This window comes from Streptomyces sp. NPDC002698, from assembly GCF_042888945.1.
Classification (GTDB): domain Bacteria; phylum Actinomycetota; class Actinomycetes; order Streptomycetales; family Streptomycetaceae; genus Streptomyces.
This window is the reverse complement of record NZ_JBIAQM010000009.1, coordinates 172,009-229,679: the sequence shown is the minus strand read 5'-3', so window position 1 is coordinate 229,679 and position 57,671 is coordinate 172,009. Positions and strand designations below refer to the sequence as shown.

Below are 57,671 nucleotides of genomic sequence, written 5' to 3'. Positions count from 1 at the left end.
TCCTTGGCGTCGGCGATGTTGTTCAGCGCCTCCCAGGCCATGCCGCCGGTGAGCGCGCCGTCACCGATGACGGCGACCACGTGGTCGTTCCGGCCGAGGACCTCGTTCGCCTTCGCCAGTCCGTCGGCCCAGCCGAGGACCGTGGAGGCGTGCGAGTTCTCGATGACGTCGTGCTCGGACTCGGCCTGCGCCGGGTAGCCGGACAGACCGCCCTTCATCTTCAGCCGGGAGAAGTCCTGCCGGCCGGTGAGCAGCTTGTGGACGTAGGACTGGTGTCCCGTGTCCCACAGCACTCTGTCCTTCGGTGACTCGAAGACGCGGTGCAGGGCGATGGTCAGCTCCACGACACCGAGGTTGGGGCCGAGGTGGCCGCCGGTCTTGGAGACCGCGTCGACGAGGAAGGTCCGGATCTCCCCGGCCAGCTGGTCGAGCTGCTCCAGGGTCAGCCGGTCCAGATCGCGCGGTCCCGTGATGCGGGTCAGCAGCGCCACCCGTGCCTCCTTGCAGTGATCGAGCTGTTGCCGGGTTCGTCGAGTCTAATGTTCCGCCTTTTCGGGCGCGGGCCGGGTCTGGCGATCCACGCCACACGAACGGCCCAACCGGACGGAATACGCGTTCCCGTCCGGACGTGGCTGCGCCCGGCGCCTCGACGGGCACCGGACGCGACTGTGCCCGGCACCGCCATTGGTGCCGGGCACAGGCCTGGGTGGGTGGAAACCCTACGCGCGACCCGCGGTCTTCTGGGTCTTGCGGGTGACGGCGTCGATGACGACCGTGGCGAGCAGAACGCCACCGGTGATCATGTACTGGACCGGCGAGGCGATGCCCTGCAGGGCCAGACCGTACTGGATCGAGACGATCACCAGAACACCCAGCAGGGCGTTCCAGGTGCGGCCACGGCCGCCGAAGAGGCTGGTGCCACCGATGACGGCCGCCGCGATGGCGTTCATCAGGAGGTCACCGGCGCCCGCGCCCTGGTTGGCGGAGGCGATCTTCGAGGCGATGAACAGACCGCCGACGGCGGCGAAGGTGCCGGAGATCGAGAAGACCGAGATGCGGATCAGCTCGACGTTGATACCGGCACGACGGGAGGCCTCGACGCTGCCACCGAGCGCGAAGATCTTCCGGCCGAACGTGGTGCGGCGCAGAACGAAGTCCGTGACCAGCAGGACCGCGAGGAAGATCACCACGGCGAGCGGCAGACCCTTGTACTGGTTGTACATGATCGCCACGCCGAAGCTGAGGATGCCCAGCAGCACCGTGCGGGCGATGGTCTCGCTCACCGGGCGGGACGGCACACCGGCCGCCTCGCGACGCTTGTTGCCGAGGAACGAGCTCAGGAAGAACCCGGCGGTCACGACCACCGCGAGCGCGTAGGCGGCGGCGACATCGGTGAAGTAGTAGCTGGTCAGCTTGGCGACGACGCCCTCGCTGTCCAGGTTGATGGTGCCGTTGCTGCCGAGGATCTGGAGCATCAAGCCGTTCCAGAACAGCAGACCCGCCAGGGTGACGGCGAAGGCCGGCACCCCGATGCGCGCGAAGACGAAGCCCTGGACCGCGCCGGCGACCGTGCCGGTGAGGATGGCCAGGACGAACGCCAGCCACTCGTTCATGCCGTGCGTGACGCTGAGCACGGCGAACGTGGCGCCGGCCAGACCGGAGAGCGAACCGACCGACAGGTCGATCTCACCGAGCAGCAGCACGAAGACGATGCCGACCGCGATCATGCCCGTGCCGACCATGGCGACGGAGATGTCGGAGAGGTTGCCCGCGGTGAGGAAGTTCTCGTTCAGGCTCGCGAAGATCGCCCAGATGACGATCAGGCCGATGACGACCGGGATGGAACCCAGGTCACCGGACTTCATCTTGCGCTTGAACTCGCCGACGTAACCGGCGAAGCCCTGCTCACGGACGAGCAGGCGCGGGTCGACGGCGGTGACCGCCTTGGCGGCCGCCTCCGGGTTCGCCACCTCGTGGGAACCGGTCTCAGAAGTCTTGTCGATGCTCACTTCTGAGCCTCCCCGCTGCGCGCCGCACGACGGGTCACGGCGTTCTCCGTGGCGCCCGTGATGGCGGAAATGATCTCTTCCTGCGAGGTCGACTTGACCTCGAAGATGCCGTTGTTGCGTCCCAGACGCAGAACGGCGACCTTGTCGGCCACGGCCTTCACGTCAGCCATGTTGTGGCTGATGAGGATCACCGCGTGGCCGCGCTCGCGCAGCCGCTCGACCAGGTCGAGAACCTGGGCGGTCTGCTCGACGCCGAGGGCCGCGGTGGGCTCGTCGAGGATGACGAGCTTGGGCTCACCGAGCATCGAACGGGCGATCGCCACGGTCTGGCGCTGACCGCCGGAGAGCGAGGCGATCGGGATGCGGACGCTCGGGATGCGGATGGACAGCGTGTCCAGCAGCTCGCGGGAGCGGCGCTCCATCTCGACCTCGTCCAGGACACCGCGCTTCTTGAGCTCGCGTCCCAGGTAGAGGTTCCCCACGACGTCGATGTTGTCGCAGAGCGCGAGGTCCTGGTAGACCGTCGCGATGCCCAGGTTCTGGGCGTCGTGCGGGCGGTTGATCTGAACGGCCTTGCCGTCCCATTCGATGGAGCCCTCATCGATGGGGTGCACGCCGGCGATCGTCTTCACCAGCGTGGACTTTCCGGCGCCGTTGTCGCCCACCAGGGCGACCACTTCACCGGCGTGGACCTCAAGCTCTACATCGGTGAGCGCCTGGACGGCACCGAATCGCTTGGAGACCCCGCGCAACGCCAGAACAGGCGTAGCGGACACGTGAACCATCTCCTTCGCCGCCTGACCCGGCGGGAGGTTGTGCAGAAGTATGCGGTGGGGGTTCCGTCCGGTGCCCCGCTTAGCTTGCGGGGCTGTTGGATGCGGGGCACCGGAGGAGCTTTGGATCACACGAGCCACGTACGGGAATTCAGTATCGAATTCCCGTACGCGTTTGGCTACTCGCGGTTGTTTACTGCAGGCCGGCCTTCTTGCAGGCCGCGGCGTACGCCGGGGTGCAGATGTCGCTGACCGTGTACAGACCGTCCTTGACGACGGTGTCCTTGATGTTTTCCTTCGTCAGCGAGGTGACGGGGACCAGCAGGGACGGGATCTGCTTGTCGGTCGGGCTGTCGACCTTGTCCTTGGCGACCGAGTCGAGCGACTTGCCCTGGGCGAGCGCGACGGCCAGCTCGGCGGCCGCGTCGGCCTCCGGGGCGTACGGCTTGTAGACGCTCATGAACTGCTCACCCGCGAGGATGCGCTGCACACCCGCGAGCTCGGCGTCCTGACCCGTGACCGGGACCTTGATGCCGGCGGCCTTCAGCGCGGTGATGATACCGCCGGCCATGCCGTCGTTCGCGGAGTAGACACCGACGATGTTCTTCTTGCCGAGAGCCGAGATCGCCGCCTCCATGTTGGCGTTGGCGTTCTCCGGCTTCCACTCCTTGGTGTCGTACTCCTTGCCGACGTTCACCTTGCCGTCGAGCACCTCGTGGGCGCCGGCCTTGAACTGAGCGGCGTTCGGGTCGGTGACCGAACCGTTCATCATGACGATCTTGCCGGACTTGGCCTTGGAGCCGAGCGCGGAGAGGAGCGCCTCACCCTGCGTCTTGCCGACCGTCTTGTTGTCGAACGAGGTGTAGGCCGAGATGGGGCCCTGCGCGAGGCGGTCGTAGGCCACGACCGGGATGCCGGCGTCCTTGGCCTTCTGGACCGAGCTCTTGATCGCGGCGGCGTCCACAGCGTCAATGATCAGCACGTCCACCTTGTTGGTGATCATCGTGTCGACCTGCTGGTTCTGGGTGCTCGCGTCCTGCTTGGCGTTGGCGTAGACGACCTCGCCCTTGTCGTTCGTGAGCTCCTTGACCTTCGCCTCGATCAGCGGCTTGTCGAACTTCTCGTAGCGGGCCGTCTGGTTCTCCGGAAGGAGCAGACCGACCTTGATCGCGTCGCCCTTCTTCGCCGAGCTGGCGGAGCTGTCGCTGCCCGGGTCCGACTCCTTGGCGCTGCCACAGGCGGCGAGAGAGACAGCCATTGCACCAGCGGCAACGGCAACGGCGGCACGACGCATCTGCGTGTTCATTCTTAAACCTCCCTGACGAGGCCGCGTCGTTGCGGCCGAGGTGGACTGGAGTCAACTCGGCCACACGTGCGACGTCAAGAAGTAAATACTTAACGAGATGGCAACGGTGCCATGCGTTCTCTAAGTGAAGGCAGGAGTACCGGCCGATAGAGAACCGTCCAAAAGGGTCGAATCACCCATCTCGCTGAGTGCGAGAGCGAGCGCCCCGAGCACCTCCGCACGGCCCCCGAGTGCGCCTGGCAACACCGAGAGTTGACGTGCGGCGCTGGGGATCGCGTAGCGGCCGACAGACTCCCTGATGGGCCCGAGGACGAGCTCGCCGGCCTCGGCGAGATCGCCGCCGAGGACCACCCGACTCGGGTTCAGCAAATTGCAGAGATTGGCGACTCCACTGCCGATGTGACGGCCGACGTCGGCGATCACCCGACGACAGCCCGGGTCTCCGTCCCGCGCCAGCCTGACCACGCCCTCCATGGTCAGATCGGTACCATGGCTGGACTGGAGGAGCGGCAGCACATAGCGCGCCGCCGCGAAGGTCTCCAGACAGCCGCGGTTGCCGCAACGGCAGACGGGGCCGGATTCATCAAGTGTAATATGCCCGATTTCTCCCGCTGTGCCACCTGGACCGCGGTAGATCTTGCCCTCTATGACCAGCCCCGCGCCGACGCCGCTGGCGACCTTGATGTACGCGAGATCCCGGACCCCGCGACCGCTGCCCCAGACCATCTCGCCGAGCGCGCCCAGATTGGCGTCGTTGTCCACGTAGACGGGCACGCCGAGCCGCCCCCGCAGCTCCTCGGCGGGCCTCGCGCCGGTCCAGCCGGGCAGGATCGAGGTGGACCCCAGGGTGCCCGATTCCACGTCGATGGGGCCCGGTACGCCGAGGCCCACGCCCGCGATCTTGGAACGGTCGACCCCCGTCGCCGCGATCAGGCGGCTGACCAGTTCCTCGGCCCGGTCGAAGCCCTGCGCGGCGGAGGCGTCCACGTCCAGCGGCTCGGACTCCTCGGCCAGCACCTGATGGGCCAGATTTCCGACAGCGACGCGCAAATGGGTGTGCCCGAAGTCGACACCGATCACGATCCCGGCGTCCCCGCTCAAGGACACGCTGCGCGCTCTGCGGCCGCCCGCCGAAGTGGGTGTGACCTCGACCGTTCCGCCGTCCTTGAGTTCACGGACGATATTGGAAACGGTCGCGGCCGACAGGCCCGTCGCCCTCGCGATCTCCGCCTGCGTGAGCGAGCCGGCCAGGCGCACCGCCCGCACGACGCGCTCCAGATTGGCTCGGTGCAGCGACGACTGCGACCCCGGAGTCTCCATCGACTCATCCACTCCTGCCCTCAGCCGGGCGGCCCCGATGCCGCCCGTGTGATCTGGGTCACGTCAACGGGACCCCGGTCACTTACAAGTTGTGAACTCCAAGCTCCGCTGAACGGGTTACCGCAGTCAAGTCCTTGACGAAAATCAGGGTCGCCCAGTCATGTTCGACTCCTGGCCTCACCCGGACACACATGCGCCACCCCCGGGACGGAGGTGGCGCATGTGACGGACGGGACGATTCGTTACTTGAGAGTCGCCGAAGTGAGACCTGCCTGGACCTGACGCTGGAAGGACAGGTAGACGATCAGCATGGGGACCATGGCGATCGTCACGCCGGCGAACAGCACGGGCAGATCGGTGGCGTACCCCTGCTGCTGCTGGAGCTGGATGAGGCCCTGGGTCAGGACGTAGCGCTCCGGGTCCGAACTGGTCTGCGGCTGCATCAGCACCGAGGGCAGGATGTACTGGTTCCACTGGCCCAGCACGTTGAAGATGCCGACGCTGAGCAGGCCGGGCTTGGCCATGGGCAGCATGACCTGGAAGAACGCCCGGGTGTGCGAGGCCCCGTCGAGCACCGCCGCCTCGAAGACCGCCGTGGGCAGCGTCCTGAAGAAGGCGTGCATGAAGAACACCGTGAACGGCAGCGAGTAGGCCACGTACACCAGGACCAGGCCTTGGTAGCTGTTCAGCATGTCGAGACGCTTGACCATGAAGAACAGCGGCACCAGGGCCAGGAAGACGGGGAACATGGCCCCGCCGACGAAGAAGTAGTACACGAGCCGGTTGCCCGGGAACTCGTAGCGGGCCAGTACGTAGGCCGCCATCGCGCCGAGCAGCATGGTCAGCGGGACCGAGAACACCAGGACGATCAGGGTGTTGGCGAAATAGTCGCCGATGCCCTTGTTCCAGGCCCGGCTGAAGACGTCGAACTGCCAGTTCGAGGGCCAGCCGAGGGCCGAACCGCCGATCTGCGCGTCGGTCTTGAAGGAGCTCAGGACCAGCCAGAGCAGCGGCAGGATGATCAGGATCGCCCACAGGGCCAGGAAGCCGTGCGAGAAGACGTTGAGGGCCATGCCCTCGGTCCGCTTGTCACCCGGCCGTGGCGGGGCCTTCCTGGCGTTTCGTTGCGGGGGTACTCCGGCGCCGTCGACCTTCGCCGGCTCCGTGATGGGTGCGCTCATAGTCGTGTCTCCCGCTCAGAACTCGATGCGCTCGCGGCGGGTGGCGCGCAGCGTGACCACGGACAGGATCAGGGTGAGGAGGAGCATGACGACGCCCATGGCGCAGGCGTAGCCGCTCTTCCCGAAGTAGAGGAAGTTGCGCATCATGACGTTCGCCATGACCTCGCTGTGGTGGTCGGGCCCGCCTCCGTAGCCGGTGCCCTGGGTCATCGTCGAGACGAGGACGAACATGTCCATCGCGATGATGCCCAGATAGACCCAGGCGGTCTGCACCGTGTCCCAGAGCAGGGGCAGGGTGACCCGGAAGAAGGTGTGGGTGCGGCTCGCGCCGTCCAGCAGCGCGGCCTCGTAGATGTCCTTCGGGATGGACTGCATGGCCGCGGAGAACAGCACCAGATAGAAGCCGACGCCGTGCCAGACGACGACCGCCATCAGGCACCAGAGCACCAGGTTGGGCTCGTTCATCCACTCGACGGGGCTGTTCGCGTCGACCAGGCCCAGCTTGATGAGCAGGCCGTTGAGCAGACCGCCGCTGTCACTGCGGTAGAAGGCCCCGAAGAGCACCGCGACGATCGCGAGCGACAGCACCTGCGGGAAGAAGTACACGATCTTGTAGAAGCTCGACCCGGCGACGCCCTGTACGCCACCGGCGCCGCCCCGCCCGCCCGCGTTCACCATGAAGGCGAAGAAGAGGGCGAGCAGGATGGTGATCACCGGGATGAACACCAGGAACAGGATGTTGTGCCAGATCGCCTGGAGGAATACGTCGTCCTGGAACAACGCCTCGTAATTGTCCAGGCCGACGAAACCGAACGTCTGCGACTGACCCTTCCAGTCGGTGAAGGAGTAACCGATGGTCTGTAGGTAAGGCCAGATCACGAAGATCAGATACAGCGCCAAAGGTGCGAGGAGAAACCCCGCGACGAACCGGTACTGCCCTTTTCGCATGGCATCCTGCCCTGGTGTTCCGGATGTGCGCGGCCCGGGTGTTCCGGGCGTGCGTGACCCCGATGTTCCGGGTTTTACGTGATCAGTCGCGGTGGTTCTTCTTGGACTCCGGGTCCTTCGCCGCCTTGTCGACCGCCGCCTGGGCCCGCTTCAGCCATTCCTTCGGCTGGATGCGCTTGGCCATCAGCTCGTTGGACGCGTTCTGGATGGAGACGTCCATCTCGCTGTACCAGTTGGGGTACAGGTAGTTGAAGGAGTTGTCGCCGGCCGCCTTGGAGGCCTCGACCGTGGACTGCGTACCGGGACGCAGCTGCACGCCGTCGGACACACCGTCCTTGAGGATGGTGAGGGAGTTGGCCTTCTGGGCGAAGAGCGTCGACCACTCCTTGGAGAGCATGGAGCGCATGAACTCCTGGGCCTCGGGCAGGTTCGCGGCCTTCGCCGGGATGATGAACGGCTCGCCCGAGCCGGCCCGGATCGCCTCGAACGGCAGCTTGTCGCCCGGCAGGCTGGGCATCGGCATGAACTTCATGTCGAAGTCGGCCGGGGTCTGCTTGAGCTGCTCGTTCTCCAGCCAGGAGCCACAGGTGATGAACGCGGCCTTGTACTGGTTCCACCGCGTCTGCGACTCGGTGTGGGTCAGGCCGTTGGTGCCGGCCAGCAGGTAACCCTTCTCCACGACCTCGTAGATGGCCTCGATGGCCGCCTTCGCGGCGTCGGACCCGACGAACGCCTTGGGGTCGAGGTTGTCGATCGCCTTCATGGCGTCCAGACCGCCCTGCTTGGCGATCAGGTCCATGATGGCGACGTTGATGTAGTACGGGTACTTGCCCTGGTGCGCGAGGCCGCCGATGCCCTGCGACTTGGCGTCCTTGCAGATGGCGAGGAAGTCGTCCCAGGTCTTGGGCACCTCCCAGCCCTTCTCCTTGAAGAGCTTGCCGGAGTACCACAACCCCCACACCGTGTAGATGTAGTTGAGGGCCACGACCTTGCCGCCCTGCAGGCCCGGGTCGAGCGTGCCCGGGATCAGCGTGTCGCGGACCTTCTTGGACGGGTCGTCGATGGACGGGGCGTCGAGGACCGCCGCCAGGTCGAGCAGGTTGCCGTTCTTGTAGAGCACGTCCAGCTTGATCTGCTGGGCGCCCGAGTCGTCGACGATGTCCGGCGGGTTGCCGCCGTTGAAGCGCGGCTGGAGCTTGCCGGTGATCTCCTGGGTGCCGGTGTGGGCGCTGGTGGTGCCCCACTTCTTGTCGAAGGCCGCTTCCCACGACTTGGCGTACTCGTCGCCGTAACCGCCCTTGAAGACGACGACGTCGAGCTTGCCGCCGCCCTTCTTCACGCCGAAGGGGTTGTCCTTGCTGGTCTTGCCGGTGCCCTTGTCGCCCGACTTGCCCTCGTCGCCCCCGCCGCTCGCACAGGCGGACAGGAAGCTCATCGTCGGGACGGTGATCAGACCGAGTGCGGCCGACCTCTTGATGAGGTCACGGCGGCCGACACCCTCGGGGCTGTTGTTCTCGGCGGAAGTGGATCCCATGCTCAAGTCCTCGCCTTCTCCAGGACTCAGGCGGTGAACCGGATCCTCCCCGGCACCGCGGTTAGGTCAAGCTGGGGTCGTGCATGGGGGATTCACCGGGACGAACCGGCATTGCGTGTATGGACCACGCTCTGCCGTCCCGCGAAATTCCCCCCTGGGTCCTGCCTGTCCAGAGCCTGTCGATCGACTGGCCGGACGCGACAGGTATAGTCCACTTCCCGCCAACGGAGCAAGATCGAATGCAGGTTTGGCCGTCGGTCTTTTCCGAGTTGAGACCTCACGGAAATATGGGGCACCCCAGGACCACCCCGGCGAAGATCCACAGGACGCCGGCCCCCGCATTGAACGCAATGCACGGTTCGTCACAACACATTCACCCCGGATGGCGCACCCAACACCCTTGACATCACTGTCAACTTGACGCCCAAATGGTCCTTGCGCATCGAATTTGACAACGTTGTCCAGGTGCAGGGAGGGTGCTCGCGCATGCAGCACAGCGCTCGGTACAGACAGAGTTCCACGCGGCGGACCGGATGGCGTTCCCCGGCGGCGCTGGGGGTGGCGGTCCTCGCCCTGTTAGCGGCCTCCCAGGGCGTCGCGGTCGCCCTGCCCGCCCAAGCGGCCAAGCCCGACAGGGAGTTCGGCTCCTCGTTCGAATCGGGCGATCGGGCCCCGGACTGGCTCAACACGGTGGACACCGCTCCCGACGGGACGAAGCGGTCCTCCGGGGTCGACGGCGGCTACAGCACCGGCATCCCCGGCAATGTGACCGACCATGTCACCGACGTGCGGGCCAGCGGCGAGAACACCGGCGCGGGCGAGGTCAAGGAGAACCTCGCCGACGGTGAGCCGAGCAGCAAGTGGCTGACCTTCGAGCCCACCGGCTGGGCGGAGTTCGACCTGGACGCGCCGGTCAAGACGGTCACGTACGCGCTCACATCCGCAAACGACCACGACGAACGCGACCCGCGGGACTGGACCCTCCAGGGCTCCGCCGACGGCAAGGACTGGAAGACCCTCGACACCCGCTCCGGCGAATCCTTCGGCGAGCGGTTCCAGACGAAGTCGTACGACATCGAGAACCCCGTCGAGTACCAGCACTTCCGGCTCGACGTCACGAAGAACAACGGCGGCGACATCCTCCAGATCGCCGACGTCCAGTTCTCGACGGGCCGGAGCGACGACCCGACGCCCAAGGACATGCTCTCGCTCGTGGACCGGGGGCCGAGCGGCTCGCCGACCGCCAAGGCGGGCGCGGGCTTCACGGGCAAGCGGGCCCTGCGCTACGCCGGCACCCACAAGGGCGACGGCCGGGCGTACTCGTACAACAAGGTGTTCGACGTGAACGTCGCCGTCGGGCGTGACACCGAGCTGTCGTACCGGATCTTCCCCTCGATGGCGGACGGCGACCGGGACTACGACGCCACGAACGCGGCCGTGGACCTGGTCTTCACCGACGGCACCTCGCTGAGCTCTCTCAACGCCGTGGACCAGCACGGATTCACGCTGACTCCGCAGGGCCAGGGCGCCGCCAAGGTGCTCTACGTCAACCAGTGGAACAACGTGACCTCGCGGATCGGTTCCGTCGCGGCCGGGAAGACCGTCGACCGGATCGTCCTCGCGTACGACTCCCCCAAGGGCCCCGCGAAGTTCCGCGGCTGGCTGGACGACGTCGCGCTGAGGACGGCCGCTCCGCGGAAGCCCGCGGCCCATCTGGCCGACTACGCGCTCACGACCCGCGGCACCAACTCCAGCGGCGGATTCTCACGCGGGAACAACTTCCCGGCGACCGCCGTACCGCACGGCTTCAACTTCTGGACGCCGGTGACCAACGCGGGCTCCTTGAGCTGGCTGTACGACTACGCCCGCGACAACAACGCGGACAACCTGCCCACCGTCCAGGCGTTCAGCGCGAGCCACGAGCCGAGCCCCTGGATGGGCGACCGGCAGACCTTCCAGGTGATGCCGTCGGCCGCCTCCGGCGCCCCGGACACCGGCCGCACGGCCCGCGAACTGGCCTTCCGGCACGAGAACGAGACCGCGCGGCCGTACTACTACGGCGTCACGTTCGAGAACGGTCTCAAGGCGGAGCTGGCCCCGACCGATCACGCCGCCGCCCTGCGCTTCACCTATCCGGGCGACGACGCGAGCGTGATCTTCGACAACGTCACCGAGCAGGCGGGCCTGACGCTCGACACCTCGGCGGGCGTCGTCACCGGCTACTCGGACGTGAAGTCCGGCCTGTCGACCGGCGCCACCCGGCTCTTCGTGTACGGGGTCTTCGACGCGCCCGTGACCGAGGGCTCCTCCAGCGGCGTCAAGGGCTATCTGAAGTTCAGGCCCGGCTCCGACCGCACCGTCACCCTGCGCCTGGCCACCTCGCTCATCAGCCTCGACCAGGCCAAGGACAACCTGCGCCAGGAGATCCCGGACGGCACGTCCTTCGACGCGGTCAAGAAGGGCGCTCGCAAGCAGTGGGACAGGATCCTGGGCAAGGTCGAGGTCCAGGGCGCCACGCCGGACCAGCTCACGACGCTGTACTCCAGCATGTACCGGCTCTACCTGTACCCGAACTCCGGCTTCGAGAAGGTGGGTACGAAGTACCAGTACGCCTCGCCGTTCTCCCCCATGCCGGGCCCGGACACCCCGACCCGCACCGGGGCGAAGATCGTCGACGGCAAGGTGTACGTCAACAACGGCTTCTGGGACACCTACCGGACGACCTGGCCCGCCTACTCCTTCCTGACGCCCGGTCAGGCCGGTGAGATGGTCGACGGGTTCGTGCAGCAGTACAAGGACGGCGGCTGGACCTCGCGCTGGTCCTCGCCCGGCTACGCGGACCTGATGACCGGCACCTCGTCCGACGTGGCGTTCGCGGACGCGTACGTCAAGGGCGTCGGCTTCGACGCCAAGTCCGCGTACGAGGCGGCCCTGAAGAACGCGACGGTCGTCCCGCCGACGTCCGGAGTGGGCCGCAAGGGCATGGCCACCTCGCCCTTCCTCGGCTACACGAGCACCTCCACCCACGAGGGGCTGTCGTGGGCCATGGAGGGCTACGTCAACGACTACGGCATCGCTCAGATGGGCAAGGCGCTCTACAAGAAGACCGGCGAGAAGCGCTACAAGGAGGAGTCCGACTACTTCCTCGACCGCTCCCGGGACTACGTGAACCTCTTCGACTCCAAGGCCGGCTTCTTCCAGGGCCGCGACGCCAAGGGCGACTGGCGGGTCGACTCCGCGAAGTACGACCCGCGCGTGTGGGGTTACGACTACACGGAGACCGACGGCTGGGGGTACGCGTTCACCGCGCCGCAGGACTCGCGCGGTCTCGCCAACCTGTACGGCGGCCGCGGCGCGCTCGGGGACAAGCTCGACACGTACTTCTCCACCCCCGAGACGGCCTCTCCGGACATCGTGGGCTCCTACGGCGGTGTCATCCATGAGATGACCGAGGCCCGGGACGTGCGCATGGGCCAGTACGGGCACTCCAACCAGGTGGCCCATCACGTGAACTACATGTACGACGCGGCCGGGCAGCCCTGGAAGGCGCAGAAGAACATCCGCGAGGTCCTCTCGCGTCTCTACACCGGAAGCGAGATCGGACAGGGCTACCACGGCGACGAGGACAACGGCGAGCAGTCGGCCTGGTTCCTCTTCTCCTCGCTCGGCTTCTACCCGCTGGTGATGGGCAGCGGCGAGTACGCCATCGGCTCCCCGCTGTTCACCAAGGTGACGGTCCACCTGGAGAACGGCCACGACCTGGTGATCAAGGCCCCGCGCAACAGCGCGAGGAACGTGTACGTGCAGGGCGTCCGGTTCGACGGCAAGCGGTGGAACTCGACTTCGCTCCCCCACTCGCTGATCAGCCGTGGCGGAGTGCTGGAGTTCGACATGGGCGCCGAACCCTCCTCGTGGGGCACGGGCAAGGACGCGGCACCGGTGTCGGTCACCGAGGACGACAAGGTGCCGTCGCCGCGCGCGGACACGCTCGAGGGGGACGGCGCCCTGTTCGACAACACCTCGGCGACGGACGCCACCGTCACCTCGGTGGACCTGCCGGTCGGCTCCGGCACCGAGGGAGTCCGGTACACGCTGACCTCGGCGGACCGCACGAAGGCGCCGAGCGGGTGGACCCTCCAGGGTTCCTCGGACGGGACCACCTGGACGGACCTCGACAAGCGCTCCGGTGAGTCCTTCCCCTGGGACAGGCAGACCCGGGCGTTCACGGTCGCGACGCCCGGCTCGTACGCCCACTACCGTCTCGTCCTCGACGGCGAGTCGACCCTCGCGGAGGTGGAACTGCTGGCCTGACGCCCGCCGCCGGGGACGCTCAGTCCGACGTCCGTTCCAGCGCCGCCTCGAGCTCCTCCACGCGGCGCGGGGCGTCGAGCGAACGAGCCAGTTCCAGCGCCTCGCCGTACGCCTCACGGGCGGCGGCGGGGCGCCGGGCGTGGAGGTGGATGTCTCCGAGGACGGTGAGCATGGTCGCCAGCCCCGCTCGGTCGCCCCGGTCGCGATGGAACGCGATCGCGGGCGAAAGAACCTCCTCGGCGTCGGCGTACCGGCCCATCTGGTCGTACGCCAGGGCGAGATGCCACTGGCCCCAGACGATCTCGGCGGCGTCCCCGCGGCGTCGGCTCTCCGCCAGAGCCTCCGTCAGCACGCGTGCCGCGTCCTCGGGACGGTCCATCTGCCGGTACGCGTCGCCCATGTGCGCGGCGAGCCAGATCTCGGCGCCCTTGTCCTCGCGTTGCCGGTAGATGGCCCGGGCTTCGGCGTAGCGGCGCAGAGCGTCCTGGGGACGGTCGAGATCGCACTGGAGATCGCCGAAGTGCGTCAGGATCCAGGCCGTCCTGTCCTCGTCGCCCGCGCCGCGCGCGATCTCCAGTGCCCGCTCGTACAGTGCGGTGGTCTCCTGCCGGCGTCCCAGCAGGCGTCGCGCCTCGGCGAGGTGGATGAGCGAGCCCAGCTCGGCGGGTTCGTCGCCCACTCGGCGTGCCGCCTCCACCGCCATGGCCTTGACCGCCTCCATCTCCTCCCAGTGGCTCCGGTGGAAGAGCAGCCCGTAGAGCGAGCCCGCCAGCCTCAGGAGCGGCTCCCACTCCTGGCTCTCGTACGCCTGGCGCACGGCCGCCTGCACGTTGAGGTGTTCCTCGGTGAACCACCCGATCGCCTCCTCGGGCGGCAGCTCGTGGGCTCCTGGCCGGCTCATCCAGCCGTCCATCCGGTCCGCGTACCACCCCAGGGAGCGCCGGACGGCCTCCCTCCGTTCGGCCTCCGATTCCGTGCGCTCGGCGTGCTCCCTCGCGTACAGGCGCAGCAGGTCGTGCAGCCGGTAGCGGCCGCCCGTGACGTCCATGACCTCGACCAGCTGCCGGTCGGCGAGTTCGCCGAGCAGCCGTTCGGACTCCTCGGGTCCGAGGTCCGCGCACCTCGCGGACAGCTCGGGCACGAAGTCGGCTCCGGGGAGCAGGCCGAGGTGCCGGAACAGACGGCGGGTGTCCTCCCGCAGGGCCCGGTAGCTGAGCTCGAACGTGCTTCGTACCCCGATGTCCTCGCCGTCCAGACGACCCTCCAGCTGCGAGATGCGCTGCCGCTCGTCGGCCAGCAGCATGGCGTGGACGCTCAACGGCCTCCTCAGGGCAAGAACATTCCCTCCCGCGATGCGGATGGCAAGGGGCAGGCCCCCCAGAAGGGTGACGATGCCGTTCGCCGCACTCGGCTCACGGGCGATCCGTTCGGCACCGACGATCCGCTCGAAGAGCCGCAGCGCCTCCGCGGTGGGCAGCGGTTCGACGGGCAGCCGCTCCGCTCCGGTGACCGAGGGGAGTTCGGAGCGGCTGGTGAGGAGCGCGGCGCTGCCCGGCGAGACGGGAAGCAGCGGAACGATCCGGGCCACTTCGGCCACGTTGTCCAGCACGAGGAGGCTGGGGCCGCCTTCGAGTCGCCTCTGGAGTTCGGCACGGCGTGCGGGCGCGTCGGGCGGCAGTCTGTCGCCGGTGAGCCCGAACGCCTGCAGAGCCTGGATCATGGCGGCGTCGGTGGACACGTCGAAGTGGCCGCCGCCGAGGTCCACCTGGATGCGCGCGTGCCAGAAGGTGGGTCCCAGATGGTGGGCGATCTGTGTGGCCAGCTGTGTCTTTCCGACACCGGCCATGCCGTGGAGGACCAGCACGGGGGCGCTGTCCGCCAGGCGGTCGGTGAGCAGGACGGCCGCCTTCGCGAGCGTCCTCTCCCGGTCGGTGAAGTCCGCCACCGCGCGGCCCAGACGCGTGTACCGGGCCGCCCGGCGTCCGGTGCCCGTACGGGCGTGCGGCAGGACGGCCCAGTTGCCCAGTCCGAGGTCCCGCCACCACGGCGCGCCCTCTCCCAGCGCCGTCAGCCCCGTCACCGGAGCCACGGTCAGGGTCGACGCCCCCTCGGGCAGATGGTGCTCGGTGATGACTCCGACGGCCAGCGCCCCGAGTTCCGGGTGGTCGCCGAACACCACTGCCCCGGACATGCCGCGCCACTGCGAGGTGTGACCCGCGCGCGGTCCCAGCTGTTCCGGCGTGGAGGTCGTCCGCAGTTCCAGCAGTCCGCGCCGCACGTTGGAACCCGGTGGGATGACCCCCTGGATCTGCACACTGTCGCGCAGGGGGACGCCGGCGCCGTCCGCCGGGTGTTCGTTCCACCCCGGGTAGCCGATCGCCCAGCAGTTCTCGACGAGCCTGGTCTGGCGGCGGTCGACCCGGGCGAAGCGCACGGCCGGCATGTCGCCCAGGGAAGGATCGGCGGACACCCGCAGCAGGGCGATGTCCCCGTCCCTCTCCGCGGCGAGTACGTCCGCCGCCAGCCGGGATCCGTCCCCGCGCCTGACGCTGATCAGGTCGTCGGCACCGCCGTCCGTGAGGACGTTGTGCGCGGCGGTGAGCACCAGCCTGCCGCCCACCAGGTATCCGGAACCCACGCTCCAGACGCCGGAAGCGCGTCTGCGCAGCACCTCCACCGCGCGATCGACCGGGCTGATCACCGATGCCGTCCGGGGCAGCCGGGTCAGGGCCTGGTGAGAGAGTCACGCGTCACCTGGACCGGCCTCCCGGAACGGTCGGCGGGCGCCTCCAGGGTCAGCGTGATCCGCTGGATCTCCTCCTTGCGGTACCCGCCGTCGCCGCCCAGCTCCAGCACCCAGAATCTGGCGCGCCCCGTGCCGCTCGCCTCTCGGGTGATGCCGACACTGATCTCCAGCTGCACCTGTCCGACACCGAAACGGAAGTCCGCGTCCGCGCCGGCGGCGACCGCTTCGGTGAGTTCCTCGCGCAACGCGGCGATGGTTTCGGCCAGTCCAAGATTTCCCACAGCCATTCCCCGATTCCCCCGTGTCCGCCAGAGACCCGCTCCGACGTGCGGGACGATTATTCCCGGCCGCACGGACGGCCACGCGGGAATCGGGGGAACGCCGCGGCGGGCGCACCGCCGTGGCGGTCCGGCCCGTTCCGACGGGCCGGACGCGCTCGACGGTTCAGCCGGTGGCGAGGGTGAAGACGTGCAGGTCCGCGTTGTCCGGGAGTTTGACGCTCTTGATCGTCCTCCCCTCCGGTGCCGTGAACGGCTTGGTGGCGAAGACGTAGGTGGCCACCGGGTCCTTGCCGGCTCCGGCGACGTTGCGGTAGGCGGTCCTCGCGACGGTGACGTTGCCGTACTGGACGGTTCCGCCCCCGCCGCCGACGGTCCAGTCGGTGAAGGACAGGTCGACGGAGTCGGTGCCGCCGTCGGTGTAGGTGACGGTCGCCGTGGTCTTCTGGTTGCCGTTCACGGCGCTGCCGACGAAGGACAACCGGCTCGCGGGGGCGCTCAGTTCGATGGTCTGCGAGGTGGCCGAGGCGTTGTCGGGACGGCCGGACGGGGACTTCGGCCAGGTGAAGGCGAGACCGTCCACCGTGCCCCGGCCGCCCGGGCTCAGTCCCGCGTCGGCCAGGGCCTGCCGGGAGTAGCTCCAGCCGCCGCCGTCGTAGTCGGCCTCGGAGTGATCACCGGTGTCGTCCGAGACACCGGTGTTGTCGTAGGCGGCGAGGAGGGATCCCGGGGCCGCGACGGTGAGCGCCACCGGCTGCGCGTACGACGTGTCGGCGGAGGTCACGGTCACCTTGACGTCGTAGAACCCCTGCTCGGCGTCGTCGTCGGCGGTGAGGACGATCCGCTGGGCACCGTCGCTCACCGTGCCCTCGGCCGGGGCCGCCGTCACTCCCGCGGGCACGTCCACGTGGAAGCGGACCTCGGGCCCGGCGCCGCCGCCGAGGGCCAGGGCGCGGATGTCGAGCGCGGCGCTGCCGCCGGGTGCGAGCGTCGCCGCGGTCGGCCCCACCCCGATCTGGTACGGCTGCTCGCCCGTGCGGAAGGAGGGAGGCGCGGCCGCCTCGGCGCTTCCCCAGCTCTTGTCGGGTGTCGCGGACAGCGTGTAGTCGAGCGTGCCGCCCTCGCGGACGAAGGAGGCCGGGAGCCACGGCCGTTCGCTGGTACGGCCGTCGACGCGCAGCGACCGGACGTACGGGGCGTCCGCGGCCGCGCCCCGGGCCCGGATCTCGATGTCGGCGCCGCCCGGACGCTCGATCTCGATCCTCGGGAACAGCGGTGAGGACAGGGTGAGTTCGGCGCGGGAGGGCACCTGCGGATACATGCCGAGCGCGGAGAAGACGTACCAGGACGACATCTCACCGAGGTCGTCGTTGCCGGGGATGCCGCCCGGCCCGGTCGACCAGAGCCTGTTCATCGCCGCACGGACGGTCTCCTGCGCCTTGTGGGGCGCGCCCGCGTAGTCGTACAGGTAGGGCACGTTGATCGACGGCTCGTTGTCCAGCTCGGACTTGTCGCCGCCGCTGCCGGTGAACGCCCAGCTGCCGTCCGCGTTGTGGAAGAAGGTGTCGAGCCGGTCGAGCGCCTTGGCGCGCCCGCCCATGGCCGCGAAGAGACCCGCCGGGTCGTGCTGGACCATCCAGGTGTACTGGGCGGCGGTCCCCTCCACGAAACCGTTGCCGGTCGCCGGGGTGAAGCCGGTGACCCAGCTCCCGTCGGCCTTGCGGTTGGCGATGTAGCCGCCGCCGGGGTCGGCCGCGATGTTGAAGTTGTTCTGCCACCACTGGGAGCGCTCGGCGAAGTCGGCCGCGGTCTTCTTCTCCCCTGCCGCCCTGGCCAGTTGGGAGATCGCGAAGTCCGCGCCGGACATCTCCAGGGTCTCGGCCGCGCCGCCCCAGGCGTTGGACACGGACGGCATGTAGTGGTGTTCGAGGTACTTGTCGAGCGAGGGGCGCTGGCCCACCGAGAGCACGGGCTTGCCCGCCGGTGAGAGGTCCTGCTCGGTCGGCACGGTCGCCGCCTTCACCAGGGAGGCGAGGGCGCCGCGCAGGTCGAAGTCCGTGCCGCCGAAGGCGCGGATGCCCGCGAGGGCGGGCGCCGACGGGTCGCCGTTCATGACGTGCGTGCCGCTCGCGCCGTGCAGCCAGCGGTCCCAGACTCCCCCGTTCTGCCGGGCGAGTTCGAGCAGTGACTGCGCGATGTCGGAGCCGGTGTCCGGGTCGAGCAGGGTCAGCAGCTGGACCTGGGAGCGGTAGACGTCCCAGCCGGAGAAGGTGCCGTACTGCGCCTCGTGACCCCGGCCGACCTTGTGCACCTTGTCGTCGGGGCCGCGGTATCTGCGGTCGGCGTCACTGATGACGTTCGGGTGCAGGAGGGAGTGGTAGAGCGCGGTGTAGAAGGTGGTGCGGTCGCTGTCGGTGCCGCCGCCGACGCCGATCGCGCCGAGGCGTTCACGCCAGGCACGGTGGGCGGCGCGCTGGACGGAGGCGAAGGAGCGGGACGGCGGGTTCTCTTCGTCCAGGTTGGCGGCGGCGCCCTCCTGACTGACGTAGGAGATGCCGACCTTGACGTTCACCGGGTCGGTGCCGGGCTCGAACTCCACATAGCCGCCCGCGCCCTTGCCCGCGAGCGGCCGGCCGCCCTGTGCGAAGCCTCCGGTGCCGCCGCTCGCCTCGGTGGCCCCCGGGCTCAGCCGGTCGTCCTGCCAGGTGCCGGTGGTCTTGAAGGCGCGGTCGAAGCGGGCGGTGAAGTACAGGGTGTAGTAGGAGCGTTGCCCCTCGGGGTCGAGGTAGCCGCAGAAGTTGCCGGAGGTGACGGAGCCGGAGACGGTCCTGGCCGCCGGGTCGATGCGCACCGTCGAATCCGTCGACCCGACCTCGGAGTTGGCGGTGCGGACCAGCATCGAGGCGGGCTTGTCGGCGGGGAAGGTGAAGCGGCCCGAGCCGGTGCGCGCGGTCGCCGTGAGGTCGGCGGTCACGCCGGAGGCGAGCCCCACCTTGTAGTGGCCCGGCTCGGCCAGTTCGTCGGAGTGCGCGAACCCCGCGGCGTAGACGGCGTCCTTCGTGTCGGTCGCCGGGGACGAGGTGACCTCACCGGCGTACGGGAAGAACGGGATGTCGCCGCTGCCGCCCGCGCATCCCGTTCCGGACATGTGGGTGAGACTGAAGCCCCGGACGCGCGTGGCGTCGTACTGGTAGCCGCCGGGCGCGGCGGTGCGGGTGGCGTCCCCGCGGGTGTTCTCCGGGCTCCAGGAGAGCATGCCGAAGGGCGTGACGGCACCGGGGAAGACATTGCCGCCGTTCTTGGTGCCGATGAGCGGATCGACGTACGCGGTGGGGTCCTGGACGAGTTCCGGCGGCCCCGACGGAGGCGCGGCGAGCGCCGGGGTGGCGCCGGCCACCGTCAGGGCGACGGCCAGCAGTAACGATGACGGACGGAAACGCATGACGCGGCCCCTCCTCCTTCGGACGGGTCGCGCACCACGGGTCGCACAAGCCGCAGGGACAGTAACGTGCGCCACGGGTACCACGGAAGACCGCCTGCATCGTCGGAGACGCGCCCGGCACCTCCTCCGATGGCGTCACGGACGGCGCTCCCGGACGTGTCGCGCCTTCCCGGGCCACCGGTGACCCGCCCGGGCCGCCGAGCGGCGCTGCGCCTGCCACCCGCCTCCCGCCCGCCCCCGGCCGCCGGCGCGTCCGGCACCCGTCTCCGAGGGGCGCGAACGCGCCGAGGTGGGCCGTCAACGTGCTTGACATCGTTGTCCGTTGAGGCGGTAGAGTCGTGAGCAGACCGTTCGACAACGTTGTCGTGCACTCCGGTCGCCACAAGCCGCACCATCCCGGGCAGGGCCTCCCCCGCCGCGTCCGGGCTCGCGGACCGGGTGGGCCCGAACCCACCCGCCCGGTCCGCCCCGAGCCTCGCTCGTTCAGCCGACCCGGCAGGGAAGGGCCGTTGCCGGATCACCGCCCGAGCCCTGGACGACATAGCCGAACGTGGTGCTGCCTCCCGGACCGAGTGAGCCGTTCCAGCCGGCGTTGTGCACCATCACGTCCTGGCCGCTGTAGGTCGCGTTGCCGTTCCACAGACTGGCGACCGACTGCCCGCCCGGCAGCGTCCAGTCGACCATCCAGCCGAGCATCGGGACCGTGCCGGTGTTGGTGACCGTCACCTCGGACTGGTAACCGCCCGGCCAGCTGCCGGTGGTGCGCCGGGTCGCCGAGCAGGTGCCGGGCGGGGGTTCGGTCGGGTTGCCCGGATCGTGGATGCCGGTGACCTCGCCGTTGCCGCCGTCGAAGACGACGTCGGAGCAGGAGTAGAACGTCTCCGCGCTGTCCGAGCGCTGCCAGACCATGTAGACGATGTGGCGGCCGGTCTTGCCCGCCGGCAGCCTGCCGCTCCAGGAGTAGTTGGCCTCGACCGTGCCCGGGGTGCCGTTGAGCGGCGGGTGGTCGACGGTGAGGAACGGCTGGTCCTCCATGGCGTCCCAGGTGAGGGTCCTGGTCGGGTCGAAGCCGTCCTTGGTGATGTAGACGTAGAACCAGCCGGGGTGCGCGGCCCAGGCGTTGTACGCGAAGTCGACGGTCGCGCCCGCGGTCAGGTGGGTCAACGGCCAGTCGGAGCGCGGCAGATCGAAGCCCGAGAAGTTGGGGTTGCCGCCGCTGCACAGCGAGCCGTCGGGGACGAAGCCGCGGGTGCGTCCCGCCCCGTCCGAGCGCAGCACCGAGAACCAGTTGTAGAACGGCGTGGTCCCGCCGACCTGTTGCGCCGCCTTGCAGGCCGGGTTCACCGGCTTGATCTCACCGGTGTCGGTCAGCCCGTCCCGCCAGCACAGGAAGGTTCGGCTGCCGGGCTTCATGGGGGTGCCGTGCGCCTCCGCCCGGCCGCCGGTCATGACGATCAGGGCGAGGGCCGGGAGCACGGCCAGCAGGGCGAGGAGGACCAGGAAGGGGGACGGGCGGCGGCCGGGGAGCAGTGACCGGGAGAGCGGCCGTCGCGTCGCGGCCGAACGGGGGCCGGCAGGACGTGGGCCGGGCGAACGCAGCCTCGCCAGACGTGAGCTTGTCAAGTGCATGACAATCCATCCCTTCGTGAGACCGTGCGGGATCGGAGCGAGGTGGGAGCGGCCCGGGGGCGGGTTCCGGTCCGCCCCATGGGAGCGCTCCCACCTCACTCGGAAAGTAGCGCGCGCAGGGACCCCTGTAAACGCCTGGCGCATCGCGCGAACCCGCCGGGCCGGTGTCCCGTTTCCGCGGTCGGGCCCATGGGACGTGGCCGGCACCGGCCCGTCGCGGGCCACCGGAACACGGCGACCGGGACGGAACGGTCACGGACGTGGCCGGCAAGGCCCCCCGGACGCACCGCGCTTGGGGCGATCGCGGTCCCGCGCCGGACGCAATCCGTTGTTCCGTCCGCGCATCGCCCATGCCCCGCAAGGGAGTTCGGGGCGACGGCGAAGGGCCGCACCCCCGTCAACCGGGGATGCGGCCCTCGACTCCTGCGGAGCTGCCCTACGACTGCGTCACCGGAGTGCTCAGTTGCGGATCAGGTTGCGCAGCACGTACTGCATGATGCCGCCGTTGCGGTAGTAGTCCGCCTCGCCGGGGGTGTCGATGCGGACGACCGCGTCGAACTCGACGCCGGTGTCGGTGGTGACCTTCACCGTGCGCGGGGTGGTGCCGTTGTTGAGCTCCTCGACACCGGTGAAGGAGAAGGTCTCCTCGCCGGTCAGACCGAGGGACTCGGCCGTCGCGCCCTCCGGGAACTGGAGCGGCAGGACGCCCATGCCGATGAGGTTCGAGCGGTGGATGCGCTCGTACGACTCGGCGATGACGGCCTTGACGCCGAGGAGCGCGGTGCCCTTGGCGGCCCAGTCGCGGGACGAGCCGGAGCCGTACTCCTTGCCCGCCAGGATGACCAGCGGGATGCCCTGGTCGATGTAGTTGCGCGAGGCGTCGTAGATGAAGGAGACGGGGGCGCCGTCCTGCGTGAAGTCGCGGGTGTAGCCGCCCTCGGTGCCCGGCGCGATCTGGTTGCGCAGGCGGATGTTGGCGAACGTGCCGCGGATCATGACCTCGTGGTTGCCGCGGCGCGAGCCGTAGCTGTTGAAGTCACGGCGCTCGACACCGTGCTCCGTGAGGTACTTGCCTCCGGGGGTGTCGGCCTTGATCGCACCGGCCGGGGAGATGTGGTCGGTGGTGACCGAGTCGCCCAGCTTGGCGAGGACGCGCGCGCCGGCGATGTCCGAGACCGGGGTGGTCTCCATCGTCATGCCCTCGAAGTAAGGGGGCTTGCGGACGTACGTCGACTGCGGGTCCCACTCGAAGGTGTTGCCCTCGGGGATCGGCAGCGCCTGCCACTGGGCGTCGCCCGCGAAGACGTCCTGGTAGGACTTGTTGAACATGTCCTCGCCGATGGCGTTCGCCACGACGTCGTTGACCTCGGCCTCGGAGGGCCAGATGTCGGCCAGGTAGACCGGCTTGCCCTCGGTGTCGGTGCCGAGCGCGTCGCGGGTGATGTCCACCTTCATGGAGCCCGCGAGGGCGTAGGCGACGACCAGCGGCGGGGAGGCCAGGTAGTTCATCTTGACGTCGGGGTTGATACGGCCCTCGAAGTTCCGGTTGCCGGAGAGGACCGAGGTGACCGCGAGGTCGTGGTCGTTGACGGCCTTGGAGACCTCGTCCGGCAGCGGGCCGGAGTTGCCGATGCAGGTGGTGCAGCCGTAACCGACCAGGTTGAAGCCGACCTTGTCGAGGTAGGGGGTGAGCCCCGCCTTGTCGAAGTAGTCGGTGACGACCTTGGAGCCCGGGGCGAGGGTGGTCTTGACCCACGGCTTGCGGGTCAGGCCCTTCTCCACGGCCTTCTTCGCGACGAGCGCGGCGGCGACCATGACGTACGGGTTCGAGGTGTTGGTGCAGGAGGTGATGGCCGCGACCGTCACCGCGCCGTGGTCGATCTCGTAGGTCGAGCCGTCGGGGGCCGTGACCGTGACCGGGTTGGACGGGACGCCGTTGGCGGCCGCCGGGGAGTCGGAGGCCGGGAAGGACTCCTTGCCCGCCTCGTCGTCGTCGGCGACGTAGTTGCGCACGTCGCTCTTGAACTGCTCGGCGGCGTTCGCGAGGACGATGCGGTCCTGCGGGCGCTTCGGGCCGGCGATGGAGGGGACGACCGTGGAGAGGTCGAGCTCCAGCTTCTCGGAGAAGTCGGGCTCGGCGGCCGGGTCGAGCCAGAGGCCCTGCTCCTTGGCGTACGCCTCGACGAGCGCGAGCTGCTGCTCGGAGCGGCCGGTGAGCTTGAGGTACTTGATGGTCTCGCCGTCGATCGGGAAGATCGCGGCGGTGGAGCCGAACTCCGGCGACATGTTGCCGATGGTGGCGCGGTTGGCCAGCGACGTGGCGGCCACACCCTCGCCGTAGAACTCGACGAACTTGCCGACGACACCGTGCTTGCGCAGCATCTCGGTGATGGTCAGCACGAGGTCGGTGGCGGTGGTGCCCGGGGTGAGCTCGCCGGTCAGCTTGAAGCCGACGACGCGCGGGATGAGCATGGAGACCGGCTGGCCGAGCATCGCGGCCTCGGCCTCGATGCCGCCGACGCCCCAGCCGAGCACGCCGAGGCCGTTGACCATCGTGGTGTGCGAGTCGGTGCCGACGAGGGTGTCGGGGTACGCCTGGCCGCCTCGGACCATGACCGTGCGCGCCAGGTGCTCGATGTTCACCTGGTGGACGATGCCGGTGCCCGGCGGGACGACCTTGAAGTCGTCGAAGGCGGTCTGGCCCCAGCGCAGGAACTGGTAGCGCTCCTTGTTGCGGCCGTACTCCAGCTCGACGTTCTGGCCGAAGGCTTCCTTCGTGCCGAACTTGTCGGCGATGACGGAGTGGTCGATGACCAGCTCGGCCGGGGAGAGCGGGTTGACCTTCGCCGGGTCGCCGCCGAGCTCCTTGACGGCCTCGCGCATGGTGGCGAGGTCGACGACACAGGGCACGCCCGTGAAGTCCTGCATGATCACGCGGGCGGGCGTGAACTGGATCTCCTGGCTGGGCTGGGCCTGCGAGTCCCAGCCGCCGAGCGCCCGGATGTGGTCGGCGGTGATGTTCGCGCCGTCCTCCGTGCGGAGCAGGTTCTCCAGCAGCACCTTCAGGCTGTACGGAAGGCGAGCCGAGCCTTCCACCTTGTCCAGCCGGAAGATCTCGTACGACTCGTCGCCCACCTGCAGCGTGCTGCGGGCGTCGAAGCTGTTCGCCGACACGACAGTCTCCTTCATTGATGTGCGCGTTCCCACCGCATCCTGCCGCCACGACGCCATGGCCGATCCGCTAAGGTAAGGCTAAGTTAGGTAACCCTTACCGCCGGACCGATGGCGGCGCGCTGTCTGCGGTACGCCTCGGCAGATATCTCGATGTCGAGATAACTCTAGTGCATGGGGGCGGACAGGTCATGTCCGCACGCCCGCATGTCCGGGCCGTTCCGCTTGTCCCGCCCCGGGAGGAATGCCCGCATCTTCCGGCATCACCCGGCATCGACCGGGCGTGACATCCCGGACCGACGGCCCTCCCGGCCCCGGCCGCACTCCCGGGCGTCACGCGCGACCAGTGCACGGCGGCCAAGGGACGCGACCGAAGACCCGACGGAATCCGAGGACCCGGAGAAGGGCAGCGCGGCCCCTCGCGAAGGAAACTGACGCACCGAAGTCGAGGACAGGCACATCGGGGCCGTTTCGGGGTACCCGGTGTGCGCCGGGAACGTCCCGGCGCGACCGACACAGGGGGGGCACCATGCCGCTCACCTTCCGCAAGAGCTTCCGCATCCTTCCCGGACTGCGGCTCAACATCAATCGCAAGTCGTGGTCCATCACCTCGGGCGGAAAGAACGGGCCGAAGCGCACACACAGCAGCACCGGGCGCCGCACGACGTCGATGGACCTGCCGGGGCCGTTCGGATGGCGCAAGACCACACGTAAGGCAAAGTGACTTAAGAGCGACAAAAAAACCCATATACGACGAACCATCACGGAAGCGCTTCCTCACGGCATCCGACGACGGCGACACGGGCTCGCGGGGCCGGCCGGCACCCCGCGGGCGCCGTCGTCGCGCCGGTGCGGGGCACCCGAACTGCCCCTCGAACACCGCCCGGTGACCCCTGCCACCCGGAAGGCGGCGCTCCACTTTTGTTTATCTCACATCCGATATACGGTCGCGCCATGGCAGACGACTACCTCGTACGTATCGGCAAGCTCATCCGTGACGCCCGGCAACACCGGGGCTGGACACAGTCGCAGCTCGCCGAGGCACTCGGCACGAGTCAGAGCGCCGTCAATCGCATCGAGCGCGGCAACCAGAACATCAGCCTTGAGATGATCGCCCGGATCGGCGAGGCCCTGGACAGCGAGATCGTCTCGCTCGGATATGCGGGTCCGATGCATCTGCGGGTCGTCGGCGGCCGCCGTCTGTCCGGCTCCATCGACGTCAAGACCAGCAAGAACGCCTGTGTCGCCCTGCTGTGCGCGACGCTCCTGAACAAGGGGCGCACGGTGCTGCGCCGGGTGGCCCGGATCGAAGAGGTCTACCGCCTGCTGGAGGTCCTCAACTCGATCGGCGTCCGCACCCGCTGGATCAACGGCGGGGTCGACCTCGAGATCGTGCCGCCCAGCGCGCTGGACATGGAGTCCATCGACCACGAGGCCGCCATCCGCACGCGGTCCATCATCATGTTCCTCGGCCCGCTGCTGCACCGCCTGGAGGCCTTCAAGCTGCCCTACGCGGGCGGTTGCGACCTCGGCACCCGCACCATCGAGCCGCACATGATCGCGCTGCGCCGGTTCGGCCTCGACATCGCCGCGACCGAGGGGCTCTACCACGCCCGCGTCGACCGGTCCGTGACACCCGGTCGGCCGATCGTGCTGACCGAGCGCGGGGACACGGTCACCGAGAACGCGCTGCTCGCCGCCGCCCGCCACGACGGTGTCACGGTCATCCGCAACGCCTCCTCCAACTACATGGTCCAGGACCTGTGCTTCTTCCTGGAGGCGCTGGGCGTACGGGTGGAGGGCATCGGCACCACGACGCTCACCGTGCACGGTGTGCCGAACATCGACGTCGACGTGGACTACTCGCCCTCCGAGGACCCGGTCGAGGCGATGAGCCTGCTCGCCGCCGCCGTGGTCACCGAGTCCGAGCTGACGGTGTGCCGGGTGCCGATCGAGTTCCTGGAGATCGAGCTCGCGGTCCTGGAGGAGATGGGCCTCGACCACGACCGCACGCCCGAGTACTTCGCGGACAACGGCCGTACGCGGCTGATCGACCTGACCGTGCGGCCCTCCAAGCTGGAGGCGCCCATCGACAAGATCCACCCGATGCCGTTCCCGGGCCTGAACATCGACAACGTCCCGTTCTTCGCGGCCATCGCGGCCACCGCGCAGGGCCAGACGCTGATCCACGACTGGGTCTACGACAACCGGGCGATCTACCTCACGGACCTCAACCGCCTCGGCGGCCGGCTCCAGTTGCTCGACCCGCACCGGGTGCTCGTCGAGGGCCCGACCCGCTGGCGCGCCGCCGAGATGATGTGCCCGCCCGCGCTGCGGCCCGCCGTGGTCGTCCTGCTCGCGATGATGGCGGCCGACGGCACCTCGGTGCTGCGGAACGTGTACGTCATCAACCGCGGTTACGAGGACCTCGCCGAGCGCCTGAACTCGATCGGCGCGCAGATCGAGATCTTCCGGGACATCTGAGCCCACACCGCGAGGAGCCGCCGCGCCCTGCTGGACCCGTGTGCGAACGGATCCGGCAGGGCGCTGTGGTGTCCGTGGGACTTCCCCGGGCTCAGGCCGCCTGTCGGTCGCGACCCACTTCGCGCGTGCGCCCGAAGGCATGGACGCGGCCGGCCAGGGCGATGGCCAGCACCACGAACGGCAGGTTCTCGGCGGCCCGGGTCGCGGACGCTCCTGCCGGCCGGCTCCGGCCCCGCGGACCATTCACGGGCGGGGGCGCAGATGCGAGGGGCTGAAAGGGCGAGGGACGGGGGTCGGAGGTCGGCTCCGTGGTGCCGGCCCGGCCGCTGGTGCCGCGACAGGCAACGTTCGCCCCGTCGCGGCTAGCCGTCGGTGTCCGTCGCTGCCAGCACCGTCACCCGTGTACGGGTGGGATCCAGTACCGCGAAAGCCTCGTCCGCCGTGTCGTGGTGGAACCAGTCCGTGAACGCCATGAAGCGCAGCCAACGGTGGTCGAGGGCCTGCTCCACCGCTTCCGGGAACGGGACGTCGGCGGGCAGACCCAGCAGCGCGTACAGACTGTTCCAGGCGTACAGGCGGGCGTACGCGCCACCTTGCGGCCTGCCGTTCACCCCACCGTCGTACGCCGCCGCGAACAGCGTGTTGAGCACATCGTCGGGCGTCGTCCGGCAGGCCACGGCTCCGCCCCGGCGCGTGCCCTCGCCCACCATGCAGTCCAGCGGCAGTTCCTTGACGAAGGAGATGTTGAAGTCGTCCGGGTCGAGCGGCCGCGGCAGCGTGAAGAAGCGCACCTCCGGTTCACGGGCCCATCCGCCGACGGTGAACGGCTCCGCCGCGGCCCGCGCACGCGTGCCGTCGGGTGTCTGCCCGGCCGTGTGTCCCGCCGCCGCACCGCTGTGGGTCGGGGAAATCTCCGGGAATCGCGACCGGAGCTGGTCAGGGGTCTTGACGGAGCCGAGGCCCCGGACACGGACGGTGAAACGGTGTTCGATGTCGAGCCGCGTCCTGGGCAGCACGGCCAGCGGGTGCCCCAGCTCTCGCAATCGCTCCGCGTAGGCGTCGAGGTCGGGCCGGCCGCGTCCCGCGCCGATCAGGGCCAGCTCCCCGAGGAGGCAGGCGCGCACGTCCGTCGAAGGGTCCTCGGCGTCGTCCGGCAGCTCTTCGAACAGGGCTGCCAGGTCGCGCAGTTGCTGGGCCTTGGCCAGCTTCGCGGCCACCGATCGCCGTAGCCGGTCTCCTTCCTCCCGGCCCACGGGGCCGGTCGGCAGCAGCCGGCCCACCAGGTCCACGGCGAACCTCGCGCAGTCCCGGGACCGCGTCTCGGCGAGAACGTCGGCGACGCGTCCGATGGTCCGCACGGCCGCGGCGGATGCCGCGGAGCCGTCATCGGACGCCTCACGGCACAGCCGCTCCGCCGCCTCGTACAGCTCCTCGGGGTGCGCCTCGGCCCGAAGCCTGAGCTCCGCCATGCCGGACAGGTTCCCGAGGGGGCGACGGGAAGCGGCGTCACCGGGCGTTGCTTGGTTGTCGTTCACGCCCGAAGTCTATGAGCGGGCATCAAGTAACTTTGCTGAGGCGTACGCGCGTTGAGTGAAGCCATGCGACGGGGGACGAACGTGGGACACCGGCCGACGGATTGGCATGTTCTGGATCTGGAGAAGGATCCGACTCCGGGAGATCCGGACCGGGTGCGGCATCTGGCGAAGACCCTGCACGACTTCGCCGAAGATGTCGCGGGCGCCTTGCGGTCGGTCAAGGGGATGGCGGGTGAGGACGCTGTTCTGGCGTGGGCGGGGAAGTCCGCCGAAGCGTTCCAGGACGAGTTCTCGGGTGTGCCGAAGCAACTGGCGAAGCTGAAGAAGTCGTACGAGATGGCGGGGGACGCGCTCGCGGAGTACTGGCCCAGGCTGGAGCGGGCGCAGGCGCTGGCGGACAAGGCGCTCGCCAAGGGGCGTGAGGCGCAGGCGGATCTGACCTCCGCCAAGTCCCGTCTCTCATCGGCTGATTCGTGGGTGACGCGGGCCAACAGGGAAGCGGACAAGTACAAGGACGATCCGACCGGCAGCAAGGACACCGAGAAGCCGGACGAGTCGAAGGTCCGTGCCGCCACCCGCGACGCCCAGCACGCGAAGTCGGCGCAGACCTCGGCCCGGTCGGACGTCACCTCCGCCGGCAGCGCGGTCGACGCCGCCAAGAAGATGGCCGAAGACGCGCGGAAGATGCGCGAGGAAGCCGCGCACGCCGCGAAGACGAAGATCGACGAAGCGTCGGACGCGGGGATCCACAACCGGAAGTGGTGGGAGGAGGTCGGGGACTGGTTCACCGACAACTGGGACACCATCGTCGCGGTCTGCAAGGTCGTCGTCGCCGTGGTGGGCATCATCGCGATGATCATCGGAGGGCCGATCCTCGGCGCGATCGTGCTGATCGCCGCACTCGTCGTCCTCGCCGACACCCTCGACAAATACGCGAAAGGTCAAGCCTCCCTGTGGGATGTGGCTTTCGCGGCCCTGGACTGCATACCGGGCATGAAGGGGCTCACCACGCTCGGCGGACTCGCCAAGGGAATGAAGGGCCTCGGCAAGCTGGGCCTCAAGGGCATGGCCAAGGCACTGAGGGGTGGGCTCCGCCGGGGCGCGGACGACGCGGTGGCCGCGGGCAAGCGCGCCAAGTCGCGCTGCAAGAACGGCGACCCGGTCGACATGGTGTCGGGCGAGATGCTCATGGAGGAGACCGACGTCGAGCTTCCGGGTCTGCTCCCGCTCGTCCTGCGGCGAACCCACCTGTCGACGTACCGGTGGGGGCACTGGTTCGGCCCGTCCTGGGCCTCCACGCTCGACGAGCGTCTCGAACTGGACGGCGACGGCGCCGTCTTCGCCACCGAGGACGGCATGATCCTCCTCTACCCCGTGCCCACACCCGGTACCTCGGTCATGCCGCTGGAGGGTCCGCGCTGGCCACTGGACTGGGACGGGGAGCCCGGTACCCCCATCCGTGTCACCGATCCCGGCACCGGTCACACCCGGCACTTCGCGCCCCTCGGCCGGTCCACCTCCGCGGACGACGCGTTCACCCTCCCCCTGGCCGCGGTGACCGACCGCGAGGGCCGGCGCATCGACTTCGACCGGGACGAGACCGGCTCACCGACCGCCGTCCGCGACTCCGGCGGCCGCCACCTGCACATCGACACCGAGGGCGAGCGCGTCGTCGGGCTGCGGCTGCGCGGCACGGAGGCCGGGGCCGAGGGCACGACGCTGCTGCGCTACGGGTACGACGCGGACGGTCATCTCACCGAGATACGCAACTCCAGCGGCCTGCCGCTCCGGCTCACCTACGACGACCGGGCACGCGTCACGTCCTGGACCGACCGCAACGGCTCCTGGTACCGCTTCACCTACGACGGCCAGGACCGCTGCGTACGAGGCGAAGGCGCCGACGGCTTCCTCTCCTGCTCCATCGTCTACGCCCCGGAGACCCGCGAGACGCGTTACACCGACTCACTGGGCCGCACCACCACGTATCGGCACAACGAGCGTCGCCAGCTCGTGGCCCAGACCGACCCGCTCGGCAACACCTCGTACGCCGAGTGGGACGCGTACGACCGGCTGCTCTCACGGACGGACCCGCTGGGCCACACCTCCCGCTTCACCTACGACGAGCGCGGGAATCTGACGTCCGTGGTCCGGCCCGACGGCACGGTCACCACAGCCGAGTACGACACCTCCGACCGGCCGTTGTCGATCACGCTCCCGACCGGCGCCCGGCGCGGCTACGTGTACGACGAGCTGGGCCGCACCACCGCGACGGTCGATCCGGGCGGAGCCGTCACGACGTTCACCCATGACGCGTCCGGCGGACTCCTCAGTGTCACCAACGCCCTGGGAGCCACCCACCGTGTCGAGTCCGGCCCGCTGGGGTTGCCCGACTCCACGACCGCGCCGCTGGGTGGCACCACTCGCGTCGCCCGCGACGCCTTCGGGCGCATCGTCGAGTCGGTCGACGCCACCGGTGCCACGACCCGCACGTGCTGGACCGTGGAGGGTCACCTCGCCGAGCGGACCATGCCCGACGGGCGCCGCGAGCGGTGGACCCATGACGGTGAGGGCAACACGGTCCGCTACACCGGCCCGGACGGTCGGCACGTCACGCACACCATCACCCGCTTCGACCGGATCAGCACGCGCACCGACGCGGACGGTTCGACCGTGCGGTTCGAGTACGACACCGAGCTACGGCTCACCCGCGTGACAAGCGCGTCCGGCGCACAGTGGTCGTACGCGTACGACCCGGCGGGCCGCCTCCTGCGTGAGACCGACTTCAACGGCCGTACCATCGCCTACGTCTACGACGCGGCGGGCCGTCTGATCCGCCGCACCAACGGCGCGGGCGAGGTCACCGCCTATGTGCGTGACGCGTGCGGGCGGATCGTGGAGCAGCGTTCCGGTGGCACCGTCACGACCTTCTCCCACGACGCCGCCGGTCGCCTCGTCGGAGCCGTCACCCCTGACACGGCGCTCACCCTCACCCGCGACCCGGTGGGCCGCATAGTCGCCGAGGAGTGCGGCGGCCGCACCCTGCGCACGACGTACGACATCCTCGGCAGGCGGCTGGAACGAAGCACTCCGTCGGGCGCCGTCAGCCGGTGGGAATGGGACGCGAACAACCGCCCCACCCAGGTTCGGCTCGCCGAGCACACGCTCTCCTTCGGCTACGGGGAGTCCGGACACGAGACCGAACGGCGACTCGGTGACACGGCGGTGCTGACCCAGGAGTGGGACGCGGGCCATCGCCTGACCGGCCAGACGGTCACGGGAAACGCCGCGCACGGCGCCGGCCCGTCCGGCACACCGCTGCTGCACCGCTCGTACCTGTACGGGCAGGACGGTGACCTGACCGCCGTCGACGACCAGACCTTCGGAACGCGCCGGTTCACCCATGACCGCCTCGGCCGGGTGGAGACGGTCTCCGCCGCGGGATGGTCGGAACGCTACGCGTACGACGCCGCGGGCAATGTCAGCCTGGCCGAAACCCCCGGAAACCCGCAGGGGGACCGGATCCACGACGGCACGCTCGTGCGCCGGGCGGGCCATGTGACCTACGTCCACGACGCGCAGGGGCGCCTCGTCCGGCAGTCACGCAGGCTGCTGTCCGGCGGCGCGCGGGTGTGGACGTACGCCTGGGACGGTGAGGACCGACTCACCCAGGTCACCACCCCGGACGGACGGCGCTGGGCGTACGTGTACGACGGTCTCGGCCGCCGCACCGCCAAACGTCTGCTCGGCGACGACGGCCGCCCGACCGAGGAGACGGTCTTCACCTGGGACGGCTCGCACCTCGCCGAACAGAGCGGTTCCGGCGACGGCCCCACCAGAAGCTGGGAATGGGCTCCCGGCACCGATCGCGCACTGCTCCAGATCGACCAGGACGAGGTCGACCGCCGCTTCTACGCCATCGTCACCGACCTGGTCGGCTCCCCCACCGAACTGATCGACGAGGAGGGCAGGGTCGCGTGGCGGGCCCGAACCACGTTGTGGGGCAGCTCTGTCGGAGGCGCGGAGGACCTGGTCGACTGTCCTCTGCGCTTCCCGGGCCAGTACCACGACGCCGAGACCGGCCTCCGCTACAACTTCCGGCGCTACTACGACCCTGAGACCGCCCGCTACATCAGCGCCGACCCGCTGGGCCTCGCCCCCGCACCGAACCACCACGCGTACGTCAGCAATCCGCTGCGCTTCACAGACCCTTTGGGCCTGGTCAGTTGCGAGGGCAGCAACCACGGAATCGACACCGCACGCGAGAACCACATCGAGGGACAGCACGGCCCCGGCGCCCAGGACCGGGTCCGGGAGGCGGCGGACCCCACCGGGCCGGAACCCAGGATCCCCGGCGAGTTCAACGACGACTTCCTCTGGGACGGCGACAACTTCGTGCTCGGCCGGAGGCTCATGGAGGGCGTCGACGGGACACCGGCCCTGCCCAACCCACGAGCTCGGGCCGGCCAGAACTCCCACCTGCATCGCTTCGACTACGGCGATATCGTCGGCGTGAACGGCAGCGGCCAGCCGACGAGCGTGGTCGAAGTCGTCATCCGCGACGGCAACATCCACACGGCCTATCCCGTGTGAGCCGCCGCGGGGCCGCCGGTTCACACGGTCGGCGGCCCCGCCTCGCGCCCGTTCAGCTCTGCACGACGGTGATGTCCTGCTCCCGGGTGGCGTGGATCGTGGGCAGGGGAAGGCCGGTGGCGCTGATGTCGAACACCGTGGCCTCGACGCGCGCCGGTCCCGGGACGAGGATCTGGGGCGCCCTCTTCTCCGAGTTGCTCCAGCGGTGCTCCGCGCCGTCGCAGACCGCCGAGGAGCCGCCGACGGGGCGGCTGACCGAGGGATCGCCCTGGGACACCGTGGAGGACACGAACACGGGCCCGGCGGCGCCCGTGCAGCGGTAGGTGCCGGAAAGGGTGACGGTGCCGTCGGCGGCGACCGTGACGGTGGGGTCGACGGTCACCTCGCCGGACGGGGCGGACAGGGCGACGGCGGAGGGGGCGAGGAGCAGAAGCAGCGCGGCACCGGCGGCCGCGCCTGCGGCCTGGCGGAACGACATGGGATACCTCCTGGAGCGGGGACCTGCAAAGGGTGCTCAACAGGTACCGGTCCAAGGCCCCGAGGGCGGTGATCATCACCCCTTTGGTGGCGAGTTGGCGCCGCTCCCCCGGTGACTGGCCGGCGCCGTCCGTCTCGGGGGCGTCCGAGAGTTGTCCTCGTGTTGTCACGCTTCCCGGCCGGATGTTCCGATCGGTTCGCCGCGCGCGCATCTTCTATACATGCGAGGGCGACGACAGCGCCGCCGACACTCTTCGCATCCCACGTGGAGGTGCACCATGTGTTCACACCGGTCTTCGTGCCCGTCCGCGGACGCCGCCGCCGCGCACATCGTCGCCGCCCGTCCCGAGCAGGGCTGGAACCTGCTGTGCAACGGCGCGATCGTCTTCGACGACAGCGGGGAACTGCTCCCCGACGGCAGTGTGATCGCTCCGCACCGGGTGTTCGCCGACCGGCTGGCCGTCGCGGCCTGATCCCCGCTCGCCGCCCCGCCCCGCGGTCCTACGCCAGTACGGCGAACCCGTCGAGTTCGACCAGCGCCTGTTCGTCCCACAGGCGCACCGCGCCGACGACGGCCATCGCGGGGTAGTCGCGGCCCGCCAGCCGGCGCCAGACACGGCCCAGTTCGGCGGCGTGGGCACGATAGTCGGCTACGTCCGTCGCGTAGACCGTGACCCGGGCGAGGTCCGCGGGAGCGCCGCCCGCCGCGCGCAGCGCGGTCAGCAGATTGGCCAGCGCCCTCTCGAACTGCTGGGGCAGGGTCTCCCCCACCACCTTTCCGTCCACGTCCAGCGCGGTCTGTCCGGCCAGGAAGACGACCCGGGAGCCGGTGGCGACCACGGCGTGGGAGAACCCGGCCGCCGGGGAGAGTTCGGGCGGATTCACGCGCTCGGCGGTCACCTGGGCACCTTTCGTTCCGGGCGCCCGTTCACCTGGACACCTCTCCTTCGGCACGCTCGGCCGTTCGGTACAACTCCTTGGCGATGATGGCCCGTTGGACCTCGCTGGCACCCTCGTAGATGCGCGGCGCGCGCACCTCGCGGTAGAGGTGTTCGAGGAGATGCCCCCGGCGCAGGGCGCGGGCGCCGTGCAGCTGGACGGCCGCGTCGACGACGTACTGGGCCGTCTCGGTCGCGAGCAGTTTCGCCATCGCGGCCCGCCGGGGTACGTCCGTGGCCCCCTCGTCGTACGCCGCCGCGGCCGCGTACACCATCAGGCGGGCGGCCTCGGTGCGCAGCGCCATCTCGGCGACCTGGTGGGCCACGGTCTGGAGGTCCCTCAGCGGGCCGCCGAACGCCTCGCGCCGCGCCGTGTGCGCGAGGGCCGCGTCCAGCGCGGCCTGCGCCATGCCGACGGCGAAGGCGCCCACGCTCGGCCGGAAGAGGTTGAGGGTGTTCATGGCGACCCGGAACCCGTGGCCGGGCTCGCCGAGGACGTCGTCCGCCGTGACGGGCACGGCGTCGAAGGCGAGGGCGCCGATGGGGTGCGGGGAGAGCATGTCGAGCGGGGTGCCGGTGAGGCCGGGGCGGTCGGCGGGGACGAGGAAGGCGGTGACACCGCGGGCTCCGGCGTCGGGGGTGGTCCGCGCGAACACGGTGTAGAGGTCGGCCTCGGGGGCGTTGGAGATCCAGCACTTCTCGCCGGTGAGCCGCCAGCCGTCGGCGCCGTCCGCGTCCGCCCGGAGTGCCAGCGCGGCCGCGTCCGAACCCGCGCCGGGCTCGCTCAGGGCGAAGGCCGCCACGGCGGAGCCGTCGGTGACCCGGGGCAGCCAGTGCGCGCGCTGGGCCGCGGTGCCGTACGCGTGGACGGGATGGGCGCCGAGCCCCTGGAGGGCCAGTGCCGTCTCGGCCTCGGTGCAGACCCGGGCCAGGGACTCGCGCATGAGGCAGAGGTCGAGGGCGCCGGAGGCGAACAGGCGGGAGAGCAGGCCGAGCCGGCCCAGTTCGGCGACGAGCGGCCGGTTGACGTGGCCCGGTTCCCCCTTGTCGGCCAGGGGGCGCAGCTGCTCCGCGGCCAGCGCGCGCAGCTCGGCACACCAGGCGGTCTGCCCCGGATCGAGCGAGAATGCGGTCATTGCCCGTCCCCTCTCCCCATCGGACGCCATCCACGTTATCGCGAACCGTTGACTGTCGTCACCAACACGATACGCTCCTTGTGCGAGCCCACCACGACGCCCACCGAGGCAGCCCGTCAAGGCAAGTCAAGGCAAGGGGGCGAGACGCCATGGACCTTGTGGATCCCCTGGATCCCGCAGACACTCCGGGGCCGGCACGTTCGGCCCACGTCGACACCTTCGCGCGCGACCACCTCCCGCCCCCCGGGCAGTGGCCCGAACTCCGCTTCGACCTGCCCGAGCTGCGCTACCCCGACCGGCTCAACTGCGCCGTCGAACTCCTCGCGGACACCGACCCCGAACGCCCGGTGTTCCGTACGCCGTCCGGCGCACCGTGGACCTACGGACAGCTCCGCGCCCGTGTCGACCGGATCGCCCACGTGCTGACCGGCGAACTGGGTGTGGTGCCGGGCAACCGGGTGCTGCTGCGCGGCCCGACCACACCGTGGCTGGCGGCGTGCTGGCTGGCGGTGCTGAAGGCGGGCGCGGTCGCCGTCACGGCGCTCGCTCAGCAGCGGCCGCACGAACTGAGCACGATGTGCTCGATCGCCCGGGTGACCCACGCCCTGTGCGACGTCCGCTCGGTCGACGACCTGGTCAAGGCGGAGGTCCCCGGACTGCGGGTCACCACGTACGGCGGTGACGCGCCCGGCGATCTGCTGCTGCGGATCACCGGCGCCCCGGGCGAGCCCTTCGACGCGGTGGACACGGCCGCCGACGACGTGGCGCTGATCGCGTTCACCTCGGGCACCACCGGCCGGCCCAAGGGCTGCATGCACTTCCACCGTGATGTGCTGGCGATCGCGGACACGTTCTCGAAGCATGTGCTGCGGCCGCGCGAGGACGACGTCTTCGCGGGCAGTCCTCCCCTGGGTTTCACGTTCGGGCTCGGCGGTCTCGTGGTCTTCCCGCTGCGCGCCGGCGCCTGCTCCCTGCTGCTCGAACAGGCGGGCCCCCGACAGCTGCTGCCCGCGATCGCCGAACACCGGGTCTCCGTGCTGTTCACCGCGCCGACCGCCTACCGGGCGATGCTGGCGGAACTGGCGAAGGCGGAGGCGGAGGCGGACGGGCACGACATCGGGTCGCTGCGGCGCTGTGTGTCCGCCGGCGAAAACCTTCCCGCCGGGACCTGGCGGGACTGGCGGGAGCGCACCGGGCTCGGCATCATCAACGGCATCGGCGCCACCGAGCTGCTGCACATCTTCATCTCCGCCGCCGACGGCGACATCCGCCCCGGCACGACGGGCGTACCCGTGCCGGGCTGGCACGCGCGCGTGGTCGACGACGGCGGGACGCCCGTGCCGGACGGCGAGCCCGGTCTGCTCGCCGTACGCGGCCCGGTCGGCTGCCGGTATCTCTCCGACCCCCGGCAGCGGGAGTACGTACGCGGCGGCTGGAACATCACCGGTGACACCTACGTCCGCGACCCCGACGGCTACTTCCGCTATGTGGCCCGGGCCGACGACATGATCATCTCGGCGGGGTACAACATCGCGGGCCCCGAGGTCGAGGACGCGCTGCTGCGGCACCCGGACGTCCTGGAGACGGCCGTCGTCGGGCAGTCCGACGAGGCGCGCGGGCAGATCGTGGTGGCCTACACCGTGCTCAAGGAGGGTGCCCGCCGGGACGCCGAAACGCTGCGCACCTTCCTCAAGTCCGAGCTGGCCCCGTACAAATGCCCCCGCGAGATCGTCTTCCTGGACGCGCTGCCACGGACCGCCACGGGCAAGCTCCAGCGGTTCAGGCTGCGGGAGGAAGGCCGTTCCGGCGGCGCTGCCGGCATCCCTCCGGCCTCCGTGCCCGGGGAACCGGCCTCCGCGGCCGGGGACGACTTGTCCGCGGCCGGCGATCCCAAGTGATCTTCGCGCACTAGAGTGATCAACGTGTCAGAGCACCACGCCCCCCGGTCCCTCATCGTCACTTTCTACGGCGCCTACGGCCGTTTCACGCCCGGCCCGGTGCCGGTGGCCGAGTTGATCCGGCTCCTCGCCGCGGTCGGCGTGGACGCGCCCTCGGTGCGCTCGTCGGTGTCCCGGCTCAAGCGCCGCGGGCTGCTGGAGCCGGCGCGCACGGCGGCGGGCGCGGCCGGGTACGCGTTGTCGCCGGACGCACGGCAGTTGCTCGACGACGGTGACCGCAGGGTGTACGCGACGACGCCTCCCGAGGACGGCGGCTGGGTGCTCGCCGTGTTCTCCGTGCCCGAGTCGGAGCGGCAGAAACGGCACGTCCTGCGCTCGCGGCTGGCCGGTCTCGGCTTCGGCACGGCCGCCCCCGGTGTGTGGATCGCCCCGGCGCGGCTGTACGAGGAGACCCGGCACACCCTGGAACGGCTGCGGCTCGACGGGTACGTGGAGCTGTTCCGGGGCGAGCACCTGGGGTTCGCGGCGACGGCCGACGCGGTGGCGCGCTGGTGGGACCTGACCGCGATCGCCAAGGAGCACGAGGCGTTCCTCGGCCGGCACGCGCGGGTGCTGCACACCTGGGAGGAGCGGACGGACACCCCTCCCGAGGAGGCGTACCGCGACTACCTGCTCGCTCTCGACTCCTGGCGCCATCTCCCCTACACCGACCCGGGGCTGCCCTCGGCCCTGCTCCCCGAGGGCTGGCCCGGCGCCCGCTCGGCCACCGTCTTCCGGGCACTCCACGAACGACTGCGGGACGCGGGCGCGGAGTTCGCCGGGGTGCCTCCGTGGCCGGGGCACCCCGACGACCTCACGTACCCAGGGTGAGCCGGGGTCTGGGGGCGTCGGTGCGGCCGGTCTGGGGGCGGCGGCTGCCCGCGCGGTAGGGCATCGGCCAGTCCGCGCCCGGCCCTTCGTAGCCTTGCTCGGCCGCCGCGTGCAGCGTCCAGTTCGGGTCGTACAGGTGCGGCCTGGCGAGCGCGCACAGGTCGGTGCGCCCGGCCAGGATCAGGGAGTTGACGTCGTCCCAGGAAGAGATCGCGCCGACGGCGATCACCGGGATCCCGGTCTCGTGCCGGATCCGGTCCGCGTACGGCGTCTGGTAGGAGCGGCCGTACTCGGGGCGCTCGTCCGCCACCACCTGGCCGGTCGACACGTCCACCGCGTCGGCGCCGTGCGCGGCGAAGGCCCGTGCGATCGCCACCGCGTCGTCCCCGGTGGTGCCGCCCTCGGCCCAGTCCGTGGCGGAGATGCGTACGGTCATCGGCCGTTCCGCGGGCCACACCGCCCGCACCGCGTCGAACACTTCGAGCGGGAAGCGCAGCCGCTTCTCCAGCGATCCGCCGTACGCGTCGGTCCGCAGGTTGGTCAGCGGGGAGAGGAACCCGGAGAGCAGGTAGCCGTGGGCGCAGTGCAGTTCGAGGAGGTCGAAGCCGCAGCGGGCGGCGCGGCAGGCGGCCGCGGTGAACTGCTCGCGCAGATCGGTGAGCTGGGCGCGCGACAGCTCGCGGGGGGTCTGGCTGTCCGGCCTGTACGGGAGCGGGGAGGCGGCCACGAGTGGCCAGTTGCCGTCCGGCAGGGGTTCGTCGATGCCCTCCCACATCAGCCGCGTGGAGCCCTTGCGGCCGGCGTGGCCGAGCTGGAGGCCGATCGCCGCGCCCGGCGCCTGACGGTGCGTGAAATCCACGATCCGCCGCCACGAGTCGGCCTGCCGGCCGGTGTAGATGCCCGCGCAGCCGGGCGTGATGCGGCCCTCCGCGCTGACGCACACCATCTCCGTCATGACCAGTCCCGCGCCGCCGAGGGCCCGCGCGCCGAGGTGGACGAGATGGAAGTCGCCCGGGACGCCGTCCACGGCCGAGTACATGTCCATCGGTGAGACGACGACCCGGTTGCGCAGGGTCAGGCCACGCAGCCGGAACGGGGTGAACATCGGCGGGGTGCCGGGCGGACAGCGGAACTCACGCTCGACCGCGGCCACGAAGCGCGGATCACGCAGCCGCAGGTTGTCGTGCGTGACGCGGCGGCTGCGGGTGAGGAGGTTGAACGCGAACTGCCGGGTGGGCTGGCCGAGATAGCGGCCGAGGTTCTCGAACCAGTCGAGGCTGGCGCGGGCGGCCCGCTGGGTGGAGGCGACGACCGGTCGCCGCTCCTCCTCGTAGGCCGCCAACGCCTCTTCCAGTGAGGGCTGTTCCTCCAGACAGGCGGTCAGTGCGAGCGCGTCCTCGACGGCGAGCTTCGTACCGGAGCCGATGGAGAAGTGCGCGGTGTGCGCCGCGTCGCCGAGCAGGACCAGATTGCCGTGCGACCAGCGGTCGTTGACGATCGTGCGGAAGGTCGTCCACGTCGATCTGTTGGCACGCAGCGGGCGTCCGCCGAGCGCGTCCGCGAAGATCTTGCCGCACCGCTCGATGGACTCCTGCTCGTCGAGGTCCGCGAACCCCGAGGCGCGCCACACCTCTTCGCGCATCTCGACGATGACGGTGGAGGCGCCGGCCGAGTACGGGTAGCCGTGGAGCTGCATCACGCCGTGCTCGGTCTCGGCGATCTCGAAGCGGAAGGCGTCGAAGGCGAAGTCGGCGGCGAGCCAGACGTAGCGGCAGCGGTGTTCCTCGACGGACGGGCGGAACCACTCCGCGTGGGCCGCGCGCGTGAGACTGTGCACACCGTCGGCGGCGACGACGAGGTCGTAGGCCGCCATGAGTTCGTCCACGGGCGGGGCCTCGGCCGAGAAGCGCAGGTCGACGCCGAGCGAGCGGCAGCGTTCGTGCAGGATCTCCAGGAGCCGGCGCCGTCCGAGCGCCGCGAAGCCGTGGCCGCCGGAGGTGTGCCGCACTCCGCGGTGCACGATGTCGATGTCGTCCCAGCGGACGAACTCGGCCTGGAGCGCCGCGTACACGACCGGGTCGGCGTGCTCGATGCCGCCGAGGGTCTCGTCGGACAGGACGACGCCGAAGCCGAAGGTGTCGTCGGGCGCGTTGCGTTCCCAGACGGTGATCTCGCGGTCCGGGTCCAGGCGTTTGAGGAGGGCCGCGGCATAGAGCCCGCCGGGGCCACCGCCGATCACCGCGACCCGCCTCGCGCCGGCCTTCACGCGCATCCCGGACTCACCTCCCCCGCCACTTCGGGGCCCGCTTCTCGGTGAAGGCGGCGTGGAACTCGGTGTAGTCCTCGCCGTTCATCAGCAGGGCCTGGGTCGCGGCGTCCAGTTCGACGGCGGCCGCGAGCGGCATGTCCAGTTCGGCGGTGAGCAGCGCCTTCGTCTGGGCGTACGCCAGGGCCGGGCCGTCGGCGAGACGGCGGGCCAGCGCCTGGGCGCCCTCGTCGGCGTGCCCCTCGTCGGTGAGTTCGCTGATCAGCCCGATGCGTTCGGCCTCGGGCGCGCGCACCGGTTCGCCGAGCATCAGCAGCCGGGTCGCGTGTCCGAGCCCGACCACACGGGGCAGCAGATAGGCCGCGCCCATGTCGCCGCCGGACAGCCCGACCCGGGTGAAGAGGAAGGCGAAGCGGGCGCTCGGGTCGGCCACCCGGAAGTCCGCGGCCAGCGCCAGCACGGCTCCGGCGCCCGCCGCCACGCCGTGGACCGCGGCGATCACCGGGAACGGGCATTCCCGTACGGCCCTGACGACCTGCCCGGTCATCCGGTTGAAGTCGAGGAGCTGGGCGGTGTCCATGGAGAGGGTCGCGCCGATGATCTCGTCGACGTCGCCGCCGGAACAGAATCCGCGGCCCTCGCCCGCGAGCACCAGGGCGCGCACGGACCGCTCGCGGGACAGCTCGGCGAGCAGGTCGCGCAGGTCGGCGTAGGCACCGAAGGTGAGCGCGTTGAGTTTCTCGGGGCGGGCCAGGGTGACCGTGGCGACGCCGTCGGTGAGCTCGTACCTCAGATGCTGCCAGGCGGCGGTGCGGCCGGCGGAGCCGGTGAAGGGACTCATGGCGGGCGGCCTCCTAGGTCGGGGGCGACGCGATACGGCTGTCTCACCAATTTATCACTCATTCGTGACTGTCGTCATGAGCGCGCGATAGGGGGATCGCGAGACCTGGAGGTCGGGTCCGGACGTGCCGCGGTACGCGCGCGACACGACATAACGGATTGGCTATGAGTCGTGAAGCGAGGGTCGCGTGCCGTGACGAGGCGGCCACAAGTCGTGAACGGGGGGCCGCGAGGGGACCGTGGTCCGTCACCGCGTCACGGATCGTCGATAGCCGTGTAACGGCGGGACCGGAGGCGGGAGGGGAACCGTTTGTCCGGGTACACAGTCCGTATCGGACCGAACGTCCCGAAAGGAGGCCTCACCCTCTCCGGAACACGTCGGCCGATGTCCCCGAACAGTCCGCCGAGCGCGTTCACCCGATGGCGCCGTACCATTCCTTAGGTTGTAAGCAGGACAGCCTGCTCCACGAACGGACCCGCCTTGCACGACACCCCAGCACCCGCCTCCTGGCGCATCGCGCTGCCGCACACCGTCGCGGCCGTGCCGGTCGCCCGCGCCCTGGTCCGCACGGCACTCGCGGAACGGGAGCACGCGGCCGACAGCGACACCGCCGAGCTGCTCACCGCGGAGCTGGTCGCCAACGCGGTCGAGCACACCGCGGGCGACGGACCGATAGAGCTGGTCGTGGAACTGATGCCGACCGGCTGCCGGGTCGAGGTGCACGACCCGGACCCGGAGCCACCCCTCGATCTGACGCTGCCGCACCCGCCCGGCGAGCCGGACCCCTGGCAGGAGCACGGGCGCGGCCTGCTGCTGCTCCGCGCCCTCAGCTCGGCCTGCGGGCACCGCCCCACCGACTCGGGCAAGGCGGTCTGGTTCAGGCTGCCCGTGATTCCCGCCCAGCGGCAGCCGGCGCTGTAGCGGCCCGCACGGGACACGCGCGTCACCCGCAGGGACGTACGGACATGCGGACCTGCCCGCTACGGGCCTGGGGCTCTACGGGCTCACGGGCTCACGGGCTCACGGGAAGATCAGGCCAGCGTGGCGACCATGATCGCCTTGATGGTGTGCAGCCGGTTCTCGGCCTGGTCGAAGACGACGGAATGCGCCGACTCGAAGACCTCGTCGGTGACCTCCAGCGAGTCGAGTCCGTACACCTCGTGCAGTTCGCGGCCGACCCGGGTGCCGAGGTCGTGGAAGGCCGGCAGGCAGTGCAGGAACCTGACGTCCGGGTTCCCGGTGGCGCGCAGTACGTCCATGGTCACGGCGTACGGGGCCAGGGCGCCGATGCGCTCGGCCCACACCTCCTTGGGCTCCCCCATGGAGACCCAGACGTCGGTGGCCACGAAGTCGGCGCCCCGCACGCCCTCGCCCACCTGCTCGGTGAGGGTGACGCTGCCGCCGCTCTTCGCGGCGAGTTCGCGGGCCTTCGCGACGATCTCGCCGTCCGGCCAGTAGGCCCGGGGGGCCACTATCCGCACATCCATGCCGAGCAGCGCGCCGGTGATCACGTACGAGTTGCCCATGTTGAAACGGGCGTCACCCATGTAGGCGAAGGCGATCTCATCGACCGGCTTGGCGCAGTGCTCGGTCATGGTGAGGACGTCGGCCAGCATCTGGGTGGGGTGCCATGCGTCGGTGAGGCCGTTGTAGACCGGCACTCCGGCATGGGCGGCCAGCTCCTCCACCGCGGACTGGCTGTCGCCGCGGTACTCGATCGCGTCGAACATGCGGCCGAGCACACGGGCGGTGTCCTTCACGGACTCCTTGTGACCGATCTGCGAGCCGTTCGGGTCCAGATACGTCGTCGAGGCACCCTGATCCGCGGCCGCGACCTCGAAGGCGCAGCGGGTGCGCGTCGAGGTCTTCTCGAAGATCAGCGCGATGTTCCTGCCCTGGAGATACCGGGTCTCCGCCCCGGCCCGCTTGGCCGCCTTGAGCCCGGCGGCCAGCTCGACCAGGCCGAGGAACTCCTCCTCCGTGAAGTCCAGCTCCTTGAGGAAGTGACGGCCGGCGAGGGCGGTCGGGACTGTCGCCATGGGGGCGCTCCAGGGATGACGGGGACGAGGACGGGACCGGACGCCTGAAATTCTATACGACCTCCAGCATTTATATGCGGCCTGTCGTTCGACTCCGTGCGACGACCCCGCCCACCGGCCCCGCGGGCCCCTACACGGGGTCCCGTACGACGGGGCAGCTCATGCAGCGGGGGCCGCCCCTCCCCCTGCCCAGCTCGCTGCCCGGGATCTCGATCACCTCGATGCCCTGCTTGCGCAGATGGGTGTTGGTGGTGGAGTTGCGCTCATAGGCGATCACGACGCCCGGCTCGACGGCGAGGACGTTGCAGCCGTCGTCCCACTGCTCCCGCTCGGCCGCGTGCACGTCCTGCGTGGCGGTCAGGACCCGGATCTCGTTGAGGCCGAGCGCCGCCGCGATGGCGCGGTGCATGTGCTCCGGGGGGTGGTCGGTGACCTTCAGCTCCTTGTCCCCCACACCCGGCTCGATGGTGTACGAGCGGAGCATGCCGAGCCCGGCGTACTGCGTGAAGATGTCGCCGTCGACCATCGTCATCACCGTGTCGAGGTGCATGAGCGCACGCCGCTTGGGCATGTCGAGCGCCACGATGGTGCGGGCCGAGCCGGCCGCGAACAGCTTGTGGGCGAGCATCTCGACGGCCTGGGGCGTCGTCCGCTCGCTCATGCCGATGAGCACCGCGCCGCTGCCGATGACGAGGACGTCGCCGCCCTCGATGGTGGACGGGTAGTCCGCCTGCCCCTCCGACCAGAGGTTGAAGTCCTCGCCGCGGAACAGCGGGTGATGCCGGTAGATCGCCTCGAAGTGCACGGTCTCGCGCTGCCGGGCCGGCCAGCGCATGGCGTTGATGGAGACCCCGTCGTAGATCCAGGCGGAGGTGTCACGGGTGAAGAGGTGGTTGGGCAGCGGCCGCAGCAGGAAGTCGTCCAGGTCCATGACGTGGAAGCGCACGGAGGTGGGTTCCGCGTGCGCGTCCAGGAACTCGCGCTTGGTCATGCCGCCGACGAGCACGGACGCCAGCTCCGGGGCGGGCATGGCCTCGAAGGCGGCCCGGAGGTGGTCGGTGGCGAGCGGACCGTACTCCTTCTCGTCGAAGACCCGGTCCAGGACGAGCGACCTGGCCTCCCCGATGGCCACGGTCTCGGTGAGCAGGTCGCCGAAGAGGTGGACGGCGACCCCGCGGTCGCGCAGCACGTCGGCGAACCCGTCGTGTTCCGCGCGCGCCCGGCGCACCCACAGCACGTCGTCGAAGAGGAGCGCGTCCTTGTTGCTGGGGGTGAGCCTTTTGAGCTCGAGATCGGGCCGGTGCAGGATGACGCGGCGCAGCCGCCCGGCCTCGGAGTCGACATGGAATCCCATGCCTCCATCCTGACCATCCGGACGCGTGTTCACCCGTGGATCGCCCGAGCCGCACCGCATTCATTTCGTCCTCTTGACGATAAGCCTGCCCGTTCGTTATCGTCTCAGTGACGACAATGAACGACGTGGAGCCGCCGGGACAGCCCGGCGTCGAGGGGGTACACATGGCCGACATCACGCGACGCCTCGGCTGGCGCCATCTGCGCGGGGCGCCCACCGCCCATGTCCGGCACCACCGGTCGGGACAGCTGGTCCACGACGGCCCCGGACTCAGCTTCTGGTACCGCTCGCTGACCGCGGCACTCTCCGAAGTCCCCGTCGACGACCGCGAGCTGGCGATGACCTTCCACGCCCGTACCTCCGACTTCCAGGATGTCGCGGTGCAGGCGACCGTCACCTACCGGATCAGCGACCCCGCGGTCGCCGCCTCTCGCATCGACTTCTCCATAGACCCCGACTCCGGAGCCTGGCGCGGCACCCCGCTGGAGCAGCTGGGCTCGCTGCTGACCGAGACGGCCCAGCAGCACGCGCTGGACGTGCTCGCCCGTACGTCGCTGGCGTCCGCCCTGGTCGACGGCGTCGCGGCGGTGCGGGAGCGGATCGCGGACGGCCTCGCCGCCGAGCCCCGGCTGCCCGCCACCGGCATCGAGGTGGTCGCGGTGCGGGTCGTCGCGCTGCGCCCGGAGCCCGAGGTGGAACGGGCGCTGCGCACCCCCGCCCGCGAGCAGATCCAGCAGGACGCGGACAAGGCCACGTACGAGCGCCGGGCCGTCGCGGTCGAGCGGGAGCGGGCCATCGCCGAGAACGAACTCGCCAGCCGGATCGAACTCGCGCGACGCGAGGAGCAGTTGGTCGACCAGCAGGGCACGAACGCCCGCCGTGAGGCGGAGGAACACGCGGCGGCGGACGCGGTGCGCGCCGGGGCGGAGGCGGCCCGCACGGTCCGGCTGGCCGAGGCGGAGGCCACCCGGTCGCTGCGGCTCGCCGAGGCCGAGGCCACGCGCAAGGTGCGGCTCGCGGGGGCCGAGGCACAGGCGGCGCGCGAGGTCGGCGCGGCCCGGGCCGAGGCTCAGGCGGCCTGGCTGCGGGTCCACGGCGACGTCGATGTCGCCACGCTGCACGCCCTGACCGGGACCCGGCTCGCGGAGAACCTGCCGCGGATCGAGAACCTCACCGTCTCGCCGGACGTCCTCACCGGGCTGCTCGCCAAGCTGGGCAACGGGGCCGCCGGGGACCAGGCGTGAGTCTCGCGCCCCGGGTCGTCCTCGTCCACCGGACCACCGAGTACGAGGAGTTGACGGCCCGTCACGGCACGCACGGGCAGGCGGCGTTCTTCCTGTCCTCGCGCGGCCGGGACATCGCGGAGGTCGCCGAACGGCACCGGCGGACCCGCGAGGCGCTGTCCGCGGTCGTGGCGGCCGTTCCGCTGACCTGGCGTCAGGCACGCGTGGAGCGTTCCGACCTGGACCGGTTCCTGTTCGCGCCGGAGGACGTGGTGGTCGTGGTCGGCCAGGACGGGCTGGTCGCGAACGTCGCCAAGTACCTGGAGGGGCAGCCGGTGGTGGGCATCGACGCCGACCCCGGGCGCAATCCGGGCGTGCTGGTGCGGCACCGGCCCAAGGACGCGGGCGCGCTGCTCGCCTCGGCACAGGGGGGCAGCGCCGACGAGCTGACCATGGTCGAGGCGGTCGCGGACGACACCCAGCGGCTGGTCGCGCTCAACGAGATCTATCTGGGAGCCGCGGGCCATCAGACGGCCCGCTATCGGCTGGGGCTCGACGAGTACGGGGGTGCCGTCGAGCCCCAGGCGTCCTCCGGGGTGCTGGTGGGGACCGGGACGGGGGCCACCGGCTGGCTCCGCTCGGTGTGGCAGGAGCGGGGCGAGCGGCTTCCTCTGCCGGGGCCGACGGACGAGCGCCTGCTCTGGTTCGTCCGCGAGGCCTGGCCGTCGCCGGCCACGGGCACCTCGCTCGTGGGCGGCGAGCTCACCGGGGCCGGGCGGCTGTCCCTCACGGTGGAGTCGGACCGGCTCATCGTGTTCGGGGACGGGATGGAGGGGGATGCGGTGGAGCTTGTCTGGGGGCAGACGGTGCACGTGGGGGTGGCCGGGGTTCGGCTCCGCCTGGTCGGCTGAGCTTTCTGGCCCCTGGGCCCCGAGCGGGGCTCCCCCGGCCGGGGTCGTTCGTGTGCCCCGGTGGGGGCGGGTTCGGATGCGGGCCCGGTGGGGGTGGGTCCGGCTGCCCGCCCGGTGGGGGCCAGTCGCGCCGTTCCCCGCGCCCCTTGCGGGGCTTCCACCGGGGTCGGCGACTACCCGTCCCGGTGGGGCCAGGTGCGCGGTACCCCGCGCCCCGGACCGGGCACCCGCCCCTCGGACGCGGGTTCGGCTGCCGGCCCGGTGGGGGCGGGCCGCGCCGTTCCCCGCGCCCCTTACGGGGCTCCCACCGGGGCCGGCGACTACCGGCCCCGGTGGGTACACCGTTCGGCTACCAGCCTGCGGGGACGGGGCGCCCGCCCGGGCCGGGGCAGGAGAGTGGCCCCGCTACAGGCGGGGGTCGACCGGTTCGGATTCCAGGGACAGGACTCCGAAGACCGCCTCGTGGACGCGCCACAGGGGTTCGCCCTCGGCCAGGCGGTCCAGCGCTTCGAGGCCGAGTGCGTACTCCCGGACGGCCAGGGACCGCTTGTGGTTGAGGAAGCGGCCGCGCAGCCGGGCCAGGTTCTCCGGACGGGTGTACTCCGGACCGTAGATGATCCGCAGGTACTCGCGCCCCCGGCACTTGATGCCGGGCTGCACCAGCCGCCCCTGCGGGCCGCGCACCACCGCGCCGACCGGCTTCACGACCATGCCCTCGCCGCCGCGGCCGGTCATCTCCAGCCACCAGTCGACACCGGCCCGCACCGACTCCGGGTCACCGGTGTCGACGAAGAGCCGCCGGGTGGTGTGCAGCAGTCCGCTCCCGTCGTTCTCCACGAGCCGGTCGATCAGGGCGAGTTGCTCGTCGTGCGGCAGCCCGGCGAGGCTCCGGCCCTGGACGGCCAGGATCTGGAACGGTGCGAGGCGGACGCCTTCGAGGCCGTCCGTGGTCCAGCAGTAGCGGCGGTACGCGTCCGTGAACGCCTGTGCGTCCGCGGCCCGTTCACGCTGGCGCGCCAGCAGGTCCGTGACGTCGACGCCCCGAGCCGCCGCCCCTTCGAGCGCGGTCAGCGCTCCCGGGAACACCGCTCCGGACGCGGCGCCGACAGCGGCGTACTGACTGCGCAGCAGCCCGGACGCCTTCAGCGACCACGGCATCAACTCGGCGTCCAGCAGTACCCAGTCGGTGCCCAGCTCCTCCCACAGCCCGGCCTCGGTCGCCGCGGCGCGCACCCGGCCGAGGATCTCCTCGGTGACGGCGGCGTCGTCGAAGAAGGGGCGGCCGGTACGGGTGTACAGCGACCCGGTGGGGCCGTCGACGCCGAACCGCTCGCGCGCCACGTCCGCGTCCCGGCAGACCAGGGCCACCGCCCGCGACCCCATGTGCTTCTCCTCGCACACGACCCGCTCGACCCCGTCCTCCCGGTACTGGGCGAAGGCCTCGGCGGGGTGCTCCAGATAGCCGTCGAGGTGCGAGGTCGCGGTCGGCGCCATGGTCGGCGGGAGGTACGGCAGCAGCCGCGGGTCCACCGCGAAACGGCTCATGACCTCCAGCGCCGCGGCCGCGTTCTCCTCGCGGACGGCCACCCGCCCGGCGTGCCGGGTCTCGACGGCCCTGCGGCCGTGCACGTCCGCGAGGTCCAGCGGACGGCCCTCGTGACCGCCGGGCGCCTCGGTGGCCAGCGGCTTGGCCGGCTCGTACCAGACCCGCTCGGCGGGCACGTCGACGAGCTCGCGCTCCGGCCAGCGCAGGGCGCTGAGCTTGCCGCCGAACACCGCGCCGGTGTCCAGGCAGATGGTGTTGTTGAGCCAGGTGGCGTTGGGGACCGGGGTGTGTCCGTAGACCACCGCCGCGCGGCCCCGGTAGTCCTCCGCCCACGGATAGCGCACGGGCAGCCCGAACTCGTCGGTCTCCCCGGTCGTGTCGCCGTACAGCGCGTGCGAGCGCACCCGGCCCGAGGTGCGGCCGTGGTACTTCTCGGGCAGACCGGCGTGGCAGACGACGAGACGTCCGCCGTCGAGGACGTAGTGACTGACCAGCCCGTCGACGAACTCCCTTACCGAAGCGCGGAATTCCTCGCTCTCCGCGTCCATCTGCTCGATGGTCTCGGCGAGTCCGTGCGTGTGCTGGACCTGGCGGCCCTTGAGATAGCGGCCGAGCTTGTTCTCGTGGTTGCCGGGCACGCACAGGGCGTTGCCGGAACCGACCATGGACATCACGCGGCGCAGCACGCCGGGCGAGTCCGGACCGCGGTCGACGAGGTCGCCCACGAACACGGCCGTACGGCCCTCGGGGTGCACGCCGTCGACGTAGCCGAGCTTGCCGAGCAGGCTCTCCAGCTCCGAGGCGCAGCCGTGGATGTCGCCGACGATGTCGAACGGGCCGGTGAGGTGGGTCAGGTCGTTGAAGCGCTTCTCGGTCACCACCGACGCGTTCTCGGCGTCCGCGACCCCGCGCAGGACGTGCACCTTGCGGAATCCCTCGCGCTCCAAGGAGCGCAGCGAGCGCCGGAGTTCGCGGATGTGGCGCTGGATCACGCGGCGCGGCATCCCGGCGCGGTCGGTGCGCGCCGCGTTGCGCTCGGCGCAGACCTCCTCGGGCACGTCGAGCACGATGGCGATGGGCAGCACGTCGTACTTCCTGGCCAGCTCGATCAGCTGGCGGCGGCTGTCCTGCTGGACGCTGGTGGCGTCGACGACGGTCCGGCGGCCGGCCGCGAGCCGCTTGCCGGCGATGTAGTGCAGGACGTCGAAGGCGTCGCCGCTGGCGCTCTGGTCGTTCTCGTCGTCGGCGACCAGGCCCCGGCAGAAGTCGCTGGAGATGATCTCCGTCGGCTTGAAGTGCCGCCGGGCGAACGTGGACTTGCCGGAGCCCGAGGCGCCGATGAGCACCACGAGGGAGAGGTCGGTGACGGGCAGGACACGTCCCTGGTCGGTGTGCTCGCTCATGCGGCCTTCTCCTCCTTCGCGTTCGGGGTTCCGGTCGTGCCGGTCGTGCTCGTGGCCAGGGTGAAGACGGCCATCTGGGTGGGCGGGCCGACCTCGGGGTCGTCGAGGCCGACGGGGGTGAACTCCACGTCGTAGCCGTGCCGTCCGGCCACCGCGCGGGCCCAGGAGCGGAACTCCTCACGGGTCCACTCGAACCGGTGGTCGCCGTGCCGGGAGTGGCCTGCGGGCAGGGTCTCCCAGCGGACGTTGTACTCGACGTTCGGGGTCGTTACGAGGACGGTCCGCGGGCGGGCGGAGCCGAACACCGCGTATTCCAGGGCGGGCAGCCGGGGCAGGTCGAGGTGCTCGATCACCTCGCTGAGCACGGCGGCGTCGTAGCCCTTGAGGCGGCGGTCGGTGTAGGCGAGCGAGCCCTGGAGGAGCTGGACGCGCGCGGCCTGGCGCTCGCCCATGCGGTCCAGCTTGAGGCGGCGCGAGGCGATGGTGAGCGCGCGTATGGACACGTCGACCCCGACGATCTCGGTGAACCGGGTGTCCTTGAGCAGGGCGTGCACCAACTGGCCCTGTCCGCAGCCGAGGTCGAGGACGCGGCTCGCGCCGGACGCGTGCAGCGCGGCGAGGATCGCGTCCCGGCGCTGCACGGCGAGCGGTACCGGCTTCTCCTCGGTGTCGGTCTCCTCGTCGACGGCGTTGTCGATCTCCTCGACCGCGAGGTCGTCGGTCTCGGCGAGCCGGGCGAGTTCGAGCCGCTCCATGGCCTCCCGGGTCAGCGACCAGCGCCGGGAGAGGTAGCGGCTGGTGATCAGCTTCTGCTCCGGGTGGTGCTGCAGCCAGCCCTCGCCCGCCCGCAGCAGTTTGTCGACCTCGTCGGACGCCACCCAGTAGTGCTTGGCGTCGTCGAGGACCGGGAGCAGCACGTACAGGTGCCGCAGGGCCTCGGCGAGCGTCAGCTCCTCCGACGCCAGCTCCAGGCGTACGTAGCGGGAGTCGCCCCACTCCGGGAAGCGCTCGTCGAGCGGCACGGCCTCGGCCGTCACCGTCCAGCCCAGCGGTTCGAAGAGCCCTCGCACCAGGTCGGCGCCACCGCGCGCGGGCAGCGCGGGCACCTCGACGCGCAGCGGCCTCGTCTCGGCGGGCAGCTCGGGCCGGGCGTTGCACTGGCCCTTCATCGCGCTGGTGAACACGGCGCCGATCGCCACGGCGAGCAGCGAGGACGCGGCGTACGGGCGGTCGTTGACATACTGCGCGAGTGCGGCGTCGGGGGCGCCGCCGCGCCCCTTCCCCTTGCCCCGCCTGACCAGCGCCACCGGGTCGACCTCCAGGAGCAGGGCGGCCGTGCACCGCTCGGCGGTCGCCTCGGGGTACAGCACATGCGCCGTCCCGTACGAGGTCGAGAACTTCTGCGCGTTGTCCGGATGCTTGTGCAGCAGGAAGCCGAGGTCGGTCGCGGGCCGCTCTGGGGTACCGGTGGTACTGATCGTCAGGAACACGGTGTGTCTGCCTCGAAACGTCTTCTGAGCCGTGGACCCGGCGGGCCGCCCGGCCGGTGCGCGGCGCGCACGTGCCGGACGCCGAGGAACCACGGCGTGGGCGAGCGCGCCCCGGCCGTCGCCGCTCCCGGCTCCGCCGCGGCCCCCGTGGCCCGTGGCCACGCCGCGCCGCGGCCGACCGCAGGGGCGACGCCTGCCCTCGGCGCGCCCCCACAACGTACAGCGGACACCCCAGGTGGACCCGGGGTTTTTCGCCGCGCGCGGACGGCTCGGCCGGGATCAGCCGGAGGTTTCCGGCCCGCGGCGCTCGGCATCGTCCCCGCCGTTCACGCCCGCGGCGTCGAGCAGGGCGGCGGCGGTCGCGAGGGCGAGTCCGCCGAGGCCCTGGCCCTGCATGACGGCCCGGACGCCCGATCCGTCGAAGGCGACGGTCAGTTGGCGCGCGAGGAGCTCGGGGTCCCCGGCTCCGCCGCGCTCCGCCTCCTGCCGGAAGAACGCGGTCAGCGCGTCCTTGCTGCGGCGGGCCACCAGGCTCGCGGGGTGGTCCGGCGCCTTCAGCTCGGCGGTCACGGCCACGAAGGGGCAGCCGCGGTAGTCCGGGCGCGCGGCCATCTCCTCCAGGCGTTCGAAGACGTGCAGGACGCGATCACGCGGCGGCCGGTCGTCGTCGGGGGGCAGCAGGAACGCCAGGTACGCGGGCGCGCTGCGCTCCAGGCTCGCCGCCAGCACGCCGTCCTTGCTGTCGAAGAGCTGGTACATCGAGCGCTTGGACACCCCGGCCACCCGGCACAGCGCCTCGACACCGACGCCGACGCCCTCGCGGTAGAAGAGCTCGGCCGCGGCGTCGAGCAGTCGGTCGCGGGTCGGTGAACCGGCGGTCGCGGTCGAGGTCGCCTGTGTCATGAGCCCAGCTTACGTTCTCGGCTTGCCTCGCGGAAACCGATCGGTTTACAGTGCGGACAACGAGGAAAACCGATCGGTTTACGATAGGCGCGGCGCGGTGGACGAAACCGCCGCCACCCTTCGGCCGCTCCGTTTCCCCCGCTTCCGGAAGCGGCCCTCCAGAGGAGAAGCTCATGACCAGCATCGACGGCTCCGTGGCACTCGTGACGGGCGGCAGCCGCGGCATAGGCAAGGCCTTCGTGGACGCTCTCTACGAGCGCGGCGCGAGGAAGGTCTACGCGACGGCCCGCGACCCGCGGACCGTCACGCACCCCGACGCGGTGCCGCTCGCCCTGGAGGTCACCGACCCCGCATCGGTCGCGGCCGCCGCCGCGCGGGCCCAGGACGTCACCCTCCTGATCAACAACGCGGGCTCGACGGCCCCCACGTCCTTCCTGAACTCCCCCGTCGAGGACGTACGGCGCGAGTTCGACATCAACTTCTTCGGGCCGCTCCTCACCACCCGGGCCTTCGTTCCGGTCCTGGAGCGCAACGGAGGCGGGCACATCCTCACCGTCCACTCGGTGCTGTCGTGGGTCACGGTGCCCGGCGCCGACGGCTACAGCGCCGCCAAGGCCGCCCTGTGGTCCCAGAGCAACGCCCTGCGGCTGGAGCTCCAGCCGCGCGGCATCAAGGTCACCGGGCTGCACGTCGGCTACGTCGACACGGATCTGACCGCGAGCCTCGACGTGCCCAAGGTCACCGCGCGCAGCGTCGCCGGGCAGGCGCTCGACGGGATCGAGTCGGACGCCCACGAGGTCCTCGCGGACGCGCTCACCCGCCAGGTCAAGGCCGGCCTCTCCGGAGAGCTGAGCGCCCTGTACCCCCAGCTCTCCGGGGAGCGGGGGTAGCCCGGCGCGGACTTCGCCCGCAGGCCGCCCCACCCCCGGCGGACCCGGCGGGCGAAGACGCCCGGCGACGGGGAAGATGCGCCAGCGGTTCGGCACGGGACGCCAGTTGCGACCGGTGCATGATGAACGCATGGATCTTCGAGTCTTCACAGAACCACAGCAAGGCGCGACCTACGAGACGCTGCTCCGCGTCGCCAAGGCCGCCGAAGACCTCCATTACGGAGCCTTCTTCCGCTCTGATCACTATGTGCACATGGGATCCGCCGACGGGCTCCCCGGTCCCACCGACGCGTGGATCACCCTGGCCGGCATCGCCCGCGAGACGAGCCGCATCCGCCTGGGTACGTTGATGACTGCCGGAACCTTTCGCCTCCCCGGGGTCCTCGCCATCCAGGTCGCGCAGGTCGACCAGATGTCGGGCGGCCGTGTCGAACTCGGCCTGGGCGCCGGCTGGTACGAGGCCGAGCACACGGCGTACGGCATTCCGTTCCCCAAGGAGAAGTTCGGCCGGCTGGAGGAGCAACTGGCCGTCGTCACCGGGCTGTGGGGCACGCCGGTCGGCGAGCGGTTCACCTTCGACGGGACGTATTACCAGCTCAAGGACTCGCCCGCGCTGCCCAAGCCCGCGCAGTCGAAGGTGCCCGTCCTGATCGGCGGCCACGGCGCCAGGCGGACCCCCGCCCTCGCGGCGCGCTTCGCCGACGAGTTCAACATCCCCTTCGCGTCGGTACCCGACTCGGAGGCGCAGTTCGGACGGGTGCGCGCGGCGCTGCGGCAGGCCGGGCGCGAGACCGACGAACTCGTCTACTCCAACGCCCTGGTGGTGTGCGTCGGCCGCACCGACAGCGAGGTGAGGCGACGGGCGGACGCCATCGGCCGCGATGTCGACGAGCTGAAGGCCAACGGGCTCGCGGGCTCCCCGGCGGAGGTCGTCGAACGGATCGCCCGGTATCAGGCGGTCGGTTCGCAGCGGATGTACCTCCAGATGCTGGACCTCGCCGACCTGGACCACCTGGACCTGATCGCCTCCGCGGTGGCACCTCAGCTCGGCTGACCGGACGGGTACCGCGGGCGGTTCCGGTCGGGTGGCTCGCCATGACCGGGGCCGGTCCGGCGGAGGAACAGGGCGGCGCCGGACCGCGCGCCGAACGGCGGCGGCACAGACCTCCCCGATCGCCTACCCCGCGGCCGGATCCCGCTCCACCACACGTTTCTCGTCCCGGACCGCGAGGCGTCTCAGCATTTCCAGGACGCGGTCCCGGGACTCGTCCGCCGCGTCGATCGCCTCCATGCACTGCCAGTACGTCCCCTCGTCGTCCGCCGCGCAGGCGATGCCGACCAGGGATATGCCGACCTCGGCGAGGAGGCCGCCGAGACAGAGCAGGGACTCGCGCGCGTCGCCCAGCTCCGTGAGCTGGGCGGCCCGTAAGGCGCCGACCCCGAGGGCGTGGTCGCCGAGCACTCCGCAGCCACGGCCCGCCAGCTCGGTCAACCCCAGGGCCTCGCCCCGGAGTTCAGGGGGGCCGGACACGGCGAGGCGGCTGCCGATCGCCTGTGCCAGGGAATGCGCCTGCCACGCTTCCGCCATGACCTCCGGAGTCTCGCCGCTCTCCGCCAGGGCACGTCTGTTCGCCGCGATGAGCCGCACCGCTTCCATGCGCTGCCCCCGTCTGTCCGACGCGCTCTCGCACGTCTACCGAACTCCCTTGTTCACTACCCAGAGTGAAGTCCGTTGAGACGAAAAGCCAGAGGAAGCCCGAAATCTGTGGACACGGAATCGCATCGAAAGGACATGACGACTACAGAGAGTGCCGGATTCCGTTTCGCTCGGCAGGTGGCGGCCGGCCGGTCAGGGTTTCTCCGGCACCGGGAACCGGCGCTCGTTCCGGTCGATCTTCGCGTCGAGGGCCGCGAGCGGGTCGACGCCCAGCACCTCGCAGAACTGGAGCAGATACGCGAGGACGTCCGCGACCTCGTCGGTGACGCGGTGCGCGGTGTCCGCGTCCTGCATCACGCGGGCCGACTCCTCGGGCGTCAACCACTGGAAGATCTCCACGAGTTCGGACGCCTCCACGCTCAGGGCGGCGACCAGGTTCTTGGGGGTGTGGTACGGCTGCCAGTTCCGTGCGGCCGCGAACTCGGCCAGTCTGCGCTGCAGCGTCGCTACGTCCAGTTCACTCACGGCGTCAGGTCTACCACTCCGCCCCCGGCGGCCGGGCGGCGTCAGGTCCACCACCGCCCCCTTCCCGCAAGACGGCAGGTCCACCACTGTGCCTCGCCTCCCTCACGCCGTCAGATCCACCACCGTGACCCGCCTCCCTCACGCCGTCAGGTCCACCACCGTGACCCCGGCCGTTCCGAGCGCGTGAGTCCCGTCGCTCACCGTGCCCAGCAGCCGGATGTGTCCCCGTTCGCACATCCGCGCCGCCAGCCGCACCAGTTCCCCGGTCTGCCGGGCGTCCAGTCCACGGCCGAGGCCGTCGGCCAGAACCGTCAGCGACTGGAAGGCGGCCGGCACCTCGCCCGCCGGGTCGACCTCCAGGACTCCGGGCCCGGTGAGCAGCACGAGGGCGAGCGCGAGATACCTCAACTCGCCGTCCCCGAGCAGCCCCAACGGCGTACGGACGCCGTCGCCGCGGTCGAGGAGCGCCCGCACGGTGCCGTCGCCGATCACCTCGGCCAGGACGTCCGTGACCGGTCCGGCGCAGCCGGCGCGGACCGCCGCGACGAGGTGGGCGTAGCGGTGAACGCACTCCGACCTCGTACGCCACAGCACCTCGGCGAGGTTGCCGCAGCCGCGCAGCAGCCGCCCCGAGCCGAGCGGAACGGGGGCCCGCATGGAGTCCGGGTCCGGATCACAGACGTAGACGGACCGCAGTGCGAGCACCATCTGCTCGGCCGCTGCCAGGACGCGGCGCTCCCCGGCGGTACGGCCCGCGACCCGCAGAGGCAGCAGCGCGGTGCCGAGGCGGTCGTCGGGGAGCGGGACCCGCGTCACCGAGGAGGACCCGCCGGTGTACCAGGCCGCCTGGACGGACGGGCGGCCCGGGTCGCGCAGCGCCGTCTCCAGCAGGGTCCGCCCTCCCGCCGACAACCGCTCGCCCACGACGCGCAGTCGGGGCTCGGCCTGGACGGCGACGTCGAGCCGGACCGGGCCCTCGGGTCCGTCGACCGTGCAGCCGATACGGAAGCCCCGGCGGTGCTGGGCGTCGGGCCGGGACCGCTCGGGCACACAGGCGGCCGGGTCCGGGAACACCTCGGGGAGCCCGGCACCGGCGCCGAGCCGCGCCAGCGCCTCGTAGGCCCTGAGGACGGCCGTCTTGCCGCTGCCGCTGGGGCCGGCGACAAGGGTGAGCGGTCCGAGCGGGAACCGGACGCGGCGGTGTGCGGCGAAGGCGGCGAGCCGCAGCTCGGTGACGCCGGGGCGGACCGGGCGCGGCTCCACCGCCGTGGGGGCTTCCGGCGAGGACAGGGTCATATGCCGACGGTAGGCCGCCGCGCGGAGGCGAACCGTTACGCCCGGGAGACCTTCCTACGATCGGGGGACGAAACCCCCGGTCCCGCCGCCGGTCCCCCTCGGCCGACCGCCCGGCATGCCCGTCGGACCCGTGACCGGACAGCGCCCGCGAGGCCGTGGGCCGTCAGAGACCCGGGACGCCGACCCCCTCCATCAGACCCCGCACCTCGGTCCCCGGGGGCGTCAGCAGGAACACGTTCCGGTCGACCCGGTGCATGCCGCTGGCCAGGCCGAAGACCACGCCCGTACTGAAGTCCAGGACCCGCTTGGCGACCTCGGTCTCGGCGCCGGTCAGGTCGAGGAGCACCGGGACTCCGGACATGAGCGTCTCGGCGACGTCGCGGGCGTCCGCGAAGACGTTCACCCGCAGGACCACGAAGCGGCGCCGCGTCTCGGTCTCGGCCTCGGGGATCGACCGGTGCCGCACCGCGGACGGCCAGGCGTCGCGGCCGCGCAACGGAACGACCTGGGCGAGCCCTTCCCACTGTTCATCGGTGACGTCGTGGCCGGTCATCGATCCACCCCGTCCTGGCTCGCACTCGTTGTCTGCACCGGGCAATTCTTACGCATGGTCACCCGTTCGGCCCAACAGCGACACGGTCCGCGACCCGGACCGGGAGCCGACGCGTGCGGCAAGCTACGCATATACGCCCGTATCCATCACGCATCTCAGCGAGTGAGGCCTCCCCATGAGCCTGAGCATCCGCAACCA

At 70.7% G+C, this 57,671-nt stretch carries 41 protein-coding genes (2 of these 41 only partly in view); 13 read left to right on the top strand and 28 right to left on the bottom strand.

Annotation, left to right across the window (positions count from 1 at the left end):
* The 8 genes from dxs to ngcE all read right to left on the bottom strand — a co-directional run.
* Window positions 1-491, bottom strand: the start of a protein-coding gene (gene dxs / locus ACFYW9_RS16195) for a 1-deoxy-D-xylulose-5-phosphate synthase (protein ID WP_389150031.1). Its footprint begins 1,441 nt before the window's first position; the window shows 491 of its 1,932 coding nt (coding positions 1-491); it begins with the start codon at window positions 489-491; the stop codon falls past the left edge of the window.
* A 228-nt stretch (window positions 492-719) separates the two neighbouring features.
* A complete protein-coding gene (locus ACFYW9_RS16190) occupies window positions 720-2,009 on the bottom strand; it encodes a sugar ABC transporter permease (protein ID WP_351861483.1) in 1,290 nt (429 codons plus the stop codon).
* Window positions 2,006-2,794, bottom strand: coding sequence for an ATP-binding cassette domain-containing protein (locus ACFYW9_RS16185; protein WP_037621840.1), 789 nt, complete (start codon window positions 2,792-2,794; stop codon window positions 2,006-2,008). Before ACFYW9_RS16185 ends, ACFYW9_RS16190 begins: the two co-directional genes overlap by 4 nt.
* Window positions 2,795-2,975: 181 nt before the next feature.
* Window positions 2,976-4,076: a substrate-binding domain-containing protein gene (locus tag ACFYW9_RS16180; RefSeq protein WP_389150120.1), complete on the bottom strand. Its 1,101-nt coding sequence runs from the start codon at window positions 4,074-4,076 to the stop codon at window positions 2,976-2,978.
* Window positions 4,077-4,208: 132 nt separating this feature from the next.
* The gene (locus ACFYW9_RS16175) at window positions 4,209-5,408 is read right to left on the bottom strand and encodes an ROK family transcriptional regulator (RefSeq protein ID WP_329302111.1); all 1,200 of its coding nucleotides are present in this window, start codon (window positions 5,406-5,408) and stop codon (window positions 4,209-4,211) included.
* A gap of 242 nt (window positions 5,409-5,650) precedes the next feature.
* Window positions 5,651-6,589 (bottom strand): carbohydrate ABC transporter permease, encoded by a 939-nt coding sequence (locus ACFYW9_RS16170; RefSeq protein WP_351861484.1) that lies wholly within the window; start codon window positions 6,587-6,589, stop codon window positions 5,651-5,653.
* A 15-nt stretch (window positions 6,590-6,604) separates the two neighbouring features.
* Window positions 6,605-7,537 (bottom strand): carbohydrate ABC transporter permease, encoded by a 933-nt coding sequence (locus ACFYW9_RS16165; protein ID WP_389150024.1) that lies wholly within the window; start codon window positions 7,535-7,537, stop codon window positions 6,605-6,607.
* 82 nt (window positions 7,538-7,619) lie between these two features.
* Entirely contained in the window at window positions 7,620-9,071 is a 1,452-nt protein-coding gene (gene ngcE, locus ACFYW9_RS16160) for an N-acetylglucosamine/diacetylchitobiose ABC transporter substrate-binding protein (protein ID WP_389150021.1), read from the bottom strand.
* Window positions 9,072-9,557: 486 nt separating this feature from the next.
* On the opposite strand from ngcE, the gene ACFYW9_RS16155 reads away from it, so the two are divergent.
* Window positions 9,558-13,382 carry a GH92 family glycosyl hydrolase gene (locus ACFYW9_RS16155; RefSeq protein WP_389150018.1) on the top strand — a complete coding sequence of 1,275 codons (3,825 nt, stop codon included), beginning with the start codon at window positions 9,558-9,560 and terminating at the stop codon, window positions 13,380-13,382.
* A gap of 19 nt (window positions 13,383-13,401) precedes the next feature.
* Here the strand turns inward: ACFYW9_RS16155 and ACFYW9_RS16150 are convergent, their stop codons facing one another.
* The 5 genes from ACFYW9_RS16150 to acnA form a co-directional block, all read right to left on the bottom strand.
* Window positions 13,402-16,083 (bottom strand): tetratricopeptide repeat protein, encoded by a 2,682-nt coding sequence (locus ACFYW9_RS16150; protein WP_389150015.1) that lies wholly within the window; start codon window positions 16,081-16,083, stop codon window positions 13,402-13,404.
* Window positions 16,084-16,106: 23 nt separating this feature from the next.
* A complete protein-coding gene (locus ACFYW9_RS16145) occupies window positions 16,107-16,409 on the bottom strand; it encodes a trypco2 family protein (protein ID WP_389150012.1) in 303 nt (100 codons plus the stop codon).
* A 163-nt stretch (window positions 16,410-16,572) separates the two neighbouring features.
* Complete coding sequence (locus ACFYW9_RS16140) at window positions 16,573-19,848, bottom strand: GH92 family glycosyl hydrolase (RefSeq protein ID WP_389150009.1); 3,276 nt, start codon at window positions 19,846-19,848, stop codon at window positions 16,573-16,575.
* A gap of 483 nt (window positions 19,849-20,331) precedes the next feature.
* Entirely contained in the window at window positions 20,332-21,477 is a 1,146-nt protein-coding gene (locus ACFYW9_RS16135) for a lytic polysaccharide monooxygenase (protein ID WP_389150006.1), read from the bottom strand.
* 459 nt (window positions 21,478-21,936) lie between these two features.
* A complete protein-coding gene (gene acnA / locus ACFYW9_RS16130) occupies window positions 21,937-24,651 on the bottom strand; it encodes an aconitate hydratase AcnA (RefSeq protein ID WP_389150003.1) in 2,715 nt (904 codons plus the stop codon).
* 526 nt (window positions 24,652-25,177) lie between these two features.
* Between acnA and ACFYW9_RS16125 the strand changes: the two genes are divergently transcribed.
* Together ACFYW9_RS16125 and ACFYW9_RS16120 are read left to right on the top strand one after the other, a co-directional pair.
* Window positions 25,178-25,372 (top strand): DUF4236 domain-containing protein, encoded by a 195-nt coding sequence (locus ACFYW9_RS16125; RefSeq protein WP_266763518.1) that lies wholly within the window; start codon window positions 25,178-25,180, stop codon window positions 25,370-25,372.
* A 230-nt stretch (window positions 25,373-25,602) separates the two neighbouring features.
* Window positions 25,603-27,132 carry a UDP-N-acetylglucosamine 1-carboxyvinyltransferase gene (locus ACFYW9_RS16120; RefSeq protein ID WP_351861500.1) on the top strand — a complete coding sequence of 510 codons (1,530 nt, stop codon included), beginning with the start codon at window positions 25,603-25,605 and terminating at the stop codon, window positions 27,130-27,132.
* Between the two features lie 362 nt (window positions 27,133-27,494).
* Here ACFYW9_RS16120 and ACFYW9_RS16115 read toward each other — a convergent pair whose 3' ends face one another.
* Window positions 27,495-28,667, bottom strand: coding sequence for a DUF6183 family protein (locus tag ACFYW9_RS16115; RefSeq protein WP_389149998.1), 1,173 nt, complete (start codon window positions 28,665-28,667; stop codon window positions 27,495-27,497).
* A 63-nt stretch (window positions 28,668-28,730) separates the two neighbouring features.
* Between ACFYW9_RS16115 and ACFYW9_RS16110 the strand changes: the two genes are divergently transcribed.
* A complete protein-coding gene (locus ACFYW9_RS16110) occupies window positions 28,731-33,257 on the top strand; it encodes a DUF6531 domain-containing protein (RefSeq protein WP_389149995.1) in 4,527 nt (1,508 codons plus the stop codon).
* 52 nt (window positions 33,258-33,309) lie between these two features.
* Here ACFYW9_RS16110 and ACFYW9_RS16105 read toward each other — a convergent pair whose 3' ends face one another.
* Complete coding sequence (locus ACFYW9_RS16105; protein ID WP_389149992.1) at window positions 33,310-33,735, bottom strand: DUF6299 family protein; 426 nt, start codon at window positions 33,733-33,735, stop codon at window positions 33,310-33,312.
* Between the two features lie 277 nt (window positions 33,736-34,012).
* On the opposite strand from ACFYW9_RS16105, the gene ACFYW9_RS16100 reads away from it, so the two are divergent.
* Window positions 34,013-34,207, top strand: a complete 195-nt coding sequence (locus tag ACFYW9_RS16100; protein WP_389149989.1) for a DUF5999 family protein — start codon at window positions 34,013-34,015, stop codon at window positions 34,205-34,207.
* Window positions 34,208-34,235: 28 nt separating this feature from the next.
* On the opposite strand, the gene ACFYW9_RS16095 is transcribed toward ACFYW9_RS16100, so the two are convergent.
* Both ACFYW9_RS16095 and ACFYW9_RS16090 read right to left on the bottom strand, forming a co-directional pair.
* Window positions 34,236-34,634, bottom strand: a complete 399-nt coding sequence (locus ACFYW9_RS16095; RefSeq protein ID WP_326784999.1) for a RidA family protein — start codon at window positions 34,632-34,634, stop codon at window positions 34,236-34,238.
* A 28-nt stretch (window positions 34,635-34,662) separates the two neighbouring features.
* Entirely contained in the window at window positions 34,663-35,808 is a 1,146-nt protein-coding gene (locus tag ACFYW9_RS16090; RefSeq protein WP_389149985.1) for an acyl-CoA dehydrogenase family protein, read from the bottom strand.
* A 149-nt stretch (window positions 35,809-35,957) separates the two neighbouring features.
* Between ACFYW9_RS16090 and ACFYW9_RS16085 the strand changes: the two genes are divergently transcribed.
* Both ACFYW9_RS16085 and ACFYW9_RS16080 read left to right on the top strand, forming a co-directional pair.
* On the top strand, window positions 35,958-37,706 hold the full coding sequence (locus ACFYW9_RS16085) for an AMP-binding protein (protein ID WP_389149982.1): 1,749 nt from the start codon (window positions 35,958-35,960) through the stop codon (window positions 37,704-37,706).
* A 15-nt stretch (window positions 37,707-37,721) separates the two neighbouring features.
* Window positions 37,722-38,576 carry a PaaX family transcriptional regulator C-terminal domain-containing protein gene (locus ACFYW9_RS16080; protein ID WP_351861522.1) on the top strand — a complete coding sequence of 285 codons (855 nt, stop codon included), beginning with the start codon at window positions 37,722-37,724 and terminating at the stop codon, window positions 38,574-38,576.
* Here ACFYW9_RS16080 and ACFYW9_RS16075 read toward each other — a convergent pair.
* Together ACFYW9_RS16075 and ACFYW9_RS16070 are read right to left on the bottom strand one after the other, a co-directional pair.
* Window positions 38,560-40,848 carry a bifunctional salicylyl-CoA 5-hydroxylase/oxidoreductase gene (locus ACFYW9_RS16075; RefSeq protein ID WP_389149978.1) on the bottom strand — a complete coding sequence of 763 codons (2,289 nt, stop codon included), beginning with the start codon at window positions 40,846-40,848 and terminating at the stop codon, window positions 38,560-38,562. The genes ACFYW9_RS16080 and ACFYW9_RS16075 overlap by 17 nt on opposite strands.
* A 7-nt stretch (window positions 40,849-40,855) precedes the next feature.
* On the bottom strand, window positions 40,856-41,683 hold the full coding sequence (locus ACFYW9_RS16070) for an enoyl-CoA hydratase family protein (protein WP_389149975.1): 828 nt from the start codon (window positions 41,681-41,683) through the stop codon (window positions 40,856-40,858).
* A 480-nt stretch (window positions 41,684-42,163) separates the two neighbouring features.
* Between ACFYW9_RS16070 and ACFYW9_RS16065 the strand changes: the two genes are divergently transcribed.
* Window positions 42,164-42,604 (top strand): ATP-binding protein, encoded by a 441-nt coding sequence (locus ACFYW9_RS16065; RefSeq protein ID WP_326785005.1) that lies wholly within the window; start codon window positions 42,164-42,166, stop codon window positions 42,602-42,604.
* Window positions 42,605-42,714: 110 nt separating this feature from the next.
* Here the strand turns inward: ACFYW9_RS16065 and argF are convergent, their stop codons facing one another.
* Together argF and ACFYW9_RS16055 are read right to left on the bottom strand one after the other, a co-directional pair.
* On the bottom strand, window positions 42,715-43,722 hold the full coding sequence (gene argF / locus ACFYW9_RS16060) for an ornithine carbamoyltransferase (protein ID WP_389149972.1): 1,008 nt from the start codon (window positions 43,720-43,722) through the stop codon (window positions 42,715-42,717).
* A 130-nt stretch (window positions 43,723-43,852) separates the two neighbouring features.
* Window positions 43,853-45,076: an arginine deiminase gene (locus ACFYW9_RS16055; RefSeq protein ID WP_389149969.1), complete on the bottom strand. Its 1,224-nt coding sequence runs from the start codon at window positions 45,074-45,076 to the stop codon at window positions 43,853-43,855.
* 164 nt (window positions 45,077-45,240) lie between these two features.
* On the opposite strand from ACFYW9_RS16055, the gene ACFYW9_RS16050 reads away from it, so the two are divergent.
* Entirely contained in the window at window positions 45,241-46,320 is a 1,080-nt protein-coding gene (locus ACFYW9_RS16050) for an SPFH domain-containing protein (RefSeq protein ID WP_326785008.1), read from the top strand.
* Window positions 46,317-47,210 (top strand): hypothetical protein, encoded by an 894-nt coding sequence (locus tag ACFYW9_RS16045; protein WP_389149965.1) that lies wholly within the window; start codon window positions 46,317-46,319, stop codon window positions 47,208-47,210. Before ACFYW9_RS16050 ends, ACFYW9_RS16045 begins: the two co-directional genes overlap by 4 nt.
* A gap of 405 nt (window positions 47,211-47,615) precedes the next feature.
* On the opposite strand, the gene ACFYW9_RS16040 is transcribed toward ACFYW9_RS16045, so the two are convergent.
* The 3 genes from ACFYW9_RS16040 to ACFYW9_RS16030 form a co-directional block, all read right to left on the bottom strand.
* Window positions 47,616-50,159 (bottom strand): polynucleotide kinase-phosphatase, encoded by a 2,544-nt coding sequence (locus ACFYW9_RS16040; protein WP_389149962.1) that lies wholly within the window; start codon window positions 50,157-50,159, stop codon window positions 47,616-47,618.
* Window positions 50,156-51,649, bottom strand: coding sequence for a 3' terminal RNA ribose 2'-O-methyltransferase Hen1 (locus tag ACFYW9_RS16035; RefSeq protein WP_389149959.1), 1,494 nt, complete (start codon window positions 51,647-51,649; stop codon window positions 50,156-50,158). The genes ACFYW9_RS16040 and ACFYW9_RS16035 overlap by 4 nt, the downstream gene beginning before the upstream one ends.
* A gap of 279 nt (window positions 51,650-51,928) precedes the next feature.
* A complete protein-coding gene (locus tag ACFYW9_RS16030) occupies window positions 51,929-52,552 on the bottom strand; it encodes a TetR/AcrR family transcriptional regulator (protein ID WP_389149956.1) in 624 nt (207 codons plus the stop codon).
* Window positions 52,553-52,725: 173 nt separating this feature from the next.
* Between ACFYW9_RS16030 and ACFYW9_RS16025 the strand changes: the two genes are divergently transcribed.
* Both ACFYW9_RS16025 and ACFYW9_RS16020 read left to right on the top strand, forming a co-directional pair.
* Complete coding sequence (locus ACFYW9_RS16025; protein ID WP_389149953.1) at window positions 52,726-53,442, top strand: SDR family oxidoreductase; 717 nt, start codon at window positions 52,726-52,728, stop codon at window positions 53,440-53,442.
* Between the two features lie 130 nt (window positions 53,443-53,572).
* A complete protein-coding gene (locus tag ACFYW9_RS16020; RefSeq protein ID WP_351861544.1) occupies window positions 53,573-54,496 on the top strand; it encodes an LLM class F420-dependent oxidoreductase in 924 nt (307 codons plus the stop codon).
* Window positions 54,497-54,619: 123 nt separating this feature from the next.
* Here ACFYW9_RS16020 and ACFYW9_RS16015 read toward each other — a convergent pair whose 3' ends face one another.
* The 4 genes from ACFYW9_RS16015 to ACFYW9_RS16000 all read right to left on the bottom strand — a co-directional run bounded on the left by ACFYW9_RS16015 (window position 54,620) and on the right by ACFYW9_RS16000 (window position 57,473).
* Window positions 54,620-55,099 (bottom strand): DUF6099 family protein, encoded by a 480-nt coding sequence (locus tag ACFYW9_RS16015; protein WP_351861546.1) that lies wholly within the window; start codon window positions 55,097-55,099, stop codon window positions 54,620-54,622.
* Between the two features lie 192 nt (window positions 55,100-55,291).
* Entirely contained in the window at window positions 55,292-55,624 is a 333-nt protein-coding gene (locus ACFYW9_RS16010; RefSeq protein WP_351861548.1) for a nucleotide pyrophosphohydrolase, read from the bottom strand.
* Between the two features lie 138 nt (window positions 55,625-55,762).
* On the bottom strand, window positions 55,763-56,920 hold the full coding sequence (locus ACFYW9_RS16005; protein WP_389149948.1) for an AAA family ATPase: 1,158 nt from the start codon (window positions 56,918-56,920) through the stop codon (window positions 55,763-55,765).
* Window positions 56,921-57,083: 163 nt separating this feature from the next.
* Window positions 57,084-57,473, bottom strand: coding sequence for a cell division protein SepF (locus ACFYW9_RS16000; RefSeq protein WP_326785018.1), 390 nt, complete (start codon window positions 57,471-57,473; stop codon window positions 57,084-57,086).
* A gap of 175 nt (window positions 57,474-57,648) precedes the next feature.
* Between ACFYW9_RS16000 and ACFYW9_RS15995 the strand changes: the two genes are divergently transcribed.
* Window positions 57,649-57,671 carry the beginning of a molybdopterin-binding protein gene (locus ACFYW9_RS15995; RefSeq protein WP_389149944.1) on the top strand. The gene runs 397 nt beyond the window's last position, so only the first 23 of its 420 coding nucleotides appear in the window; its start codon is at window positions 57,649-57,651; its stop codon lies off the right edge, out of view.

What these genes read in the sequence shown, in the direction of transcription:
- ACFYW9_RS16185 (WP_037621840.1), bottom strand. Translation starts at nt 2,794, where the DNA reads ATGGTTCACGTGTCCGCTACGCCTGTTCTGGCGTTGCGCGGGGTCTCC.
- ACFYW9_RS16180 (WP_389150120.1), bottom strand. Translation starts at nt 4,076, where the DNA reads ATGCGTCGTGCCGCCGTTGCCGTTGCCGCTGGTGCAATGGCTGTCTCT.
- ACFYW9_RS16175 (WP_329302111.1), bottom strand. Translation starts at nt 5,408, where the DNA reads ATGGAGACTCCGGGGTCGCAGTCGTCGCTGCACCGAGCCAATCTGGAG.
- ACFYW9_RS16170 (WP_351861484.1), bottom strand. Translation starts at nt 6,589, where the DNA reads ATGAGCGCACCCATCACGGAGCCGGCGAAGGTCGACGGCGCCGGAGTA.
- ACFYW9_RS16165 (WP_389150024.1), bottom strand. Translation starts at nt 7,537, where the DNA reads ATGCGAAAAGGGCAGTACCGGTTCGTCGCGGGGTTTCTCCTCGCACCT.
- ngcE (WP_389150021.1), bottom strand. Translation starts at nt 9,071, where the DNA reads ATGGGATCCACTTCCGCCGAGAACAACAGCCCCGAGGGTGTCGGCCGC.
- ACFYW9_RS16155 (WP_389150018.1), top strand. Translation starts at nt 9,558, where the DNA reads ATGCAGCACAGCGCTCGGTACAGACAGAGTTCCACGCGGCGGACCGGA.
- ACFYW9_RS16140 (WP_389150009.1), bottom strand. Translation starts at nt 19,848, where the DNA reads ATGCGTTTCCGTCCGTCATCGTTACTGCTGGCCGTCGCCCTGACGGTG.
- ACFYW9_RS16135 (WP_389150006.1), bottom strand. Translation starts at nt 21,477, where the DNA reads ATGCACTTGACAAGCTCACGTCTGGCGAGGCTGCGTTCGCCCGGCCCA.
- ACFYW9_RS16125 (WP_266763518.1), top strand. Translation starts at nt 25,178, where the DNA reads ATGCCGCTCACCTTCCGCAAGAGCTTCCGCATCCTTCCCGGACTGCGG.
- ACFYW9_RS16120 (WP_351861500.1), top strand. Translation starts at nt 25,603, where the DNA reads ATGGCAGACGACTACCTCGTACGTATCGGCAAGCTCATCCGTGACGCC.
- ACFYW9_RS16110 (WP_389149995.1), top strand. Translation starts at nt 28,731, where the DNA reads ATGCGACGGGGGACGAACGTGGGACACCGGCCGACGGATTGGCATGTT.
- ACFYW9_RS16105 (WP_389149992.1), bottom strand. Translation starts at nt 33,735, where the DNA reads ATGTCGTTCCGCCAGGCCGCAGGCGCGGCCGCCGGTGCCGCGCTGCTT.
- ACFYW9_RS16100 (WP_389149989.1), top strand. Translation starts at nt 34,013, where the DNA reads ATGTGTTCACACCGGTCTTCGTGCCCGTCCGCGGACGCCGCCGCCGCG.
- ACFYW9_RS16090 (WP_389149985.1), bottom strand. Translation starts at nt 35,808, where the DNA reads ATGACCGCATTCTCGCTCGATCCGGGGCAGACCGCCTGGTGTGCCGAG.
- ACFYW9_RS16085 (WP_389149982.1), top strand. Translation starts at nt 35,958, where the DNA reads ATGGACCTTGTGGATCCCCTGGATCCCGCAGACACTCCGGGGCCGGCA.
- ACFYW9_RS16075 (WP_389149978.1), bottom strand. Translation starts at nt 40,848, where the DNA reads ATGCGCGTGAAGGCCGGCGCGAGGCGGGTCGCGGTGATCGGCGGTGGC.
- ACFYW9_RS16070 (WP_389149975.1), bottom strand. Translation starts at nt 41,683, where the DNA reads ATGAGTCCCTTCACCGGCTCCGCCGGCCGCACCGCCGCCTGGCAGCAT.
- argF (WP_389149972.1), bottom strand. Translation starts at nt 43,722, where the DNA reads ATGGCGACAGTCCCGACCGCCCTCGCCGGCCGTCACTTCCTCAAGGAG.
- ACFYW9_RS16055 (WP_389149969.1), bottom strand. Translation starts at nt 45,076, where the DNA reads ATGGGATTCCATGTCGACTCCGAGGCCGGGCGGCTGCGCCGCGTCATC.
- ACFYW9_RS16050 (WP_326785008.1), top strand. Translation starts at nt 45,241, where the DNA reads ATGGCCGACATCACGCGACGCCTCGGCTGGCGCCATCTGCGCGGGGCG.
- ACFYW9_RS16040 (WP_389149962.1), bottom strand. Translation starts at nt 50,159, where the DNA reads ATGAGCGAGCACACCGACCAGGGACGTGTCCTGCCCGTCACCGACCTC.
- ACFYW9_RS16030 (WP_389149956.1), bottom strand. Translation starts at nt 52,552, where the DNA reads ATGACACAGGCGACCTCGACCGCGACCGCCGGTTCACCGACCCGCGAC.
- ACFYW9_RS16025 (WP_389149953.1), top strand. Translation starts at nt 52,726, where the DNA reads ATGACCAGCATCGACGGCTCCGTGGCACTCGTGACGGGCGGCAGCCGC.
- ACFYW9_RS16020 (WP_351861544.1), top strand. Translation starts at nt 53,573, where the DNA reads ATGGATCTTCGAGTCTTCACAGAACCACAGCAAGGCGCGACCTACGAG.
- ACFYW9_RS16015 (WP_351861546.1), bottom strand. Translation starts at nt 55,099, where the DNA reads ATGGAAGCGGTGCGGCTCATCGCGGCGAACAGACGTGCCCTGGCGGAG.
- ACFYW9_RS16005 (WP_389149948.1), bottom strand. Translation starts at nt 56,920, where the DNA reads ATGACCCTGTCCTCGCCGGAAGCCCCCACGGCGGTGGAGCCGCGCCCG.
- ACFYW9_RS16000 (WP_326785018.1), bottom strand. Translation starts at nt 57,473, where the DNA reads ATGACCGGCCACGACGTCACCGATGAACAGTGGGAAGGGCTCGCCCAG.